The organism is Azospirillum sp. UENF 111221 (assembly GCF_058780625.1).
In genome coordinates, this window is record NZ_JBSNCH010000004.1 from 202,812 (window position 1) to 260,482 (window position 57,671).

Annotated in this window: 46 protein-coding genes and 1 pseudogene (2 of these 47 cut by a window edge); 29 read left to right on the forward strand and 18 right to left on the reverse strand. The window is 67.0% G+C overall.

Annotated features, from left to right (window positions below; genetic code table 11):
* Positions 1-414: pseudogene (locus ACWPN3_RS12995) on the reverse strand (PAS domain-containing protein); its annotated part reaches 1,122 nt to the left of the window's first position; the annotation flags it as partial.
* A gap of 4 nt (positions 415-418) precedes the next feature.
* Entirely contained in the window at positions 419-1,603 is a 1,185-nt protein-coding gene (locus ACWPN3_RS13000) for an FIST signal transduction protein (RefSeq protein ID WP_492261465.1), read from the reverse strand.
* A 344-nt stretch (positions 1,604-1,947) separates the two neighbouring features.
* On the opposite strand from ACWPN3_RS13000, the gene ACWPN3_RS13005 reads away from it, so the two are divergent.
* Positions 1,948-4,584, forward strand: coding sequence for a methyl-accepting chemotaxis protein (locus ACWPN3_RS13005; protein WP_492261466.1), 2,637 nt, complete (start codon positions 1,948-1,950; stop codon positions 4,582-4,584).
* A gap of 102 nt (positions 4,585-4,686) precedes the next feature.
* Here the strand turns inward: ACWPN3_RS13005 and ACWPN3_RS13010 are convergent, their stop codons facing one another.
* Both ACWPN3_RS13010 and ppc read right to left on the reverse strand, forming a co-directional pair.
* Complete coding sequence (locus ACWPN3_RS13010) at positions 4,687-4,878, reverse strand: hypothetical protein (protein WP_109096229.1); 192 nt, start codon at positions 4,876-4,878, stop codon at positions 4,687-4,689.
* A gap of 292 nt (positions 4,879-5,170) precedes the next feature.
* Entirely contained in the window at positions 5,171-7,942 is a 2,772-nt protein-coding gene (gene ppc / locus ACWPN3_RS13015; protein WP_492239633.1) for a phosphoenolpyruvate carboxylase, read from the reverse strand.
* Here ppc and ACWPN3_RS13020 point away from each other — a divergent pair.
* Entirely contained in the window at positions 7,941-9,155 is a 1,215-nt protein-coding gene (locus ACWPN3_RS13020; protein WP_492261467.1) for a hypothetical protein, read from the forward strand. The genes ppc and ACWPN3_RS13020 overlap by 2 nt on opposite strands.
* 332 nt (positions 9,156-9,487) lie before the next feature.
* On the opposite strand, the gene ACWPN3_RS13025 is transcribed toward ACWPN3_RS13020, so the two are convergent.
* The 3 genes from ACWPN3_RS13025 to ACWPN3_RS13035 all read right to left on the reverse strand — a co-directional run bounded on the left by ACWPN3_RS13025 (position 9,488) and on the right by ACWPN3_RS13035 (position 11,472).
* Positions 9,488-10,372: a hypothetical protein gene (locus ACWPN3_RS13025; RefSeq protein ID WP_492239631.1), complete on the reverse strand. Its 885-nt coding sequence runs from the start codon at positions 10,370-10,372 to the stop codon at positions 9,488-9,490.
* Between the two features lie 150 nt (positions 10,373-10,522).
* The gene (locus tag ACWPN3_RS13030) at positions 10,523-10,855 is read right to left on the reverse strand and encodes a hypothetical protein (protein ID WP_492261468.1); all 333 of its coding nucleotides are present in this window, start codon (positions 10,853-10,855) and stop codon (positions 10,523-10,525) included.
* A 32-nt stretch (positions 10,856-10,887) separates the two neighbouring features.
* A complete protein-coding gene (locus ACWPN3_RS13035; protein WP_492261469.1) occupies positions 10,888-11,472 on the reverse strand; it encodes a hypothetical protein in 585 nt (194 codons plus the stop codon).
* Positions 11,473-12,215: 743 nt separating this feature from the next.
* On the opposite strand from ACWPN3_RS13035, the gene ACWPN3_RS13040 reads away from it, so the two are divergent.
* The 12 genes from ACWPN3_RS13040 to uxuA all read left to right on the forward strand — a co-directional run bounded on the left by ACWPN3_RS13040 (position 12,216) and on the right by uxuA (position 24,303).
* Complete coding sequence (locus tag ACWPN3_RS13040) at positions 12,216-12,614, forward strand: twin-arginine translocation signal domain-containing protein (protein ID WP_492261470.1); 399 nt, start codon at positions 12,216-12,218, stop codon at positions 12,612-12,614.
* A gap of 308 nt (positions 12,615-12,922) precedes the next feature.
* Entirely contained in the window at positions 12,923-13,408 is a 486-nt protein-coding gene (locus tag ACWPN3_RS13045) for a hypothetical protein (RefSeq protein ID WP_492261505.1), read from the forward strand.
* A 101-nt stretch (positions 13,409-13,509) separates the two neighbouring features.
* Positions 13,510-14,577: an ABC transporter ATP-binding protein gene (locus tag ACWPN3_RS13050; protein ID WP_492239628.1), complete on the forward strand. Its 1,068-nt coding sequence runs from the start codon at positions 13,510-13,512 to the stop codon at positions 14,575-14,577.
* Positions 14,574-15,476: an ABC transporter permease gene (locus tag ACWPN3_RS13055; protein ID WP_492239627.1), complete on the forward strand. Its 903-nt coding sequence runs from the start codon at positions 14,574-14,576 to the stop codon at positions 15,474-15,476. Before ACWPN3_RS13050 ends, ACWPN3_RS13055 begins: the two co-directional genes overlap by 4 nt.
* 12 nt (positions 15,477-15,488) lie before the next feature.
* Entirely contained in the window at positions 15,489-16,322 is an 834-nt protein-coding gene (locus ACWPN3_RS13060; protein WP_109096237.1) for an ABC transporter permease, read from the forward strand.
* A 283-nt stretch (positions 16,323-16,605) separates the two neighbouring features.
* On the forward strand, positions 16,606-17,364 hold the full coding sequence (locus ACWPN3_RS13065; RefSeq protein WP_492239626.1) for a GntR family transcriptional regulator: 759 nt from the start codon (positions 16,606-16,608) through the stop codon (positions 17,362-17,364).
* Between the two features lie 159 nt (positions 17,365-17,523).
* Positions 17,524-19,038, forward strand: a complete 1,515-nt coding sequence (locus ACWPN3_RS13070; RefSeq protein WP_492239625.1) for a mannitol dehydrogenase family protein — start codon at positions 17,524-17,526, stop codon at positions 19,036-19,038.
* 39 nt (positions 19,039-19,077) lie between these two features.
* On the forward strand, positions 19,078-20,106 hold the full coding sequence (locus tag ACWPN3_RS13075; protein WP_109096239.1) for a Zn-dependent oxidoreductase: 1,029 nt from the start codon (positions 19,078-19,080) through the stop codon (positions 20,104-20,106).
* 72 nt (positions 20,107-20,178) lie between these two features.
* Complete coding sequence (locus ACWPN3_RS13080; RefSeq protein ID WP_109096240.1) at positions 20,179-21,204, forward strand: TRAP transporter substrate-binding protein; 1,026 nt, start codon at positions 20,179-20,181, stop codon at positions 21,202-21,204.
* A 70-nt stretch (positions 21,205-21,274) separates the two neighbouring features.
* A complete protein-coding gene (locus tag ACWPN3_RS13085; protein ID WP_109096241.1) occupies positions 21,275-21,778 on the forward strand; it encodes a TRAP transporter small permease in 504 nt (167 codons plus the stop codon).
* A complete protein-coding gene (locus ACWPN3_RS13090; RefSeq protein ID WP_109096242.1) occupies positions 21,778-23,052 on the forward strand; it encodes a TRAP transporter large permease in 1,275 nt (424 codons plus the stop codon). Before ACWPN3_RS13085 ends, ACWPN3_RS13090 begins: the two co-directional genes overlap by 1 nt.
* 48 nt (positions 23,053-23,100) lie before the next feature.
* Entirely contained in the window at positions 23,101-24,303 is a 1,203-nt protein-coding gene (gene uxuA, locus ACWPN3_RS13095; RefSeq protein WP_492239624.1) for a mannonate dehydratase, read from the forward strand.
* Between the two features lie 27 nt (positions 24,304-24,330).
* On the opposite strand, the gene ACWPN3_RS13100 is transcribed toward uxuA, so the two are convergent.
* On the reverse strand, positions 24,331-25,809 hold the full coding sequence (locus tag ACWPN3_RS13100) for a sigma-54 interaction domain-containing protein (protein WP_492239623.1): 1,479 nt from the start codon (positions 25,807-25,809) through the stop codon (positions 24,331-24,333).
* A gap of 215 nt (positions 25,810-26,024) precedes the next feature.
* Here ACWPN3_RS13100 and ACWPN3_RS13105 point away from each other — a divergent pair, with 215 nt between their 5' ends.
* The 4 genes from ACWPN3_RS13105 (at position 26,025) to ACWPN3_RS13120 (ending at position 30,156) form a co-directional block, all read left to right on the forward strand.
* Positions 26,025-26,240 (forward strand): con-10 family general stress protein, encoded by a 216-nt coding sequence (locus tag ACWPN3_RS13105; RefSeq protein ID WP_109096245.1) that lies wholly within the window; start codon positions 26,025-26,027, stop codon positions 26,238-26,240.
* A 187-nt stretch (positions 26,241-26,427) separates the two neighbouring features.
* Positions 26,428-28,257, forward strand: coding sequence for a sensor histidine kinase (locus ACWPN3_RS13110; protein WP_109096246.1), 1,830 nt, complete (start codon positions 26,428-26,430; stop codon positions 28,255-28,257).
* Between the two features lie 79 nt (positions 28,258-28,336).
* The gene (locus tag ACWPN3_RS13115) at positions 28,337-28,876 is read left to right on the forward strand and encodes a TRAP transporter small permease (RefSeq protein ID WP_109096247.1); all 540 of its coding nucleotides are present in this window, start codon (positions 28,337-28,339) and stop codon (positions 28,874-28,876) included.
* Positions 28,873-30,156, forward strand: a complete 1,284-nt coding sequence (locus ACWPN3_RS13120) for a TRAP transporter large permease (protein WP_109096248.1) — start codon at positions 28,873-28,875, stop codon at positions 30,154-30,156. The genes ACWPN3_RS13115 and ACWPN3_RS13120 overlap by 4 nt, the downstream gene beginning before the upstream one ends.
* Here the strand turns inward: ACWPN3_RS13120 and ACWPN3_RS13125 are convergent.
* Both ACWPN3_RS13125 and norR read right to left on the reverse strand, forming a co-directional pair.
* Positions 30,153-30,404 (reverse strand): DUF1488 family protein, encoded by a 252-nt coding sequence (locus tag ACWPN3_RS13125; RefSeq protein ID WP_492261471.1) that lies wholly within the window; start codon positions 30,402-30,404, stop codon positions 30,153-30,155. The two genes, ACWPN3_RS13120 and ACWPN3_RS13125, sit on opposite strands and share 4 nt — an antisense overlap.
* Before the next feature lie 11 nt (positions 30,405-30,415).
* Positions 30,416-32,023 carry a nitric oxide reductase transcriptional regulator NorR gene (norR, locus tag ACWPN3_RS13130; RefSeq protein WP_492239621.1) on the reverse strand — a complete coding sequence of 536 codons (1,608 nt, stop codon included), beginning with the start codon at positions 32,021-32,023 and terminating at the stop codon, positions 30,416-30,418.
* Positions 32,024-32,157: 134 nt separating this feature from the next.
* Here norR and hmpA point away from each other — a divergent pair, with 134 nt between their 5' ends.
* Together hmpA and ACWPN3_RS13140 are read left to right on the forward strand one after the other, a co-directional pair.
* The gene (hmpA, locus tag ACWPN3_RS13135; RefSeq protein ID WP_492239620.1) at positions 32,158-33,333 is read left to right on the forward strand and encodes an NO-inducible flavohemoprotein; all 1,176 of its coding nucleotides are present in this window, start codon (positions 32,158-32,160) and stop codon (positions 33,331-33,333) included.
* Between the two features lie 504 nt (positions 33,334-33,837).
* Positions 33,838-36,015, forward strand: a complete 2,178-nt coding sequence (locus tag ACWPN3_RS13140) for a methyl-accepting chemotaxis protein (protein WP_492239619.1) — start codon at positions 33,838-33,840, stop codon at positions 36,013-36,015.
* 67 nt (positions 36,016-36,082) lie between these two features.
* Here the strand turns inward: ACWPN3_RS13140 and ACWPN3_RS13145 are convergent, their stop codons facing one another.
* A complete protein-coding gene (locus tag ACWPN3_RS13145; RefSeq protein ID WP_492239618.1) occupies positions 36,083-36,925 on the reverse strand; it encodes a fumarylacetoacetate hydrolase family protein in 843 nt (280 codons plus the stop codon).
* A gap of 211 nt (positions 36,926-37,136) precedes the next feature.
* Between ACWPN3_RS13145 and ACWPN3_RS13150 the strand changes: the two genes are divergently transcribed.
* From ACWPN3_RS13150 to ACWPN3_RS13160, 3 genes are read left to right on the forward strand one after another with little or no spacing between them, the layout of a single operon-like run.
* Positions 37,137-37,454: a hypothetical protein gene (locus ACWPN3_RS13150; protein ID WP_492261472.1), complete on the forward strand. Its 318-nt coding sequence runs from the start codon at positions 37,137-37,139 to the stop codon at positions 37,452-37,454.
* On the forward strand, positions 37,448-38,062 hold the full coding sequence (locus ACWPN3_RS13155; protein ID WP_492261473.1) for a MurR/RpiR family transcriptional regulator: 615 nt from the start codon (positions 37,448-37,450) through the stop codon (positions 38,060-38,062). Before ACWPN3_RS13150 ends, ACWPN3_RS13155 begins: the two co-directional genes overlap by 7 nt.
* Complete coding sequence (locus ACWPN3_RS13160) at positions 38,062-38,715, forward strand: bifunctional 4-hydroxy-2-oxoglutarate aldolase/2-dehydro-3-deoxy-phosphogluconate aldolase (protein WP_377807455.1); 654 nt, start codon at positions 38,062-38,064, stop codon at positions 38,713-38,715. The genes ACWPN3_RS13155 and ACWPN3_RS13160 overlap by 1 nt, the downstream gene beginning before the upstream one ends.
* Positions 38,716-38,750: 35 nt before the next feature.
* Here the strand turns inward: ACWPN3_RS13160 and ACWPN3_RS13165 are convergent, their stop codons facing one another.
* On the reverse strand, positions 38,751-42,284 hold the full coding sequence (locus tag ACWPN3_RS13165) for an ATP-binding protein (RefSeq protein WP_492239617.1): 3,534 nt from the start codon (positions 42,282-42,284) through the stop codon (positions 38,751-38,753).
* 88 nt (positions 42,285-42,372) lie between these two features.
* Here ACWPN3_RS13165 and ACWPN3_RS13170 point away from each other — a divergent pair, with 88 nt between their 5' ends.
* The gene (locus tag ACWPN3_RS13170) at positions 42,373-43,440 is read left to right on the forward strand and encodes a transporter substrate-binding domain-containing protein (protein WP_492239616.1); all 1,068 of its coding nucleotides are present in this window, start codon (positions 42,373-42,375) and stop codon (positions 43,438-43,440) included.
* A gap of 211 nt (positions 43,441-43,651) precedes the next feature.
* Positions 43,652-45,367 carry an MFS transporter gene (locus ACWPN3_RS13175; RefSeq protein WP_492239615.1) on the forward strand — a complete coding sequence of 572 codons (1,716 nt, stop codon included), beginning with the start codon at positions 43,652-43,654 and terminating at the stop codon, positions 45,365-45,367.
* A gap of 89 nt (positions 45,368-45,456) precedes the next feature.
* Here the strand turns inward: ACWPN3_RS13175 and ACWPN3_RS13180 are convergent, their stop codons facing one another.
* On the reverse strand, positions 45,457-46,641 hold the full coding sequence (locus ACWPN3_RS13180) for a calcium-binding protein (protein ID WP_492239614.1): 1,185 nt from the start codon (positions 46,639-46,641) through the stop codon (positions 45,457-45,459).
* A 262-nt stretch (positions 46,642-46,903) separates the two neighbouring features.
* On the opposite strand from ACWPN3_RS13180, the gene ACWPN3_RS13185 reads away from it, so the two are divergent.
* From ACWPN3_RS13185 to ACWPN3_RS13195, 3 genes are all read left to right on the forward strand, one after another.
* Positions 46,904-50,422, forward strand: coding sequence for a hybrid sensor histidine kinase/response regulator (locus tag ACWPN3_RS13185; RefSeq protein WP_492239613.1), 3,519 nt, complete (start codon positions 46,904-46,906; stop codon positions 50,420-50,422).
* 278 nt (positions 50,423-50,700) lie between these two features.
* A complete protein-coding gene (locus ACWPN3_RS13190; RefSeq protein ID WP_492239612.1) occupies positions 50,701-51,540 on the forward strand; it encodes an amino acid kinase family protein in 840 nt (279 codons plus the stop codon).
* Between the two features lie 11 nt (positions 51,541-51,551).
* Complete coding sequence (locus ACWPN3_RS13195) at positions 51,552-52,385, forward strand: amino acid kinase family protein (protein WP_492239611.1); 834 nt, start codon at positions 51,552-51,554, stop codon at positions 52,383-52,385.
* Positions 52,386-52,476: 91 nt separating this feature from the next.
* On the opposite strand, the gene ACWPN3_RS13200 is transcribed toward ACWPN3_RS13195, so the two are convergent.
* From ACWPN3_RS13200 to gltA, 4 genes are all read right to left on the reverse strand, one after another.
* Positions 52,477-52,836: a DUF4406 domain-containing protein gene (locus tag ACWPN3_RS13200; protein ID WP_109096263.1), complete on the reverse strand. Its 360-nt coding sequence runs from the start codon at positions 52,834-52,836 to the stop codon at positions 52,477-52,479.
* A gap of 7 nt (positions 52,837-52,843) precedes the next feature.
* Positions 52,844-53,494 carry a response regulator gene (locus ACWPN3_RS13205; protein WP_109051712.1) on the reverse strand — a complete coding sequence of 217 codons (651 nt, stop codon included), beginning with the start codon at positions 53,492-53,494 and terminating at the stop codon, positions 52,844-52,846.
* Between the two features lie 131 nt (positions 53,495-53,625).
* Entirely contained in the window at positions 53,626-54,639 is a 1,014-nt protein-coding gene (locus ACWPN3_RS13210) for an NUDIX hydrolase (RefSeq protein WP_109096264.1), read from the reverse strand.
* Positions 54,640-54,685: 46 nt separating this feature from the next.
* Positions 54,686-56,017, reverse strand: coding sequence for a citrate synthase (gltA, locus tag ACWPN3_RS13215; protein ID WP_492239610.1), 1,332 nt, complete (start codon positions 56,015-56,017; stop codon positions 54,686-54,688).
* Positions 56,018-56,282: 265 nt separating this feature from the next.
* On the opposite strand from gltA, the gene ACWPN3_RS13220 reads away from it, so the two are divergent.
* The gene (locus tag ACWPN3_RS13220) at positions 56,283-56,528 is read left to right on the forward strand and encodes a hypothetical protein (protein WP_109447340.1); all 246 of its coding nucleotides are present in this window, start codon (positions 56,283-56,285) and stop codon (positions 56,526-56,528) included.
* Between the two features lie 46 nt (positions 56,529-56,574).
* Here ACWPN3_RS13220 and ACWPN3_RS13225 read toward each other — a convergent pair whose 3' ends face one another.
* A protein-coding gene (locus ACWPN3_RS13225; RefSeq protein ID WP_492239609.1) for a response regulator crosses the window boundary here: on the reverse strand, positions 56,575-57,671 show its end. It continues 2,701 nt past the right edge of the window; 1,097 of the gene's 3,798 nt are visible here — the last part of the coding sequence; its start codon lies beyond the right edge, outside the window; its stop codon occupies positions 56,575-56,577.

The window sequence follows — 57,671 nt, forward strand, 5'->3', positions numbered from 1 at the left end:
CCCTGCCATCAGCTGGCTCAGCCGTTCCAGGCTGTCGGTCGGGCTGCTGTCGGCCGCATCCGGCAGTTCGGGACGGCCATCCGCCCGCAGCAGGCTGTTGGCGATGCCGCGCAGCCGGCGGATGGCATGGGCCTGCGCCGCCGCCTCGCGCCGCAGGCGCTCGTTGGTGTCGGCCAGCTCCTCCGAACTCAGCTGCAGGCTGCGTGCCCTGAGCGTCAGGTCGCGGTCCGCCTGCTCATAGCTCTGGCCAATGCGGGTGAACAGCGCCGGCAGCGTCTCCAGCATCCGCGCCGCCTCCGCCGACAGACCGGCGGTGCCGGCGAGCGCCTTCAACTCCGCCAGGACGGAGTCTGCCGCCTCGGCGGTCGGCAGGCCCAGCACCCGCTTGAACTGGCTTTGCAGCAGGCGGTGCATGCGGTCAGCGTTCCGTCAGCAGAGCAACCGTCATCGTCTGGTTGTGCAGCCGGCAATCGACCAGATCACGCATCGGCCCGATCTCTCCATAGGAATAGAAGCCGGCCAGCACGGTGCCGGCCCCCATCCGGTCGGCCACCGCCTGCACCTCCTCCTCCACCCGGTCGCCCATCACCAGCTTGCGTCCGACGCAGCTGGTCAACAGGGCGAACCGGCCATCTGCCGCTTCGGCGGCTGGCTCGGCAGCCATTCCGGCAGTCGTGCCGACCGTCAGTGCGCCGGCACTGGCGGCGGAGGCGATCGCGCCGGCCTGCTCCGCCCCGTCGACCAGCCCATCGGTGCTGGCATGCATCAGCCGCAGATAGAAGCCTTCCTCCACCGTGCCGGCCAGGATCAGCCCGCCAGCCGCCTCGTCGATGCCGAGGATGGTGCGGATCAGCCCGACCGAATCATGGTTGCCGTTCAGCAGCTCGAAGGGGAACAGCAGCCCGGATGCCGGGAGGTCGCGGGCATAATCGCCGAGATAGCGCTTGTAGACGTTCAGTGCCGGTTCGCCGTCCAGCTGGAGCAGCAGGTTGCCGACCGCCTTCGTCACCTTGCGCGCCGGCCCGAACGGCTCCCACCCGCCGACGGAACCGAGGCCGAGATGCACGGAATCGCCGTACAGCCCGACTGCCACCGCCCGCGCGTCGGACACGCCGGACGGTCCCAGCACCAGCGTGCGGACGAAAGCACCGCCGTCGCCGGCCAGCCCGCCCGATACCGGCACGCCGGATGGCAGGCGCGACGACAGCCCGTCGATCAGCGCACTGCCATTGACGCCGACGCCGCGGGCGAACAGCAGCACCCCCGACAGGCCCGGCCGGGCGGTCAGCGCCTCCCCGAGCGCTTCGCCCGCGCGCTGGCTGTCGTCGGAGGATGCGATGCCGGCCTCCGTGGCGAAGACCGCGGTGCCCTTGTCGAAGCGGATGGCGGTCGCGATGCAGGAACCGTCGAGGACGCTGTCCCCGGCGATCTCACCCGCCGTGCTGCATCCCACCCTTATCGCCTCGGGGTAGGCGGCAGCCAGCCGGTTGGCGAAGCCTGGACTGTCGAAGATGTCGATGGAGCCGAAAACCAGAACGAGATCGGCGGTCCGCGGAGACAGATCCGCCCCCGGGGGTGCAAACGCCGATTGCCAGACCCGCATGCCTCTCCCCATCGTCGATGACTTCCAGTCCGAGACTATCATGCAGCTGTGATCGCGAAGAGACTCTATAACGTTGGTGGGCTGCGGATGGTCATAATGACGCATGTTAAGTTCACCATCCGAACAGGGTTTGACGATTGGATTATGACCGGCAAAGGCAGAAAATGAGAGTTCCCCCGTAAGGATCTGTCAACCACACTGCGGTATGGTTGGGCGGCCAAGCAGTGTGGGTCGGAACAATCCCTGGGAGTGGGGGAGCGGTCCGCAGCCGGCGGGAACCAACGAATTGGGCAGAATGGGTGGAAAGCCCGGCCTAGACGCACTTTCCGGGGAGCAGGACGCATATGACGATGAACGCGCGCGACGATACCACCGTGCCCCACCACCCAACAGGTGCCGCAGGCGGCCGCAGGCTGGGCGTGCGCGGCAAGCTTCTGCTCGCCTTCGCCGGCATGGCCGGCATGACGGTCGCCGCCAGCATGGTCGGGCTGACCTCCTTCTCGGCGGTGGAACGGCCGCTGACGCAGATCGTCGGCACCGGCCTGCCGGAGATGGAGCTGGCGAAGCGCCTGTCCGGCGAGAGCAGCGGCATCGCCGCTGCCGCGCCGGTGCTTGCCGCCGCCGAAAGCCAGAGCGAGCGCGAGCGCGTCTATGGCGAGATCATGGGCAACGGCAAGGCGCTGGGCGCCCTGGTGGAGGAACTGGCCACCCACCGGTCCGGCGATCCGCGGATCGGCGAACTGCGCGCCAAGACCCAGGGGCTGATCGCGACGCTGGAACGCGGCAACGCCGCCGCCAACCTGCGCCTGTCCGTCCGCGGCACGCGCGAGACAATAGCGGTCGATCTGGCCAAGTCCTACGACGCCTTCCTCGCCAACCTCGCTCCGCTGACCGAGCGGGCCGGCGCCACGCTGCGCGGCAAGGGCGAGACGCTGGACAGCAGCACCGAGCGTGACATGAATTCGCTGGGCGATGCTATCCGCTCGCTGATCACGATGTATGAGGTGCGTGGCGACTTGGGGCTCGCATCGGAAGCGCTGACGCGCACCGGTGGTGCCGAAACCGCCTTCGCCGTCACCCAGTTCCAGCAGAATTATCTGGAAGCGGCCGCCCGCATGGTCAGCGCCACCGCCCAGATCGGCAGCCGGCTGAGCAAGGAGACCTCCGACGGGCTGGACGCCTTCTTCCTGCTGGGCGACGGCGCCGACGGCGTCTTCGACATGCGCCGCAAGGCGCTGGAACTGCCGGCCGGCAGCGCCGAGCGCGATGCTATCCGCCAGAAGACGACCGATGTCCTGGCCGATGCCGCCCGCCGGCAGGCCGCTCTGCTGGACCAGATGGAATCGCCGCTGATGCGGCTGAAGGCCGAGATCAAGCTGTCGAGCGTCAACATCCGGTCGCAGACCCGTGACTCGATGCAGGATCTGCTGGGGGACGGTCTGGCCCGCTTCCGCACATATCTGGAACTGTCGACCTACGCCGCCGCCACCGTCGGTGCGCTGAACGAAGCGACGCAGGCGCCCAGCGCCGACCGGCTCGCCATGCTGGAAACCCGTTTCACGGCCGCCGCCAAGGCGATGGAGGAGCGGCTGAAGGCACTTCAGGCAGCCGGCGACGACGGGCTGCCGAAGCTGGTGAAGAGTGCCGAGCTGCTGGCCGGCTTCGGCAAGGGCGACAACAGCCTGTTCAAGCTGCGCCGCTCCGAACTCGGCGCCGCCGCGGAGAACGAGAAGGTGCTGGCGGAGAACCGCCAGATCGCCCAGCAGTTCGCCGGCATGGTCGACGGCCAGATCGCCGCGATGAAGCAGGAGGCGGACACTGCCGCCGCCGGGGCCACCGACGCCCTGTCGGCCGGCCGTAAGATGCTGATCCTGTTTGCGGTCGGCAGCCTGATCGGCGCTGCGGCGCTGGCCTGGTTCGTGGTCGGCCGCAACATCGTCGCGCGCCTCAGCCAACTGTCCGATGCCATGCGGGCGATTGCCGCCGGCAACCTGAACGCGCCGATCCCCCCTGCCGGCTCCGACGAGATCGGCGATATGACCCGCGCCCTGATGGTCTTCCGCGACACCGCCAACGAGGCGAAGGCCGCCAATGCGCGGGCCGAGGCCGAACGCGGCCGTGCCGCCGGCGAGCGCCGCCGTGCCATGGTCGAGATGGCCGAGAACTTCGAGAGCAGCGTGCGCGGCGTGCTGGACCGCGTCGCCCGCGCCGCCGGCGAGATGCAGGACATGGCCCAGCGGATGAGCCGCAACGCCGAGGCCACCACCGGCGAGGCGGCAACCGCCGCCAGCACGTCCCAGCAGGCCGAAGGCAGCGTCAAGGCGGTCGCCGCCGCGACGGAGGAGCTGTCGGCCTCGATCCAGGAGATCGGCAGCCAAGTCCACGCATCCAGCCAGATCGCCCGCAAGGCGGCGACCGAGGCCGAGCGCACCGACCGCACGGTGGAGGGCCTGTCGCAGTCGGCCAACAAGATCGGCGAGGTGGTGCAGCTCATCAACGACATCGCCAGCCAGACCAATTTGCTGGCACTGAACGCCACCATCGAGGCGGCCCGCGCCGGCGAGGCCGGCAAGGGCTTCGCCGTGGTGGCGAGCGAGGTGAAGAGCCTCGCCAACCAGACCGGCAAGGCGACGGAGGAGATCTCCAGCCGAATCCAGGCGATGCAGGCGGTGACCCAGGATGCGGTGGACGCGATCCGCTCCATCGCCGGCACCATCCGCGAGATCAACGAGATCGCCGCCACCGTCGCCGCCTCGGTCGAACAGCAGAGTGCGGCCACCCGCGAGATCGCCCGCAATGTCGGCGAGGCGGCCGACGGCACCCAGCATGTCCGGCGCAACATCGACAGCGTCGCCCGCGCCGCCGCTGAGTCCGGCGAGTCCGCCACCCGCGTGCTGACCGCCTCCTCCACCGTCGCGGATGAGGTGCGCTCGCTGGGCTCGCAGGTCGACAGTCTGGTCAACCGCATGCGGGCGGGCTGACCGGGCCGCCGGGACCGCAAATAGCCAAAAACAGAACCGAAAGAAAAAAGCCCCTCTCCCGTCAGCGGAGAGGGGCTTTTCTCATGCGGAGACCGTCGCTGGTCAGCGCCGGGTCCCGACCGTGATCGGGCGCCAGATCACCGCGGCGCCGGCACCGGCACCGCAGGCGCCGCCGCAGAATTCCTCATGGGTGTCGGTGGCGCCGCCCTGCGTGCCGCGGTTGCCCTGGGTACCGGTGGCCGTCCGCTCTTGATGCGGTTGGGCCATCTGTTGCTGCTGTGACTGAGTGGTCATACCATTTCTCCTCTCGGGGAGGCATGAGGTATCAAAATACTCACCGACGATCAACTGTGATTTTCGGCAGATCTGTCGTGACTTATTTTGGCCTCAACACCAACGGCCGAGTTTTGTTTTGCGATGCCGAAGAGTTGATCGTGCATCGCACAAGAAAAGGACAAGACGGACCAAGCCGTTCGTCCGCAAACATAAAACGCCCTTCCTCGCGGCGGAGGAAGGGCGTTTTTGTCGGAAACCATGCGGCGGAACGTCGCCCGCCGCTGCGTTGCGGCAAGAAAACGGCGGGAGATCAGCCGCTGTTGCGCAGGCCGGCGGCGATGCCGTTGATGGTCAGATGGATGCCGCGGGCGATCTGCTCGCCGCTGTCGCTGGTGCGGTGACGCTTCAGCAACTCGACCTGGACATGGTTCAGCGGGTCCAGATAGGGGAAGCGGTTGCGGATCGACCGCGCCAGCAGCGGGTTCTTCTCCAGCAGGGCCGACTGTTCGGTGATCGCCAGCAGGGCGTCGATGCTGTCCTGCCATTCCGCCCGGATGCGGGTGAAGATGGCGTCGCGCAGCGCCGGGTCCGACACCAGCCCGGCATAGCGCGATGCGATGGCGATGTTCGACTTGGACAGCACCATGTCCATGTTGGACAGCAGCGTGCTGAAGAAGCCCCAATCGCGGTGCATGGCGCGCAGCCGCTCGATCCCGTCGGGATGCTGGGCCAGATAGGCCTTCACCGCCGACCCGAAGCCGTACCAGCCCGGCAGCATCAGGCGGCACTGCGCCCAGCTGAACACCCAGGGAATGGCGCGCAAATCCTCGATGCTGGTCGATTTCTTGCGCGAAGCCGGGCGGCTGCCGATGTTGAGGTTGGCGATCTCGCCGATCACCGTCGATTCCCAGAAATACTTCTCGAAGCCCTCGGTCTCGTAGACCAGCCCGCGATAGGCCTTGAAGGCGTGCTCCGACAGTTCCTCCATGGTCTGGAGGAACTGGTCGGTGCAGGGGGCGGCCGATTCCGGGTGCAGCAGCGTGGCTTCCAGCGTCGCGGCCGCCAGCGTTTCCAGGTTGCGGCGGCCGACCTCCGGGTTGGAATACTTCCCGGCGATGACCTCGCCCTGCTCGGTGATGCGGATGGCGCCCTGCACGGCGCCGGCCGGCTGGGCCAGGATCGCCTGATAGCTGGGACCGCCGCCACGGCCGACCGAGCCGCCGCGGCCATGGAACAGACGCAGCCGCACGCCATGCTTGGCGAACACTTCGACCAGCGCGATCTCGGCCTTGTACAGCTCCCAGCCGGAGGTGAGGAACCCGCCGTCCTTGTTGCTGTCCGAATAGCCGAGCATCACCTCCTGCAGATTGCCGCGGCTCTCCAGGAAGCGCCGATAGACCGGGATCGACAGCAGCCGGTCCATGGTGGCGGCGCAGTTGCGCAGGTCGCCGATGGTCTCGAACAGCGGGGCGATGTTCAGCTCCAGCGCCTTGTCCTTCGGTCGCAGCAGCCCGGCTTCCTTCAGCAGGACGGCGACCTCAAGGATGTCCGACACGCCGTCGGTCTTGGAGATGACGCAGTTCACCACCGCATCAGTGCCGAAGCGGACGCGGGCTTCGGCGGCGGTGCGCAGGATGTCCAGTTCGGAACTGGTTTCTTCGGAATAGTCGGCGTAGCCGGAGGCCAGCGGGCGGTTGGTGTCCAGCTCGCGCACCAGGATCTCGATCCGCTCGTCCTCCGACAGCGCCGTGTAATCGACGTCGGCGTCGGCGAAGGACAGCAGCTCCGCCACCGAACGCTCATGCACGTCGGAGTTCTGGCGCAGGTCGATGCTGGCGAGATGGAAGCCGAACAGGTCGACGGCGCGGCGCAGGTGACGCAGCCGGCCCTTCGCCAGAGCCGCCGAGCCGTTGACGGTCAGCGAGCGGTCGATGATCTCGAGGTCGGCGCGGAACTCAGCCGGCGTCTGGTAGGGCGGCGCGTCGCCCACGGCGTGGCGCGGCGCCTCCAGCCCGTCCAGCGTCCGAAGCGTCGCGGCGACCCGCGCATAGATGCCGGAAATGGCGCGGCGGTAGGGCTCCATCTTGCGGTGCGGCGACGGGTCGGGCGAACGCTCGGCCAGCTGGCGCAGCGGCTCCGACACGTCGATGACGCGGGTGCTGAGCGACAGCTCCGACCCCAGCGTGTGCAGCTCGTCCAGATAGAATTGCAGGGCGCGGGTGCTCTGCATCCGCATCGCCTGACGCAGCACGGGGGCGGTGACGAAGGGGTTGCCGTCGCGGTCGCCGCCGATCCAGCTGCCCATCCGTAGGAAGGACGGCAGCTCCGTCGTCGTCCAGGACGGGTCGGTCTTGCGCAGATGGTCTTCCAGTTGGGCATAGAAGCGCGGCATCTCGCGCAGGAAGGTGTAGTCGTAGAAGGTCAGGCCGTTGGCCACCTCGTCCGTCACCGCCAGCTTGGTGGCGCGCAGGATCGCGGTCTGCCACAGCGTCAGCACGGCGCGCTGGAGCGATTCGAGGTTGGTGTCCTCCTCCTCCGGCGTCATCGGCCCGTGGTCGCGCTCGGCCAGCAGCTTGGCGACCTGCATCTGCACGGTCAGGATGCTCTTGCGCTGCACCTCGGTCGGGTGGGCGGTCAGCACCGGGCTGACCAGCGCGCCGTCGAAGAACTCCTTCAACTGCTGGGTTGTGACACCGGCTTTCGCCGCCTCGTCCAGCGCATGGGCCATGGTGCCGTCGCGCGCGGCCGACCCGGCGAGCGCATGGGCACGGGTGCGGCGGATGTGGTGCTGGTCCTCCGCGATGTTGGCGAGGTGCGAGAAGAAGCTGTAGGCCCGCACCACCCGCGCCGTCTGCGGCGGGGACAGGCTGTTCAGGATCGCCTCAAGCTCCTTGCGGGCGCCCTGGTCCTCTTCGCGGTGAAAGCGGATCGAGGTCTGGCGGATGCGCTCGACGATGTCGAACACCGCCTCCCCTTCCTGGCTGCGGACGGTGTCGCCCAGGATGCGCCCCAGCAGGCGGATGTCTTCGCGGAGCGGCTGGTCCTTCGTCTCGGAACTTTCCTGCAGCAGGATGGCGGACATGGGCGACGGTTTCCTGGTCGAGGATGGACGGATACGGGTCGATGCGCGAACGAGGATGATCATTTTTCGGGCAGGAGGTGCCCCCTGCACGCGAAGTGGTCAGACCATCGGCGACAGCATGCCGATTTTGTCGGAAGTTTCAACCGTCCGTGTGCTGGTGCGAGATAATTTCCATAAGTCGCAGCGCTGTGAAATGCGACGTCGCATATCCCATCTCTGTCCATCTCCCTCCCCAGCTTGGGGACACGACTCGAATGGGCGGTGTGCCGGAGCCAAGCCCATGAAATCCTTTCAATGGCCGGCGCCCGAACCATACTATGGTCCGGTGCCATTCCGAGGCGCCCGCTGTTCCCGTTGCGCCGACCTACAGACCGAAGAGCCAAGGCAAGCGATGAAACCCGTTCCTCCCTTCAAGGTCGCCGGGTTGTTCGTCTGTCATGTCCGTTCCGAACGGATCGAGCGGCATTTCCAGCGTCTCGTCGATCAGACCGGGCACATGATCGACTGGCATTTCATGTTCAATCCGGACAACCGGGCGGAACCGCAAGTCGATTTCGCCTATCGGCCGCCCGAGTCCTGCATGCCGGCCCGCTATCGGGAGATGGCTGCGCATGGCGGCGTGCAACGGGGCTATCTGGACGTGGCGATCATTCCCTGTGTCCTGTCCCTTGATGCCGATTTCGTGTGGATCGTCGAATACGACGTCGATTATTCCGGCGACTGGGCGCAGCTTTTCGATCAGTTCAGCCGGAACGCGTCCGATCTGCTGACGACGACCGTCCAGCCGCTCGCCGCAAGTCGCGATTGGTACTATTGGCAGTCGGCAGCGATGCCGGGGTCGGTCAGTCCTGACCACGTCCACCGGGCGTTTCACCCGATCATGCGCCTGTCCCGCCATTTCGCGCGGACCTATGGGCTGATCATGTCCATCGCCGGCTGGCGCGGCCATTACGAGTTCACCCTGCCGACCGTCGCATTCGCCGGTGGCTTCACCGTCGAAGACATCGGTGGGCAGGGGCCGCTCTGTCCGCCATCCCGGCGCGGAACCAATTACGAGAACACCCCGCAGGACGAATGCCTGCGACCGGGCACCCTGATCTGGCGCCCCTCCTGTCCGCGTTATTTTGCCGAGGACCCGAACGGCTTCGGCCGGAGCAACATGATCCATCACCCCGTAAAGCCCGACGTTGCGGATTGGGACATGCCTGCGTGACGAGAACGCCGCCAAAATTTCCGCCCGATCCAAAAGACACAATCTTGACGGGAACGCCTGGAGCTATGATTATCTTTGCCTCGAAGGGTGGTTCCGCTCAGCCTTCGTTTGAAATCGCCCTATAACTGTAGGAATGGAAAGCATGACTTTCTCCATCGAAACCGCTGCGCCTCTTGGTCCGCCCCCGCCGCCGCCGCCCCCTTCGCCGCTTTTTTCTTGATAACGCCGTTTTTCAACCTGATTTGCCTTGCGCACACAGGTTGAAGTTGTGGGCCATGGTTCGCCATGGCCCCGCAATGCCCGTCCATAGTGGAAGCATTCTCGACCGGCAGTCAGCACGGCGTGTCGATCGCCTGCATCGCCTCGCTCCAACGCCGTCTCGCCAGCATTTGAGCGTCACGGCGTTTCAGCCAGGGGTCCGGCACATAGTTGCCGAGAAACGGGTTGGTGTTGATCTCGAACACCACCGTCCCATCCGGTGTGGTGGCATGGTCCGCGCGGCCATACTCAATCCCGGCGATCTCGAACGCCGGCTTGAGCAAAGGCTCGAACCGATTGGTCGATACGGCATCGAATTCGTCTAAGACGATGCCTTCCGTAAGACAGTCATGCCGGCCATATTTGACCATCCACCGGTCTTCGACGGCGATGTGCTCCACGACGATCCGCTCGCCAATCCGCCAACTGCCCCATTTGGCCCACAGGGTGTCGTTGTACGTCGCATCGACCTTTTCCAGAACGAGAAGGCCGCGCAAAGGCACCCCATCCCGGCGTTGCACGGCAAGAGCCTCGTCGAGTTCGCTTTGGCTGTAGTAGAGCGTATCCGACGGCATCTCATGCTCGTCTTCAAGGCGCAGGAAGACGGGAAAACGCGACGGCCTCGGACGCATGTCCGCCCGATGGACCTCGATGGGATTGCCGGTTTTTTCGTTGAGATTGGTCAGAAGCTCCACACGGCTCATCGCGCAGGCAGGGTCGTTCAAGCAGCGCACGCCAAGATCGCGCAATTTCCGGTACAGGTCGGCGGCCCGTCTCAGGCGGGATGTCGAAAGCCGCTCGAGATCCGCGAAAATATAGGTGGCTCTCGGCAAGGTGGATGCCGCAAGAACCTGGTCGTAACTCAGGCTTTTGATGTCCGGAACCGGCACGCCGAACTGGCCTTCGGCAATGCTGCGAAGTGTGTATTGATGGTCCGGGGTCGTCAGGAGAATGATCATGGAAAAGCCGATGCTGCGTGCAGGAGGTCGGTTGGAAGCATGCCGCCAAGAAAATTACGCAGCCTGCTGACCCGAAGACTGTACATTCGCCCCAATAATAGAATGCCTTTTACCGAGAGACATGCTGCTTCTTGTAGTAACCGTTCCAAATCATGTCAAGTATATGTGGATTCCGCGCTCGAAGTCGATCCACACTCTTGAGATCGCTGTGCCCGGACGGAACAGACTGACCAGCCGATCTATTCTGTTGCGCAATCCGTGATTGTCGCGAGCGAACCGATGCCGGCGCACCACACCTTGCTTGCCGTCCCGGTCGAACAGCGTCAAGGCGCGGGTGTGGGCATCCGCAATACCGTCGACGGAATAGTTTTCCATCCGGACGATCGGCAAGGAGTGTTGATCATGGTGTGGAATTACCAGATCAAGATCGGGAAACTCAGGTGGAACGATGGGGATCAGACCACATGCCAGAGCATCGAACAACCGTTGTGAAATATCATTTTTCAATGGAAGAATTACACTGACCTTGTAGGAAGCCCAGTCGAGCAGCCTCTGTTCCTGGCTGAATGAGAAATACGCAGATATCTTTTGTCGAGTCCGAGAGTGAACACATGATCATCAGGATATCGATCCCGATATGACGCGATCAATCCGTTTCTCTCTTTTGCATCCGCATGATTGAAGAAACCGCCATATAGTTTATCGCACCGCCCCGCGGAAACGATCTTCTCTTCCATCGAAGCCAGGAAGACACTGCTCCATTGCGTTATGCAAAGCGGAAGATGCGGCGCTATGAGGGTGGCTGCATTTGCCATGTCCTCATGCGCGAACCAATGAGCAGGGAATACCGCATCGGCGATCATAGCCGCCCGGTTGTTGAGGATGGGCTCATGATGATTGTCCCATGTCCAAAGCGCAACAAACGGCTGCCTTGGCATGTTTTGCAACTTCCAGGAAAATATCTCTTCGCTCTTTAGATGTCCGCACAGAATTACGACATCGAAATCAAATTTTTGATCATCAAAGATTGATCCATCACTGGAAATTTCTAATTTATAATAATGTTCGCGAAAGTCTTCGTCAAAATCACTGGGAAACAAGAATTTGTTTTCCGTGAAGAAAAGAATTTTTAGCTCTACTCTTTCAGTATGGCCTTCAGTTTTCCAAGGGAGCCATCTATTTTTTCTTGGAATAATTTCGGTATCGTTGTCATTCTATCCCATCCAAACCATCAAGATTCCCCCTGCTCTATCAATTAAATATGGAGCGCGCGGAAAAATATGATATCACCCTCGCGAAAATTAGTTATCTTAATTTTTGGGATATTTTAAATAAGAAACAGAAATATTCTCATGTTTTATTTATATCTTTTCGATTTTATCAAAATATCCTCGACCTCTCTTTAAAATTCTCCACCGACAAACCTTCTGGATTTGAGGTTCTGTTATCGAAGCGAGACAGGACCTCAACCGATATCAAGCCATAGCATATCGGCAGATGAATTTGGAACGCTCATACGTCGACCTGCGGTCGTTTCCACAGCTTGACATTGTGGCGACAGTCCAGTGCAGGAGGCAAAGACAGTCAACGGTCATCGGACAAGGGCTTGCGCGCTCCCCCGCCCTACACGACACGACAAGCTACTACCATACGAGTTTCCGCTTGCGGAGCCGGGACTACCATACTAGCATTTGGCATAGGAACGAATTATCCGCATCTTCCGCGATCCTGCTCTCCGACCGGTTCCGTCAGGCCGCCAACCATGGCTTCCCGGCCGCTTCAGTATGTCCGCCGCAGCTCGAACCACCGCAATTTCAAAACACGCACAAACGGGAGGAAACCTATGATCGACCACGGGATTTCACGACGCGGCTTCCTCGCGGCGTCCGCCGGGACCGCCGGACTCCTGGCGACCGGCCGGCCGGTGTTCGCAGCCCTGCCGAAGCCGGCGAGCCCGGTCACGCTGAATGTGGTGGACGTCGCCGGCAATCTGGCGCTGACCCAGAAGGCCATCGAGAATTACCGCAAGGCCAAGCCCGACTGGGCTTCGCGCATCGTCTTCTCCAAGGCGCCGGCGCCGGAACTCCCCGGCAAGCTGAAGGCGCAGCAGGACGCCAACCGGGTCGACATCGATCTGGTCCTGACCGGCACCGACGTGCTGTCCGCCGGCATCGACCAGAAGCTGTGGGTCAATCTGCTGCCGGACCGCGCCGGCGACCTGCCGAAACTGTCCGATATCTGATCCGGAGCCGGCCGCCCGCATGCAGGGTCTCGCCGAAGGCCAGGGCGTGGTCGTCACCTACTACCCGTCGGGCCCGCTGTTCGAATATGCGCCGGAACGGGTGAAGCAGGTGCCGAAGACGGCCGCGGAACTGCTGGCCTGGGCGAAGGCCAATCCGAAGCGCTTCGCCTATGCCCGCCCGGCCAACTCCGGTCCTGGCCGCACCTTCCTGATGGGGCTGCCCTACATCCTGGGCGACAAGGATCCCGAGGCATCCGGTCAACGGCTGGGAAAAGACCTGGGCCTATCTGCGCGAGCTGGGCGAGACCATCGAGGCCTATCCGGGCGGCACCACGCCGACCATGAAGGCGCTGGGCGAAGGATCGCTCGACATCATCGTGTCGACCACCGGCTGGGACATCAACCCGCGGGTGCTCGGCGTGGTGCCGAAGTCGGCCGAGGTCTTCGCGGTGGAGAATTTCCGCTGGGTCGCCGACGCCCATTACATGTGCATCCCCAAGGGCGTGTCGGCGGAAAAGCTCGCCGTCCTCCTGGACCTGATGAACCATCTGCTGACCCCGGCGCAGCAGGCCTACACCTATGACGAGGGCTATTTCTATCCGGGCCCGGCGGTGAAGGGCGTGACGCTCGCCATGGCGCCGAAGGAGAGCCAGGACGCCATCGCCGAGTTCGGCCGCCCATCCTATGACAAGCTGATCGCCGACCACCCCATCGAACTGCCGCTCGCCGCCGACAAGCTGGTGCAGGCCTTCCGCCGCTGGGACGAGGAGATCGGCGGGCGCAAGGGCAAATGACGGCGCTCCAGCCGACGACGTGAAACGGAGGGGTCCTCCGCCCGGCAGCGGGCGGCGGGCCCCTCCGAAGACAGCGCCCCATCCAGCCACAGGACCCCGGAATGACCGTCGGAGCCACCACCTTCAAGCAACTGCACCTTCAGGGAGTGAGGCGGGAGTTCGACGCCTTCACGGCGCTGAAAGGGCTGGACCTCACCATCGAACGGGGCGAGTTCATCGCCCTGCTCGGCCCGTCGGGATGCGGCAAGACGACCGCGCTGAACTGCATCGCCGGCCTGCTGCCGGTCAGCGGCGGGCGCATCATGCTCGACGACCGGCGGGTCGACGTGCTGCGGCCCGAAGAGCGCGGCTTCGGCATGGTCTTCCAGAATTACGCCCTGTTCCCGCACATGACCGTGCGCAAGAACATCGGTTTCGGCCTGCGCATGCGCAGCGTGCCGAAGCCGGAACTGGAGAAGCGGGTCGATGCCGCCCTGGCGGCGGTGCGGCTGGAATCGCAGGCGGAGAAGCTGCCGGGCCAGCTGTCGGGCGGCCAGCAGCAGCGGGTCGCCATCGCCCGTGCCATCGTGGTCGAGCCGCCGCTGGTGCTGATGGACGAACCGCTGTCCAACCTGGACGCCAAGCTGCGGCTGGAGATGCGCCAGGAAATCCGCCGCATCCACCAGTCCCTCGGCTCCACCACCATCTACGTCACCCACGACCAGGAAGAGGCGCTGTCGCTGGCCGACCGCATCGTCGTCCTGCGCGACGGCGCCATCCGGCAGGTCGGCACACCGGCGGAGCTTTACGCCCTGCCCGCCCATCTCGATGTCGCCGACTTCATGGGGTTCCGCAACCGCGTCAACGGCGAACTGGTCGGGATGGAGGGCGAGGACGCCCTGCTGAACATCGAAGGCACGGTGATCCGCGGCCGGATGCGTGCCGCTTCCGCCAGCAAGGCGGCAGTCGCCGCGATCCGCCCCGATGATCTGGAGCCGACCGGCACCGACAGCGGCATTCCGGTGCGGGTGGAGGCGGTGGAGTATCGCGGGCGCGGCTTCCACGGTGTCGGCGTCACCGCTTCGGGCACCGAGCTGCATTTCGCCTCCCCCTATCCGTTGCAGCGGGGCGCCGCCGTCCGGCTCGGCGCCGATGCCGGCCGCGTGCTGGTGTTCGGAGACGCGCGATGAGCGCCGTCCTGGAAGGCCGCGCCGAGGGGCCGACCCTGCGCCAGCGATTGGCCGCCCGCGGCATCGACGGGGCGACCCTGCTGGTGCTGCCCTGCGTGGCGCTGATCCTGGGGCTGTTCATCTACCCGTTCCTCTACGGGCTGATGCTGTCCTTCGAGCCCAAGGACGGATCGCTGTTCGGCAATTATGCCCGGTTCTTCAGCGATCCTTTCCTTTACGGCACCATCTTCAAGACGCTGCGTCTGGCTTTCCCGGTGACGCTGCTGAACCTGCTGATCGCCATCCCCATCGCCTTCCGCGTCCGGCTGATGCGGCGCCAGCGTCTGCTGACCACCCTGCTGGTGCTGCCGATCACGCTCGGCACCGTTCTGGTGGCCGAAGGCATGCTGTTCTATTTCGGGCCGCAGGGCTGGTTCAACCGCGCCCTGATGGCGGCCGGGCTGCTGTCCACCCCGATCTCCGTGTTGAACGGCTATTGGGGCGTCTTCATCTCGCTGGTGCTGACCGGCTTCCCCTTCACCTTCCTGCTGACGCTGTCCTACGTCACCGGCATCGATCCGTCGCTGGAGAATGCGGCGGCGACGCTGGGTGCCGGCCCGGCCGCCCGCTTCCGCGAGGTCTTCCTGCCGCTGCTGATCCCCGGCCTCGCCATCACCTTCTGTCTGTCCTTCGTCCAGGCCTATTCGGTGCTGCCGTCGGCGGTGCTGGTCGGCGATCCGGCCGGCGCCACGCGCGTCATCTCCATCGCCGCCTATCAGGCCGCGTTCGAGGAGTACGACTACTCCATGGCCTCGGCCATCGCGATGATCATGGGGGCGGTCCAATTGCTGGTGGTCGTCGCGGTTCTCGGCTGCCGCTCGCTGTTCTACCGCGGCCCCGCCGCGGGCGCCAAAGGCTGAGGAGAGGCGGCAATGCAGAAATCCATCATGTCCCGCCTGTGGGTCTTCGCCGTCTGGGCGGTGATCGGGCTGTTTCTGATCAATCTGATGGGGCTGATCGCCTCGGTGGTGACCTCCTCCTTCGGAACCCGCTGGCTCGGCACCTGGCTGCCGGCGGGCTTCACCACCCGCTGGTACTTCGCCGCCTGGGACGAGTTCCAGCTGGGCGACGTGCTGTGGGTCACTTTCCAGGCGGTCGGGGCGGTGGTCCTGCTGTCTGGCCTGCTCGGTGTCCCGGCCGCCTATGCGCTGGCGCGGCGCGAGTTTCCGGCCAAGCGGGCGGTGATGCTGTTGCTGCTGCTGCCCCTGCTGGTTCCGCCCATCACCTACGGCATCCCGCTGGCGACGGTGCTGTACAAGGCGGGGCTGGGCGGCACGCTGACCGGCGTCATCCTGGCCAATCTGGTGCCCACCGTGCCCTTCGTGGTGCTGGTGATGATCCCCTTCATCGAACAGATCGACCCGCGCACCGAGGCGGCGGCCCGCGTCTTCGGCGCCAACATCTTCCAGATGTTCGTCCATGTGCTGGTGCCGATGCTGATGCCGGGTGTGCTGGCGGCGCTGCTTCTGGTGCTGGTCCGCACCATCGGCATGTTCGAGCTGACCTTCCTGGTCTCCGGGCCCGGCAGCCAGACCCTGGTGGTGGCGCTCTACTACGCTGTGTTCGCCTCCGGCGTCCGGGCGGTGCAGTCGATCGACGCCATGGCGGTCATCTATATGGTGACCACGCTGGTCTGGCTGATCGTCGCCCTGCGCTTCGTCAATCCGACCCAGATCGTCGGCCGCGGCAAGCGTCCGGCGGCATAGGTCCACTGTCCATGCCTGCCCCGTTCAAGGATGCACTGCCAACATCATGATCCTGAACGGGGTTCCCATAATTTCCGTCGGTACTGGCCGGCAGTTTGTTTGTGGAACTCTGGAGGGGTCTCTTTGATCCGGGTGAGCTTTCGTTGAGAAACCCGCCTTGGGCCAAGAGGGTTTGGCGGGAAATACTCTTGCCGACCGCTTGGTATGGTAGTATCCTGATAGACCAGTCATCCGCTCCGGCCCTTCGGGCAGGTTTCGAGGCGCCATAAACCATGACGTGCCGATGCTGAACAAGATCGACGTGGAATCCGGCGAGCCGATCGCGCGGCGCGTGTACCGGGTGCTGCGCCAAGCCATCGTGACGATGCAGTTCCGCCCCGGCCAAGCCCTGTCCGAGCAGGAGATCGCCGACCAGCTCGGCGTCAGCCGCCAGCCGGTGCGCGAGGCCTTCATCAAGCTGAGCGAAGCCGGCCTCCTCACCATCCGGCCGCAACGCGGCAGCTTCGTCGTCAAAATCTCGGTCAAGCAGGTGCTGGACGCGCGCTTCGTGCGCGAGGCGGTGGAGACCGCCGTGGTGCGCAAGGCCTGCGAGACCATCACGCCGGCCGGCATCGCCGAGCTGCGCGACAATCTGAAGGCCCAGTGGGACATCGCCGACGAACCGGTGCCGGTGCGCTTCCTGGAACTGGACGAAGCCTTTCACCGCGCCATCGCCATCGGGGCGGAGTGCGACTATGCCTGGCGCATCGTCGAGGAGACGAAGGCGCAGATGGACCGCGTCCGCTATCTCAGCGTTCCCTATGCCACGCCGATCCGCCGCCTGATCTCGCAGCATCAGGCGGTGCTGGAGGCGATCGTCGCTCGCGACCCGATCAAGGCGGAGGCGGCGATGGGATTGCATCTGCGCGAGATCCTGACCTCGCTGCCCGAACTGGAAGGTAAGTTCCCCGACCTGTTCACCCTTGAGGAGGCCGGAGCCCCGCCGGCAGCGAAGACCGCCTCCAGAAACAGCGGCCGGTCACGGGTTGCCGCCCTGCGCTGACCGCCGCCGCCTGTCCAGTGCTGGCCGCAAGGGAGGACGGCAGTAGCAGGGCTATATGGTTCGACAGGATGACAATCCGGGTTGCCCTTCTCTGCGCTTCTTGACATACTACCATACAAGAATGTGAGCCAACCGCTCGCCTGGAAGGAAATGCTCTCCATGCAATCGCCTGCGTCCACCGTCCCTCCGTCCGGCGCCCCGTCGCGGCGCCTCGGCGCCTCCGGCCTGTCCGCCCTGCCGGCGACGGTGGCCCGGCCCGGCTACGACCGCAACGGCCTCGACATCGGGATCGTCCATCTCGGCGTCGGTGCCTTCCAGCGCGCCCATCAGGCGGCCTACACCGACGCCCTGCTTGAACGGCAGTTCGGGCCCTGGGGTATCGCCGGCGTCAGCCTGCGCAGCCCCGACACCCGCGACGCGCTGGAACCGCAGGACGGGCTCTACACCGTCGCGGTGCGCGATGCGGAGGGGGAGCGGCTTCGGGTGATCGGCTGCCTGCTGGACCTGCTGGTCGCGCATGAGGACCCGGAAGCGGTGCTGGAGCGGATGTGCCGCCCGTCGGTGCGCATCGTCACCCTGACGGTGACCGAGAAGGGCTATTGCCACGATCCGGCCACCGGCGCGCTGAACGAGAGCCATCCCGACATCCGCCACGACCTGGACAACCCGGACAAGCCGCGCACCGCCATCGGTTTCCTGGCCGAGGCGCTGGCCCGCCGCCGCGCTGCCGGGCTGGCGCCCTTCACCGTGCTGAGCTGCGACAACCTGCCGAGCAACGGCGACACCGTCGCCCGCATCCTGCGCCGTTTCGCGGAACTGCGTGACCCGGCCTTTGGCGCCTGGGTGGCCGAGACCGTCGCCTGTCCGAACAGCATGGTCGACCGCATCGTCCCCGCCACCACCGAGGCCGACCGCGCCCGCGTCTCGCAGGCGCTCGGTGTGCAGGATGCCTGGCCGGTGGTGACGGAGCCCTTCACCCAATGGGTGGTCGAGGACCGCTTCCCCGCCGGCCGGCCGGCCTGGGAGACGGTCGGGGTGGAACTGGTCGCCGATGTCCATCCCTATGAGACGATGAAGCTGCGGCTGCTGAACGGCAGCCACTCCACCATCGCCTATCTCGGCTATCTGGCGGGCTACGAGACGGTGTCGGACACCATGGCCGATTCCGCCTTCGCCACGCTGGTCCGCAACCTGATGGACCGCGAGACGGGGCCGACGCTCCACATGCCGCCCGGTGCGGATATGGAGCAGTACAAGGACGCGCTGATCGCCCGCTTCCGCAATCCGGCGCTGCGCCACCGCACTTGGCAGATCGCCATGGACGGCACGCAGAAGCTGCCGCAGCGGCTGTTGAACCCGATCCGCGACCGGCTTGCCGCCGGCTTGCCCATCGACCGGCTGGCCTTGGCCGTCGCCGCCTGGATGCGCTACGTCGCCGGCTCCGACGAGAAGGGACAGCCCATCGACGTGCGCGATCCGCTGGCTGCCAAGCTGGCGGAGATCGCAGCCGCCACGGCCGGCGATCCCGACCGGCTGGCCGAGGCGCTGCTCGGGCTGACCGCTGTGTTCGGCGAGGATCTGCCGCGCGACCAGCGCTTCACCGCCCCGGTCACCGTCGCGCTCAAGCGCCTGTTCGCCGAAGGCGCCCGCGCCGTCGTGGCCGCGTCTGCCTGATCCCGTTTCACCGCTTTCTCTTCAGTAGGGAGTAGTCCCGTGGTTGCCCTGACCGTTGAAAAGCCGCATGTGCTGGCGCTCCGTCCCGAGAACACCCCGTCTGCAGGGCCGGTCAAGGCCGGCGAGGTGCTGGTGCGCGTCCAGCGTGCCGGCATCTGCGGGTCGGACCTGCACATCTACCACGGCTCCAACCCCTTCGCGGTCTATCCGCGCGTGATCGGCCACGAGTTCGCCGGCACGGTCGAGGCGGTCGGCGATGGCGTGACCAACGTCGTTGCCGGCGACCATGTGGTGGTGGATCCGGTGGTGTCCTGTGGCCGCTGCTATGCCTGCCGGGCCGGGCGCACAAATGTCTGCGCCAATCTGGAGGTGTTCGGCGTCCACCGCGACGGCGGTTTCCGCAACCATGTCGTTGTGCCGGCCGCCAATGCGGTCAAGGTGCGGTCCGACCTGCCGATCTCGATCGCCGCGCTGGCGGAGCCTCTGTCCATCGCCGCCAATGTGCTGTCGCGCACCGGCATCGCCGCCGACGACACGCTGCTGGTCTATGGCGCCGGCACGGTCGGGCTGACGATTGTGCAGGTCGCCAAACTGCACGGCGCCCGCTGCATCGTCGCCGACCTCGACGACAAGCGGCTGGAGCGGGCGAAGGAGTTCGGCGCCGATGTCGTCCTCAACTCGTCGCGGGTGTCGGTTCCCGATGCGGTGCGCGACGAGAATGACGGGCTCGGCCCCACGGTGGTGATCGACGGCGCCGGCGTGCCTGCCCTGCTGGAGGAGGCCTGCCGCCTCGCCAGCCCGGCGGCGCGCATCGGCCTGCTCGGCTTCTCTCCCGCCCCCTGCAACATCAGCCAGCAGGAGATCGTGAAGAAGGAGCTGACGCTGGTCGGCTCGCGCCTGAACCGCCGCCTGCTGCCGCAGGTCATCGAATGGCTGGAGAGCGGCAAGCTGAAGCCGGCGGCGATGATCACCCAGGTTTTCCCGATCGCCGATGCGGCGAGCGCCTTCTCGCTGATCGAGACCGACCCGTCCAGCACCATCAAGGTTCAGCTCGACTTCGAAAGCTGATCGCGTGCCCGAGGGCAGCCACCAATCGAAGCAACGGCGGACCCGATCCGCCCAAAATGGAGGGACACCAGGATGAACAGCAAGACCCCGATCTCGCGCCGCACGCTGGCCAAGAGCATCGGCCTCGGCGCCGGCATCGCCGCCGGTGCGACGCTGCTGGGCGGGATCGCCGCCCCGGCCATCGTCCGCGCCCAGGCCAAGACGACGCTGAAGCTCGGCCACCTCGCCAACGAGGAGAATGTCTGGCACAAGGCCTCGCTGGTCTTCGCCGAGGAAGTCGCCAAGCGCACCAACGGCGCGGTCGAGGTCAAGGTGTTCCCCAACGAGCAGCTCGGCAAGGAAACCGACCTGATCAAGGGCATCCAGCTCGGCACCATCGACTTCACCATCACCGGCGAGTCCCTGCAGAACTGGGCGCCGGCCGCCGCACTGCTGGCCGTTCCCTACGCCATCCGCGATCTCGATCACCTCGACAAGGTCGTCACCGGCGAGCCGGGCAAGAAGATCGCCGACGCCATCGAGCAGAAGACCCAGCTGGTCCCGCTGACCTACTTCGCCCGCGGCCCGCGCAACCTGACCAGCAAGCGCCCGATCAAGTCGCCGGACGATCTGAACGGCCTGAAGATGCGCGTCCCCAACGTGCCGCTGTTCGTGTCCTTCTGGCAGGGGCTGGGTGCCAAGCCGACGCCGATGGCCTTCTCGGAGGTGTTCACCGGTCTGCAGAACGACACCATCGAGGCGCAGGAGAACCCGTTGGCGTTGATCAAGTCGGCGAGCTTCTACGAGGTCCAGAAATACGTGAACCAGACGGAGCACGTCATCAGCTGGATTTATCTGGTCGGCGGCTCGAAGAAGCTGAACAAGTTGCCGGCCGAACAGCGCGCCGCCATCATGGAGGCCGCCAAGGCTGCCCAAGCCGCCGAGCGCAAGCTGTTCATCGAGGACGAGGCCAAGCTGGCCGCCGACCTGAAGGCCAAGGGCATGGAGTTCATCGCCGTCGACAAGGCCGCCTTCGCCGAGAAGGGCCGTCCGGCCGTCGTCGCGGCGCTGTCGCCGGAGATCAAGCCGATCTACGACGAAATCCTCGCGGTGAAGTGAGCGGCAGACAAGGCCCTCTCCCGTCCCGGGAGAGGGCGCCCGTCTTCTCCCGAACCGCAAGAGTCCTTCCATGCGCAACGCCTTTGCCGCCCTGGTGTCGGCCGTCTCCGCCCTTTGCCGTTGGGGAACCCTGGCGGCCATCGGCGTCCTTATCGTCGTGGTGACCATCCAAGTGTTGGGCCGCATTCCCGGCTTTCCCTCGCCTCCCTGGACCGAGGAGGTGGCCCGCTTCGCGCTGGTCCATCTCGTCGCCTTCTCCTGTGGCCTCGCGCTGTTGCGCGGCGAGCTGGTGAACGTCGACATGTTCATCCTGCTGCTGCCCAAGCCGATGCAATGGGCCGTCGCCCGGCTGGTCGACGTGGCCATCCTGGTCTTCGCCGTCGCGATCATCCCCGGTGCCTGGGACTATGTCGTCGGCAGCCTGGGTGAGCGGGCACGGTCCATCAACGTCCCGATGATCTGGGTCTATGTCGTGACGCTGATCATCCCGGTCTCGCTTGCCTTCTTCTCGATTGCCCGGCTGGCCGGGCTTGGGCGCGACTCCGCGCCGCCCAGCCATGGGGAAACCGTCTGATGGTCACCGCATTGTTCGTCACCTTCGCCGTCCTGCTGATCCTGGGCGCGCCGGTGGGCATCGCCCTGGGCGGCGCGTCGGCGGTCTATCTGGTCGGCAGCGACATCGACCTCGCCGTGGTCCCGCAGTTCATGTATGCGGGCATGGACAGCTTCGTCCTGCTCTGCATCCCCGGCTTCGTGCTGGCCGGCAACCTGATGAACGGCGGCGGCATCACCGACCAGATCGTGCTGTTCAGCAACCGGCTGGTCGGCCATATCCGCGGCGGCCTTGGCCTCGCCAACGTCACCGGATCGATGGTGTTCGCCGGTATCTCCGGTACCGCGGTGGCGGAAACCGCTTCCATCGGCGCCGTGATGATCCCGGCGATGCGCAAGTCCGGCTATGACGCCCCCTTCGCCGCCGCCGTGACCGCCGCCGCCTCCACCGTCGGCCCGATCATCCCGCCCAGCGTGCCGATGATCATCGTCGGCACCCTGACCGGCCTGTCGGTCGGCAAGATGTTCATGGCCGGCGCCATCCCTGGTGTGCTGCTCGGCCTCGGCATGATGCTGACGGTCTGGATCCTGGCGCGGGTTCGCAATTACCCGCGTGAGCCGTGGCAGGGTTTCGGCGCGCTGGTCCGCGCCAGCCGCGGCGCCTTCTGGGCGCTGCTGATGACGGCGATCATCCTGTTCGGCATCGTCGGCGGCTATTTCACCCCGACCGAGGCCTCCATCGTCGCGGCTCTCTACGCCTTCGTCATCGGTCTGTTCGTCTACAAGGGTTTCAAGCTGCGCCAGCTGCCCGGTATCCTGCTGGAAAGCGCCATCGGGGCGGGCGGGCTGATCCTGCTGGTCGGCCTCGCCAACGTCTTCGGCTGGATCCTGACCAGCGAGCAGATCCCGCAGGCCATCGCCGCCTCGATGCTGGCGCTGACCACCAACAAGTATCTGATCATCCTGCTGATCAACATCCTGCTGCTGATCGTCGGCACCTTCATGGAGACGATTGCGGCGCTGATCATCCTGTTCCCGCCGCTGCTGGCGGTGGCGACCCAGGTCGGCATCGACCCGATCCATTTCGCCACCTTCGCCGTGCTGAACCTGATGATCGGCCTGACCACCCCGCCGGTCGGCGTCTGCCTGTTCGTTGCGGCGAACATCGCGAAGATCTCGCTGGGGGCCATCACCAAGGCGATCTGGCCCTTCCTCCTCTGCAACATCCTGATCCTGTTCCTGGTCTCCTACATCCCGGCCCTGTCTCTGTGGCTGCCGAGCCTGCTTTTCCGCTGATTTTTCCAGATTTCCAAAGCCCCCTCTCTATCCAAGGAGTTCGCAGCCATGGAACAATCCTGGCGCTGGTTCGGTCCCGAAGACGCGATCAAGCTGAACCACATCCGCCAAGCCGGCGCCACCGGCGTGGTCACCGCCCTGCACCACATCCCCTACGGCGTCGTCTGGTCGGTGGAGGAAATCCAGAAACGCAAGGCGATGATCGAGTCCGACAAGGAACTCGGCCTCAGCTGGACGGTCACGGAAAGCCTGCCGGTGCATGAGGCGATCAAGATCGGCGAAGGCGACCTGACCGAACTGTTCGACAATTACCGTCAGTCGATGCGCAACCTCGCCGCCTGCGGCGTGACGACCATCTGCTACAACTTCATGCCGGTGCTGGACTGGACGCGGACGGAACTGGCGGCGGCCCTGCCGGGCGGCGGCACCTCGCTGCGCTTCAACGCCCATGAACATGCCGCCTTCGACGTCTATATGCTGGAGCGTCCGGGTGCCGAGGAGGACCATTCTCCGGAGGTTCTCGCCAAGGCCAAGGAATGGTTCGACCGCTCGTCGGAAAGCGACCGCGCCAAGCTGCTGACCAACATCATGGCCGGCCTGCCGGGTGCGTACGACCGCTACGACATCCCCGGCCTGCGCAAGATGATCGCGCGCTTCAACGGCATGAGCGCCGACGGCCTGCGCGAGACGCTGGCCCGCTTCCTGCGCGAGGTGATCCCGACCGCGGAAGAGGTCGGCATCCGCATGGCGATCCACCCCGATGACCCGCCCCGCCCGCTGTTCGGCCTGCCCCGCATCGTCAGCACCGAGGACGACCTCGACCACCTGATCAATGCGGTGAAGTCGCCCAACAACGGCCTGACCTTCTGCACCGGCTCGCTGGGGGCCGGACAGACGAACAACGTGCCGGCGATGGCGAAGCGCTTCGTCGAGGACATCCACTTCGTCCATCTGCGCAACGTCGCCAAGGATCCGGACGGAATCCTTCGAGGAAGCCGACCATCTGGGCGGCGACGTCGACATGGTGTCGGTCGTCACCACCCTGCTGGAGGAACAGAAGCGCCGCCAGGACGCCGGCAACGACAACTGGCGCCTGCCCTTCCGCCCCGACCATGGCCACGAGCTGCTGGACGACGTCGGCAAGCCGACCCACCCCGGCTACCCGATGATCGGCCGCCTGCGCGGCCTGGCCGAGATCCGCGGCGTGATGACCGCCGTCGCGGCGATGAAGCAGTTGCCGGTGTGATTTGACCTGTCTGAACTGAATGCGCGCCGGCCTCACCCGCCGGCGCGCATCCCCAGACGGGCGAGCTTCTTGTAGAAGGCGGCGCGGGAGATGCCGAGCGCCTGTGCCGCCTCCACCGCACGGCCGCCGCTGGCCGCGAGCGCCCGGCCGAGCAGTCCGCGCTCGAACTCGTCGAAGGCCCGGTCATAGTCCGGCAGAGGCAGCGCTTGCGGTTCCGCCCGGACTGCCGTGCCGGTCGGCACGGAAGGACGTTCAAGCGGAGCGGCCTCACCCAGATCCGGCAAGGCCTCCGCAAGGTCGGCGGCGGTCAGGCGGCGGTTGTCGGTCAGCAGGCAGGCACGCTCCAGCACGTTGCGCAGTTCGCGCACGTTGCCCGGCCAGCGATGTCGGCCCAGGGTCTCGACCGCCTCCGGGGTCAGGCCGCGCAGGGGAAGTCCGGTGCGGGCGGCGATCTCCTGCAGGATGGATTCGGCGATGGCCTCCAGGCCGCCGCCCATTTCCGCCAGGGCCGGCAGGCGGATCGGCAGCACATTCAGACGGTAATAGAGGTCGGAGCGGAAGCGGCCGTCGCGGATCCGCCGTTCCAGATCGACGTTGGTCGCCGCGATCACCCGCACATCCACCTTCACCGGCCGGTCGGAGCCCAGAGGCTCGATCTCCTGCTCCTGCAGGGCGCGCAGCAGCTTGGCCTGGAGCCCCAGTGGCATGTCGCCGATCTCGTCCAGGAAGAGCGTGCCGCCGTCGGCGGTCTTGAAGCGCCCCTCGCGCCCGCGGCGGTCCAGCCCGGTATAGGCGCCGGGCACCGCGCCGAAGAACTCCGCCTCCAGCAGCGTTTCGGGGATCGCCGCCACGTTGACGCCGACGAAGGACCGTCCGCTGCGCGCCGACAGGCCATGGATGGCCTGCGCGATCAGTTCCTTTCCCGTGCCGGTCTCCCCCAGCAGCAGTATCGGTGCATCCGTGCGGGCGGCGAGACGGGCCTTGCGCTTGACCTCCAGGCAGACCGGGCTGTCGCCGACATAGCTTTGCAGCGTGTAACGCGGCTGCCGCCCCTCGTCGAGCCGGCGCTTGGTCGCCGCCAGTTCCGCCTCCAGCCGCGACAATTCGGCCAGCAGGGGTTTCAGCCGGTGCAGGCTGTCGTAGAGAACGAAGCCGACGGCGCCGATCACCGTGCCGGCATCGTCGGTCAGCGGAAAGCGCGAGACCACCAGCCGCTGGGTCCCGAACAGCATCAGGTCGAGAAGGATCGGCTGGCCGGTCGCCAGGATCTGGCGCATCTGCGAATGGGGAATGATCTCCTCCACCTCGCGGCCGATGGCCTCGGCGGGGTCGGAGATACCGAGCATCCGGGCGTATTTCTCGTTGATCCACACGACCCGGGCGTGGCGGTCGACCGCCACAGTTCCTTCGGACTGGGTTTCCAGCGCCTCGAACAGCGAGGGAATCGCCCGGCTGCGCAGCAGCGCCGCGTCGCCCTGCCCCACCTCGGAGAACCGCTCCCGATCACTCACACCCGCCGTCCCCGTTCCATGTCAGAGCAGGCTTACCTTATCGGCCCCTACGTCCGAATCCGCAACCGGCTGGGGCTTGCCACTTCCGGTAAGGCCGCACTGAACCGATGGCGGGGGCGGCGCGACCATCCCACCGACGCCCTGTTCTGATCTGCACCGTTGCGGTTCCGCACGGTGACGACCTTTCGATCATCACACAGGATGGAGAACACATCATGGCGAACCAGAACGAAGGGCGCAGCGCAGGCGGCCAGCACTCCGGCGGCAACTTCAAGAACGATCCGGAGCGCGCGGCCGAAGCCGGCCACAAGGGCGGCCAGGTGTCGGGCGGCAGCTTCAAGAACGATCCCGAACGTGCGTCCGAGGCCGGCAAGAAGGGTGGCGAGCACAGCCACGGTGGCGGCGGCAACAGTGGCGGCAACAAGGAATAAGGAGTGACCGGCTCCACGATCCGGTGAGGTCCGGGCAAACAGCCCGGCTGGGAAAGCGCGCCGATTGCGGCGCGCTTTTCCTTTTTGGCGGAGAAGCTTGCGCAGCTTCGGCGGAAAGGTTCATTCTCTGCACTTCCCATCTGCCGCAACGACCACGGCCGAAGCCCCGACCCATGCACGCTCCGCGATGACCCTTCCGTCAGCCCTGCTTCTGGCCGCGGTCGTCGCCACATTGTGGATCGCAGCGCGCAGTTGGACCCTTCCCGCTTTCCCCGGCCGCACCGATTTCGTGCTGATGCAGTTGTCAGCCGCCTGGTGGTCGACGGCCGTCGCCGTCGAGAGCATGGTGCCGGCGCCAGCCGACAAGCTGTTGTGGGCGGAAATGGCGTGGTTGGGCATTGTCTGCACACCGAGCCTGTGGGCGTTCTTCCTCTGGTCCTACACCAGGGGGGAGCTGCCGGCACGCTGGCGGCTGGTGCTGGTGACGATCGGATTGGCGACCTGGGCGGTGGCCCTGACCAACGACGTCCACCACCTGTTCTACACCGCCATCCAGCCGATCAGCGCGGAGCCGGGCGCCGCCCTGGTCTACAGCCATGGGTTGCTTTTTTACGCCGTCACCATCTACATCTATGCCTTCATGGTGATGAGCATCGTCGTCACCGCCAGCGGCATCCACCGGGCGACGCCGGCCTACCGCACCCATTACCTGGGTTTCCTGGTGGTGATGGCCGTCCCGTGGGCCGCCAATGCCGGTTACGTCTTCGGCAACCTGACCCTGTTCGACCTGGACCCCACCGCCTTCAGCTTCCTGATGATGGACGGGATTTTCTATTGGTTGATCACCCGGCGTCGCCTTTTCGAGCTGTTGCCGGTGGCCCGCGATGCGCTGCTGGACGCGGTGCCGGATCCGGTGCTGGTGCTGGACGGCGACGGCACCGTGGTGGAAGCCAATCCGGCGGCACAGGCGCTTGCCGGCGATCATGCCGCCATCGGACGGCGGCTTGCCGACCTGCCCGGGCTGTCCGCCCTGTCCACCATGGTCGGCGCCATGCCGGCGACTGTACCGGGTCCGCTGACGCTGGACTGCGGCGGCTCTCCGCGCAGCTTCGAGGTGACCTGGGTGCCGCTGACGGCGGGCAGCGGCGGGCGCGAGGTCGGCTGCCTGCTGATGCTGCGCGACGTCACCCACCGCCGCCGGGCCGAGATGAGGCTGGAGGACACCGTGCGCCGCCTCGACCTCGCCCGGCTGGAGGCGGAAGAGCGGCTGATGGCGGAGCAGGAGGCGAAGCGGGCGCTGAACGGCTTCCTGTCGATGGCGGCGCACGAGTTCAAGACGCCGCTCGCCATCATCGATGGGGCGGCCCAGCTTCTGCTGATGGATGCGGAGGTGAAGGCCCCCGGCATGCTGCCGCGGCTTGAGAAGATCCGACGCGCCGTGCGCCGGCAGATCAACATCTTGGAAACCTGCCTTGCCGACGACCGGCTGAACGATCCCGCCTTTGCGTTGCGCCGGGACCGGCTGGCCTTGCCGGCCCTGCTGCGCGCCGCCGCCTCGGCCCAGGGCGACGCCGCACCCGGCCGACGCATCGAACTGGATCTGGACGGCTGCCCGCACTGGGTGGTGGGCGACGGTCCGATGCTGGAGTTGTGCGTCCACAACCTGCTGAACAACGCGCTGAAATACTCCCCCTCCGGCACGCCGGTCGGGCTGCGGGTCCGGGAAGAGGAAGAGGCGGATGGACCGTGGCTGGCGCTGTCCGTTGCCGACCAGGGCATCGGCATTCCGGACAGCGAGCGGAACCGGGTGTTCGACCGCTTCTTCCGCGCGTCCAACACCGGGACGGCGGCGGGGAGCGGTGTCGGGCTGAACATGGTCCGCCGCATCGCAGCACTGCATGGCGGAACCGTGACGGTGGACAGCCGGCTGGGCGAGGGCAGCGTCTTCACCCTGCGGATCCCGCTGTCAAAAGAGACGCTCTGCGAAGAGGGGATGGCCGGCATGCCGGCGGAGTAATCCGGGCGGGAGATCGTTTCTTGCATTGATTGCCCGGTGAAGGGAATAATCCCGCTCCCTTTATCTGGACCCTGGCAATATGAGCGATCACGACCCCACCGTCGTCCGGCCGGTGCCGAAACCCCGCGTCCCCCTGGGCATCGAAGAAGTGCTGGTCGCCATCACCATGGCGGCGGTGGCCCTGATCACCTTCGCCAACGTCGTGGTGCGCTACCTGACCGACGTTTCCTTCGCCTTCACCGAGGAGTATTCGATTGCGCTGATGGTCATCCTGACCTTTCTCGGCGCGTCGGCCGCGGTGGTCAAGGACCGGCATATCCGCATCACCTTCGTCACCGACAAGATGTCGCCCGTCAACCGCCGCCGGGCCGAGCAGTTCGCCATGGCCTGCGTCGCGCTGATGTACGGGCTGCTGACGGTTTACGGCGCCTGGGCCACCTGGGACGATTACCGGTTCGAGGTGACCTCGCCGGCGCTGGGTCTGCCGCAATGGATCTACACGATCTGCCTGCCGGTCCTGTCGTTCGTGGTGCTGGCCCGCACCGTCGGCCGCATGGTGCGCATCCACAAGGGCACGGAGCCGCTTGAGACCGGACATATCCCGGAGGGCGAGCCGTGATCACCACCCTGCTCTTCGGCTCTTTCCTGGTGATGATGGTGCTGGGCGTGCCGATCGCCGCCGCCCTCGGGCTGGCCGGCACCGCCGCCATCGCCTTCGCCCATCTCGGCGTCATCTCGGTGCCGACCAGCGTCTATACCGGCATCGCCAAATATCCGCTGCTGACCATCCCGATGTTCGTACTGGCCGGCACCATCTTCGACCGGTCGGGCGTGGCGCAGAAGCTGGTGCGCTTCGCCACCGCCATCGTCGGCCAGGGCAAGGGAGCGCTGGCGGTCATCGCCGTCGTGGTGGCGATGATGATGGGCGGCATTTCGGGGTCCGGTCCGGCCATCGCCGCGGCGGTCTGCGGCGTCATGGCCCCCAGCATGATCCGCGCCGGCTATCCCCGCCCCTACATCGCCAGCGTCATCGCCGCCGCGGCGGCCACCGACATCCTGATCCCGCCGTCGGTCGCGCTGATCATCTACAGCGTGCTGGTTCCGGCCGCCCCGACCACCTCGATGTTCGCTGCCGGCATCATCCCCGGCACGCTCGCCGGCCTTGCCCTGATCATTCCGGTCTTCTGGCTGGCACGGAAACACAATCTCGGTTCCAAGCTCTCGCACGAGCCGCGCCCGCCCTTCTGGCGCAGCCTGTGGGACGCGTCGTTGGGCCTGTTCGCCAAGGTCATCATCCTGGGCGGCCTGCGTCTCGGCATCTTCACCCCGACGGAAGCGGCGGTGATCGCCGTGGCCTACGGCCTTCTGCTGGGCATGGTGGTCTACCGCACCATCCGTTTCCGCGATCTCTATTCCATGCTGGTCGAGGCGGCGGAAATTTCCGCCATCATCCTGACGGTGATCGCGCTTGCAAGCGTGTTCGGCTGGGCATTGAGCACCCTGTCGGTGATCGACCCCATCGCCGATGCCATCATCCATTCCGGGCTGGGCGAATATGGGGTGATGGCCCTTCTGGTGGTGCTGCTGACCATCGTCGGCACCTTCCTGGACGGCATCTCGATCTTCATCATCCTGCTGCCGCTGCTGATCCCCATCGCCACCGCCTACAAGTGGGACCTGACCTGGTTCGGCGTCATCCTGACCCTGATGATCGCCGTCGGCCAGTTCACCCCGCCGATGGCCGTCAACCTGATGGTCGCCTGCCGGATGACCGGCTGCACGATGGAAAGCACCCTGCGCTGGGTGATGTGGCCGTTGGTCACCATGCTGCTGGTGGTCGTCGCGGTGATCGTCTGGCCGGATCTGGCGCTGTGGATGCCGCGGCAGATGGGGTTCTAGAGGAGGCGGGCGACATCGCGGCTGGTCAGATGCAGGCTGGCCGCGGCGCCGTAGCCGCGCCGGGCGATCTTGCCCGCGGCCGCAGCCTCGAACGAGGCGCGGTGGGCGGCAGCAAAGGCGAGACAGTCTTCCGGCGTCGGTTCCCGCCGGTCCAGCAAGGCACGGAAGGCCAACCGGTGAACGGCGCACCAGCCGCCGTGCCCGGCCGGCCGGAAGACCAGCGCATCGATGTCCGCGTGCCAGGACAACCCCTCCCTGCTCATTCCCGCAGCCCCAGCCGGCGGGCGAGGCGGAACAGGTTGCTGCGGTCGAGCCCAAGCGACCGTGCCGCCTGCGCCCAATTGCCGTCATGGCGGGCCAGATGCTCACGGATCATCCGGCGCTCCAGTTCCTCCACCGCATCGCGCAGCGGCAGTTGAGGCAGGTCCGGCAACGTCGGCTGCTCCGTCGGGCGAGCCTGCTGCACGGACATCGTCGCCATCACGGCGCTCCCCTCCTCTTCCAGCCCCAGATCGGCGGGGGTCAGGGTCAGCACCCCGCCGTCCGTCGGGCGGGCCACGCGGGCGCGGATGGCGCCGCGGCCGATGGCGTGTTCCAACTCACGCACATTGCCGGGCCAGGGATAGGCCAGCATGCGCTGCTCCGCCGCCACCGACAGGCGCAGGTTGCGCAGGCCCAGCCGCGCCCGGTTGCGCTCCAGGAACAGGCCGGCCAGCCGCAGGATGTCGGTGCCGCGGTCGCGCAGCGGCGGCACTCGCAGCGGATAGACGCTGAGCCGGTGATAGACGTCGGCGCGGAAGCGTCCCTCGCGTACCTCCGCCGCCAGATCGCGGTTGGTGGCGGCGATCACCCGCACATCGACGGTGATGTGACGGTCGGAGCCGACGCGCTGAATCTCGCCGTTCTGCAAGGCCCGCAGCATCTTCGCCTGCGCCGCCAGCGGCAACTCGCCGACCTCGTCCAGGAACAGGGTGCCGCCGTTGGCCAACTCGAACTTGCCGCGCCGGTCGGCCACCGCACCGGAAAAGGCGCCGCGCACATGGCCGAACAGTTCGCTTTCCACCAGCGCATCCGGCAGGGCGGCGCAGTTGACGTGGACCAGCGGCCCGGCGGCGCGAGGGGACCGGGTATGCAGCCGTCGCGCCACCAGTTCCTTGCCCACCCCGGTTTCGCCCAGCACCAGCACGACGAGGTCGCTGGCCGCCACGGTGTCGATCTCCGTCAGCAGGTTCGCCATCGCCGGGCTGACACCGATGGGATCGAAGTCGAGGCCCTGCGGCGGATCGTCGAGAATCCGCAGGGCGGTGCCGCCATCGCCAGCCAGGGCGGCACGCCGCTCCGTCGCCGCCGCAAGGTCGGCGGCGAGCCGGGCCCAGGCGGCAATCGCTCCCTCCCACCCTTCAAAACGCCCCTCGTTCAGCGCATCCAGGGTCAGCATCCCCCACGGCCGCCCATCGACGCCGAGCGGCGCACCGACGCAGTCATGGACATGCAGCCGCTGGCGCAGGTCGGGGATCAGCCCGTCATAGGGGTCGGGAAGCTCGCAGCCGGCGGGAAAGCGCAACAGCCCGCCGCCAGCCTCGGCAATCGCCTTCAGGCGGGGATGCTCCTCCAGCTCGAAGCGCCGCCCCAACGTGTCGGGACTGAGACCGCGGGTGGCGAGCGGCACCAGCAGCCCCTCCCCCGCCCGACCGGTTCCGCCGCGGTCGTCACGCCGCAGCAGCGCACAGGCATCGCAAGGCAGATGGCGCGCTATCAGGTCGAGCAGCAACGGCCACAGCCGTGCCGGATCGTCCAGCGCCTGCACCAGCGCTCCAGCCTCTTCCAGCGGGAGCGATAGTGTCGAAATGACCGCATCGTTGTCCATCCGACATCATACCGTGCGCAGTCACTTTGACAACGCAGCTTCCGTGCAGCGCGGATTTCCGCGCTGCGTCGCTTTGGCACAGGGCTTGCCATCTGATTGCGACATCGTGACGCGCAAAAGGATTGCCCCCTCCCATGCTGACGCCTGCCCAGATCGCCGTCATCAAGGCCACCGCTCCCGTCGTCGCCGCCAACGCCAACACGATCACCGGCACCTTCTATCCGCTGATGTTCGAGCGCTTCCCCGAAGTGCGCGCCGTCTTCAACCAGAGCCACCAGCGCAGCAGCGCCCAGCCGGAAGCGCTGGCCAACGCCATCATCGCCTATGCCTCCAACATCGACCGGCTTGAGGTGCTGGGTCCGGCGGTGGATGGGATCGTGCAGAAGCACGTCTCGCTGAACATCACCCCCGACCAGTACAAGATCGTCGGCACCTGCCTGATGGAAGCCATTGGCAAGGTTCTGGGCGATGCTGTGACCACCGAGGTCGCCGACGCCTGGGGTGCCGCCTATTGGCAGTTGGCGGAGCTGCTGATCGCCGCGGAAGAGAAGGAATATGCCCGCAAGGCGGCGTTGACCGGCGGCTGGCGCGGCGCCCGCCGCTTCCGCATCGCGGAGAAGACGCCGGAGAGTGCCGTCATCACCTCCTTCCGGCTGGCACCGGTCGATGGCGGGACGGTAATGGACTTCCACCCCGGCCAGTATCTCGGCCTGCGGCTGACCATCGACGGCGAGACCGTCCACCGCAACTACAGCCTGTCGGCTTCGCCGAACGGCAAGGACTACCGCATCTCGGTGAAGCGGGAACAGCAGGGGCTGGTTTCCGGCTTCCTCCATGACCGCGTGCAGGTCGGCGACGAGATCGACGTCTATCCGCCCGCCGGCGAGTTCGTGCTGCGCGAGGGCGCCGGTCCGCTGCTGCTGATCACCGGCGGCGTCGGTCAGACCCCCGCCCTGCCGCTGGCCGAACAGGCGCTGGCCGCCGGCCGCAAGGTCATCTACGTGCACGCGGCACTCAACGGCTCGGTCCATGCCTTCCGCCGGCAGGTCGACCAGCTGGCCGCCCTGCACGATGCGCTGAAGCCGGTCTACTGCTATGCCGACCCGCAGCCGGGCGACACGCCGCACATGGTCGGCCTGCTGGACGAGGAGCGGCTGGGCAAGCTGCTGCCGCAGGAGCCGGGGGTCGCCGCCTATGTCGTGGGTCCGAAGCCGTTCATGGCTGCGGTGGTCAAGGCGCTGACCGCGCTCGGCCTGCCGGAGTCGGCCATCGTGCATGAGTTCTTCGGCCCGCGCGAGGCGCTCGCCTGACGCACCGCCGACACCGCCTTGCCTCCGACTGGATGGGCCGGCCTTTCCGAAGGCCGGCCTTCTTTCTGCCGGTCCGGCGGACCGCAAGGTCCATGGGGGCCGCATGCGCCCGCCGGTTGTGAGTAAATCTGTTATATCACTAGTTTTATATATGCCGACGACCGGCCTAGATCATCATTCCGGCTTGCGACGGCCAGGCAATGCGCGCTTTTAGTGAAATCCAAACGGGGCCCGACTGGCCGATCATTGCGCTGCGGCATGTTTCGCAGGCCATCACGGAAGAATCGTGGATTTTCCTTATTTCTTTCTTAAGCGGTTTGGCGCTTTCCTAGTCACGGAACGGTCAAATTATTTGCAATTGTTCCTTTTCTGCGACATCGCCCGCCAACCGCCCGCGACCGTCGCAGGCAGGTTCGGTGGAATGAAGGTGCGGCGAGAGCCGGAACGGCCAGCCGCAATGATTTATGGAGCGTCGGTGTCCGAGCACCGAAGGGGGAGGATGGGATGTCGAAGGGTAGCCAGAGCATGACGCGCCACGGCGCACCCGCCAAGGGCGGTGCATGGTATTCCGGACTGCGCGCCAAGCTGATGATCGCCATCGGCGTGGTGCTGTCCGGCACGCTGGTCGCCGCCGCGGTGGCGCTGATCGGCTATGCGAACGTGCGCACCACCATCGACGCCATCGTCGGCGAAGCGGTGCCGGCGATGACCGAGGGCATGGCGGTGGCGCAGCAGGCCGAACGGCTGGTGGCGCTGGCCCCGGCCCTGACCTCCGCCGACACCGCCGCCGCGCGCGAGGCGGTCTCCGCCCGCATCGCCGCCGCGAAGGATGAGTTCAACGTACGCCTGTCCCGGCTGCGGGCCACCGGTTCCGCCGGTGCTCAGCTTGCCGCAATCGAGGAGGCATCGCAGGGGCTGCTCGGCAATCTGGCGCAACTCGACCAGGCGGCTGCCGAACGGGTGGCGCTCGGCGCCGAACGCATGGCGATGATGCCGAAGGTGATGGCGGCCGAAGCGGAAATCCAGAAATTCGCCGCCCCCTGGACCTCCGTCCTCAACAATGACGAGGAGCAGGCCCGCTCCACCCTGGCGGAGCCGGATGCCGCCCCTGCGGCGATGCGCGAGGCGGCGGACACCCTGAACAAGGTGATGGCGCAGAAGAAGCCGCTGGCCATCGTCACGGCGGAAGCCGCCAACATCCGCAACATGCTGATGGAGGCGTCGACCACCAGGGACGACCAGCGGCTGGCGATCATCGAAACGCGGGTGGGCGTGTCGCTCGCCGGGCTTTCCAACAACGCGGAGACACTGCCGGAACGGCTGGCCGCCGTGGCCACCAAGCAGGCGGAACTGCTGAACGGCTTTTCCATCGGCGAAAACTCCATGGTCACCCTGCGCCAAAAGGAACTGACCATCGAGGGCTATTTCACCCAGCTGCTGGAGAGCAACCACGCCCTGACCACCACCCTTGCCAAGGGCATTTCCACCTTGGTGGAGGGCCAGAAGAGCAGCATTGCGGAGGCCAGTACCGCCACCACCCGCATGCTGGACAACAGCCGCCTGACCCAGCTCGCCGTCGCGGTGGCGAGCATCCTGGTGTCGATCCTGGTGGTCTGGCTCTATATCGGCCGGATCGTCATCCGCCGCATGATGGATCTGAAGACCGGCATGGACCGCATCGCCGCTGGCGATTTGGATGCCGAGATCGCGCTGACCGGCAAGGACGAGATCGCGGAGATGGGCACGGCGCTGCTGGTCTTCCGCGACACCGCGCGCGAGGTGGAGACCGCCCGCACCGCCGCCGAGGCCGAACGCCAGCGGGCTGCGGGCGAACGCCGCCAGACCATGCTGTCGCTGGCCGACCAGTTCGAAAACGGCGTCAAGACGGTGGTGGAGACGGTGTCCGCCGCCGCCACCCAGATGCACCAGACCGCCGCCGGCATGGTGGCGACCGCCGACGACACCTCGCGCCGGGCCGGCAATGCCGCCGAAGCGGCGGAGACCGCGTCGGTCAACGTGGATGGCGCCGCTTCGGCCGCGCATGAGCTGTCGCAGTCGATCAGCGAGATCGCCCGACAGGTGACCGAATCGGCGACCATCGCCGCCAAGGCCGCCAATGAGGCCGAGCGTACCGACAGCACCATGCGTGAACTGAACGACGCGGCCAGCCGCATCGGCGCCGTGCTGGACCTGATCTCCGACATCGCCGGCCAGACCAACCTGCTGGCGCTCAACGCCACCATCGAAGCGGCGCGTGCCGGAGAAGCCGGCAAGGGCTTTGCCGTGGTGGCGAGCGAGGTGAAGCAGCTGGCCAGCCAGACGGCGAAGGCCACCGAGCAGATCGCCGGCCAGATCGGCGCCATGCAGCAGGCGACCGGCGAGGCGGTGGGCGCCATCCGCAGCATTGGCCAAACCATCGGCCGCCTGAACGACATCGCCGCCAGCATCGCCGCGGCGGTGGAGGAGCAGGGTGCCGCCACCTCGGAGATCGCCCGCAACGTCCAGCAGGCGGCGGGCGGCACCGCTCAGGCTTCCCATAACATCGGTCAGGTGCGGACCGCCGCCGGCCAGACCGGCCAGTCGGCCCAGGAAGTCCTGTCGGTCGCCCAGGAGGTGTCGAGCCAGACCGGCCGCCTCCAGCAGCAGATCGACCGCTTCCTCAGTCAGGTGAGGTCGGCATGATGCCAGCGAAAGGCCCCTCTTCCCCGCGGGGAAGAGGGGCCTTTCGTTTCTCAGCCCCGAAGTGGCGTCAGCCCTGGACCACCGTCTGGCGCTGGGTGCCCAACCCTTCGACGCCCAGTTCCACCACGTCGCCGGCCTTCAGGAAGACCTGCGGCTTCTGGCCCATGCCGACGCCGGGCGGAGTCCCGGTGGAGACGATGTCGCCCGGCTGAAGGCTCATGAAGCGCGACAGGTAGGACACCAGATAGCGCACGCCATAGACCATGGTGGCGCTGGTGCCGTCCTGATAGCGGTGGCCGTTGACCTCCAGCCACATCTTCAGCGCCTGCGGATCCTCGATCTCGTCACAGGTCACCAGCCAGGGGCCGGTCGGGCCGAAGCTGTCGCAGCTCTTGCCCTTGGTCCACTGGCCCTGCCGTTCGATCTGGAAGGCGCGCTCGGACACGTCGTTGACGATGCAATAGCCGGCGACATGGTCCATCGCCTCGTCTTCCGAGACGTATTTGGCCGTCTTGCCGATGACGAAGGCCAGTTCGACCTCCCAGTCGGTCTTTTCCGAGCCGCGCGGCAGTTCGATGGGGTCGTTCGGGCCGACGATGGCGCTGGTCGCCTTCATGAAAATGATCGGCTCCGGCGGCACCGCCATGCCCGTTTCCGCCGCATGGTCGGAGAAGTTCAGGCCGATGCAGACCATCTTGCCCACCTGCCCGACGCAGGGGCCGAGGCGCGGGTTGCCCTCCACCAGCGGCAGCGAGGCCGGGTCGATGGCCCGCAGCCGGTCGAGCGCGTCCGGCAGCAGAGTGGCGCCGGCGATGTCGTCGACATGGGCGGACAGATCGCGGATGCGGCCGTCGGCATCCAGCAGGCCCGGCTTTTCCTGGCCCGGCGGGCCGTAGCGCAGCAGTTTCATGAAAAACCTTTCCAGATAAGGAGGTTGTCTCCGACAGGACGGCGGTGTTGGCCGATCCTGCCCGGACGGCGTGGAAAGTAAAGGGGGGAGCGAACGAATTGTAGCATTGCTTCACAGATGGGTCGACAAAGCGGCCTGACTGTAGTAAAACTACATTCGGTTCCGATACGCCTCACTTCGCTGCCCCTTCGGCAGCCACTCCGGTCCTCCCATGCTGGACAGCATCGCTTCCTCCCTCGACAGCCTGCGCCGCGCGGAAGCCGCGGTGGCGCGCAGCGTTCTGGCCGATCCCGGTGCGGCGGTGCGCGACAGCCTGGCCCAGCTTGCCGGCAAGGCCGGGGTCAGCGAACCGTCGGTCCTGCGCTTCTGCCGCTCCGCCGGTTTCGGCGGTTTCCAGGAATTCAAGATCGCGCTGGCCCAGCATCTCGCCGCCTCGGCGGCGCGGGAGGAGGCCGGCGACCGCCCGACACCGCTGGTGCGCGATCTTTCCCCGGCGACAGCGTCGCCAGTGCGGCTGAGAAGGTGCTGAACCGCTCCATCGACGCGCTGGTCCGCCTGCGGGGCCGGCTCGACGCCCTGGCGTTGGAAAAGGCGGCCGGGGTGCTGGCACGGGCGCGGCGGGTGCAGATCGTCGGCGTCGGCGCGTCCGGTGCGGTGGCGCTGGACGCCCATCACAAGCTGTTCCGGCTGCTGCCGCAGGTCACCGCCAGCACCGATGCCCATCTCCAGGCGATGGCCGCCGCGACGCTCGGCCCCGGCGACGCGCTGCTGGCGATCTCCAAGACCGGAACCAGCGACGAGATCTTCGACGTCGCCGCCATCGCCCGCGACGGCGGAGCGACGGTGATCGCCATCACCGCATCGGCGACACCGCTGGCCGAACGCGCCGACATCCGCCTGACCGTCGATGTGGACGAGGACACCGCGGTCCATACCCCGATGGCCTCCCGTCTGGCACAGCTGGCGCTGATCGACGTGCTGACCGTCGCCGTCGGCCTGCAGGCTCCGCCCGGCCTCGACCGCCGCTTGGCCCGCATCAAGGCAGTCCTGGCCGGGCATCACCGCGCGCCGGAGCGGCCGGCTTCCGTTTCAAACTCCGCGTCTTCCGCCACCCGAAGAAAAACCGAGGAATCCTGATGTCCACCACGCAGACCCCGAATGAAATCCTGGACCAGCTCGTCGCTTACGGCGTCGTTCCGGTCATCCGCAACAGCTCCGCCGATCTGGCGCGCACCGCCGTGACTTGGCTGCGCGAGGCCGGTTACGGCACCTTCGAGATCACCATGACGACCCCCGGCGCCGTCGGCCTGATCGAGGAGCTGTCGGCGGAAGGCGGCGCCCTGATCGGCGCCGGCACCGTCCTGACCCCGGCCGCCGTCGCCGACGTGGTGAAGGCCGGCGCCAAGTATGTGGTGTCGCCCTGCGTCGTGCCGAAGGTGGCCGCCGCCTGCCGCGACCATGGCGTCGCCTGCCTGATGGGCGCCCTGACCCCGACCGAGGTGCATGCCGCCATCTCCGCCGGTGCCGACGCCATCAAGATCTTCCCGGCCTCCACCGTCGGTCCGGCGCACATCAAGGCGCTGAAGTCGGTCTTCCCCGGTGTCCGCTTCGTCCCCACCGGCGGCATCGACGCCACCACCGTGGCCTCCTATGTCGCGGCCGGTGTCGCCTGCGTCGGCGCCGGCGGCAAGCTGGTCGATGAAACGCTGGTCAAGAAGGGCGACCGCGAGGGCATCCTCGCCGCCGGCCGCCAGCTGATGGACGCCTATCGCGCCGCCAAGGGCGCGTGAGCGAACCGGCATGAGGCGGGGAGCGAACCCCCGCCTCAAACCCCTTCCAGCACCCCGCGCACCGCGTCCATTGCGGCCAAGCCGCGGCTGAAGGCCGATTCCGCGGTTACGGCCAGGTCCTGCGCCTCCACCCGGCGGCCTTCGCGCATGCCGTCCTCCACCGCCCGCATCAGCCCGACGAAGGCGGTCAGGCCGAAATGGCTGGCGGCACCGGCAAGGCGGTGGGCGATGTCCTCGATTTCGTCGTCGGGGGTGTCGGCGGCGGTCAGGCGGGGCAGCCCCTCCTGGGCCGATTCCAGCAGTAGGCCGCGGATGGTGGCGAAGCGGGCGGGACCGAGGGAGCGGATGTAACGTTCCAGAATCTCCTCGTTCACATCGTCCTCGACCACCCGCGGGCGGGGCGATGCCTCCGCCAAGCTCATCCCAACCTGCTGCTCCTCCTCATCGTCGGCACGCGGGGCGACGGCGTTCGACAGCAGGTGCATAAGCCGCTCCGGGAAAATCGGCTTCTCGATCACCGCATCGATGCCGGCGGCGATATAGCGGGCGCGGTCGGCGGCGAAGACGTTGGCGGTCACCGCGACGATGGGCACCGCCGCACGGTCGGAATCCTCCAGGGCACGGATGCGGCGCGCCACCTCCGGCCCGTCGATGTCGGGAAGGCGGATGTCCAGCAGGATGGCGTCGAAACGCCGCCGGGTCGCCAGTTCCAGCGCGCTTTCGCCGGTTTCGGCAACGGTGATGCGGTGGCCAGCGTCGGACAGCAACCCCAGCGCCACCTCCCGGTTGATCGCGTCGTCCTCCACCAGCAGCAGGGCCAGCGACCGCACCCGGCTGATTGGCAGCAGCCGTCCGGGCCGCGCCGGCAGCGCCGGCTCCTCCACCCGCAGCAAGGGGATGGTGACGGTGAAGACGCTGCCCAGCCCCTCCACACTGTCGACACGGATGCTGCCCTGCATGGCGTCCAGCAGGTGGCGGACGATGGCGAGCCCCAGCCCGCTGCCGCCGAACCGCCGGGCGATGGTCGGATCGGCCTGCTCCAGCTTCTCGAAGATGGCGGCACGGCGGTCGGCCGGCACGCCGATCCCAGTGTCGCGCACGGCCAGACGCAGCATCTCTCCGGCACCGGAACGTTCCGGCCCCGGTTCGATGTCGACGCGCAGAACCACCCCGCCGCGCTCGGTGAACTTCACCGCATTGCCGACTAGGTTCACCAGGATCTGCCGCAACCGTTGACGGTCGACCACCACCAGTTGCGGAACCTCCGGCGCGATGTCGAGGTCGAGGTAGATCCCCTTCTCGTTCGCCAGTCCTTCCACAGTCGCAACGACTTCCTCCAGCACCGGCAGCAGGGCGCAGGGAGCCGGGTCGAGGTCCAGCTTGCCGTCCTCGATCTTGCGCAGGTCGAGGATGTCGTTGACCTGATCGAGCAGCCCATGGCCGCAGCGCATGATCGACATGGCATAGCGGCGCTCCCCGGCATGCAGCTGCCCGGTCAGCAGCAGCCGGCACAGCCCGAGGATGCCGTTCAGCGGCGTGCGCATCTCGTGGCTGACGGTGGCGAGGAACTCCGTCTTGGCGGCGTCGGCGCGCTCTGCCCGGTCCTTGGCCTGGCGCAGCTCCTCACGCGCCCGGCGCGACGCGGTGATGTCGTTGGCGACGCAGATGATGCGGCAGCGCCCGTCGCCCGACCATTCGAAGGGATGGCGCTGCAACGCGAAGACGGTGTTCTCGCCGTTGCGGGGAAGAACCAGTTCCTCCACCCCCAGCGAGCGCATGGATCCCGGATCGCCGCCGGCGAGCGCCCGCCCGGTCTCCGGACCCAGCACCTCGGCCAGCGTGCGGTCCTCGATGTCGGCGCGGCGGGTGCCGAAGCAATCCTCCGCCGCCCGGTTCCACAGCACGACACGGCCGCTGTCGCCGTCCAGCACATAGAGGACGCTCGGTACATTGTCGATCACCGCGTCCAGGAAGGCCTGGGTCCGGCGCAGCAGCTCCTCCGCCTCGCGGCGGCGGGTAATGTCGACGACCGAACTCAGAAGCACCTCCTCGCCCTGGAATTCAAAGGCGATGCCGGACAGCAGGCCCCACAGCCGACGGCCGGAGCGGGTCACCAGTTCGGTCTCCACATCCAGTGCCAGCCCGCTGGTGAAGACGTCGCGGACGAACTCGTCGCGCACCTGCGGGACGTACCAGACGCTGGCGGCGGGGCGGCCCAGCAACTCACCGGCCTCGTCCACCTCGAACAGGTCGGCGGCGCGGCGGTTGACGAAGCGGATCTGGCCATCGGCGCGGCCGGAGATCACCAGCGGGACCGGTGCGGCCTCCAGCACCGTGCGCAGCCACTGCTCGTTGCGGCGCAGCGCCTCGCTCTTGTCCTCCGTCTCCTGGATGTAGAAGCGCAGGGCGCGGGCAAGCTCACCGATCTCGTCGGCGCCGGTCACCGGCACTTCGGCCCGGCCACCGCCGGTGCGGTCGCGGATCGCCTCGCTGACCGCCCACAGCCGGGCCAGCACCTTGCGCCGCACATACAGCACCGACAGCACCATCCCCAGCACCACCACACCGACCGAGGCGAAGAACAGGCGGGTGTAGGTGGTCGACACCTCGATCACCTGCTGGCGGCTCTCTTCCGCCGCCTTGGTCTGCTCGACGAAGATGCCGGTGTTGAGGCCGGTGTTGACCAGCGACACCTGATTGGCGCGGTCGACCAGCCCGTTCAGCATCTCAGATGCCTGCAACTCCGCCTGCCGCTGGCGGAAGACGGAGCGGTCGCCCTCCACCACCGAGCGCATGCCCTCCGCCAGCCGGGCGAGCCGGTCCGCCACATTGTCGCCTGAGCCGTCCGCCGGACCGACCGGGGCGGACCCGTCCAGCGCCGACAGTTGCGCCACCGCGCTGTCGGCCAGCCGGGTGAGCGCGAAGCTGTTCTCCGCCTGATGGACCGAGGCGATCAGGAACAGCAACCGTTCCGCCATCGCCAGCCAGCGCTGTACGCCGGCATCGTCAACCCCGCGCAGGGCCGGTTCGGCCAGGGCATCGGCCATCCGCCGCACGTCGCGGTTGCGTTCGGCGAGGGCGCGGCGGGCGGTGATGCGGGCGGTCACGCCGCGGTCGATGGCGTCGCGCAGTCGCAGAATCTCGTCGCGTTGTACTTTCAGTCCGGTGATCCGCTGGGTCTGCCGGCCGTCGGAGGAGTCCATCTCCGCCAGCAGCCGGTCATAGCCGTCCAACTGGTCGGCCAACCCCTGCTTGATCGTTTCGCGTCCGAAATTTTCCTGCGACAGGGCCAATTGTTCCAGGGTCCGCATGATCCGCTGGTGCTGGCGCTCCAGCTTGGCGGAGGCGACGACCGCCGGGAACTGCTCGGATGTGACCTTGGTGATGCCGGCATGGAGCCCGTCGAAGGCGATGTAGGCGCCAAGCCCGATCAGGAAGGCGACCAGACCGTTGAAGGCGAGAGCGCCGAACAACCGCGCGCCGACACCGATCCTGACCACCCCGGCCTTCGCCGATCCCGAACCGCCCGATTTGGAACCGCTTGGCCCCGCCTTGCTGTCGCCCGCCATGCCCGTTCCCGCTTCCCTCGGCCGCGCATCGTTTGCGTGGCGGCGCCGGCAGCGTATCATAGCGCGGCCGTCGGATAAGGGGAGAAGGATGGGGTCGAAGCCTGTTGCCGCCACTGTCGGCCTGCTGCTGGCGCTGCAACCGCTGCTGTCCGCCGGAACCGCCGCGGCGCAGCCGGACGTCGCCGCACGCAACGGTGACCGCCCGGTCCTTGCCGAGATCGAACGGCGCGGGGTCGTGCGCTGCGGCGTGTCCTTCAATCCCGGCTTCGCCGCCAACGACGATGGCGGGCGCCCGGTCGGCTTCATGGTCGACCTGTGCCGGGCGCTGGCCGCAACGGTTCTGGGCAAGGCCGACGCCATAGAAATCCGCCGTCTGTCCAAGCCGCAGGAATTCGCCGCAGTGGCCACCGGCGAGGTCGACGTCTCCTTCGCCCAGACATCCTGGACGCTGACGCGCGACGCCACCTATGCCGTCGATTTCGGGCCGCCGATCTTCTACGACGTGCAGGGGATCGCCGCATGGCGGCTGCCGGACGGCCATTCGGCGCTGGACGGCGACCTCACGGTCTGCGTGCCGGCCGGAACCACCACCCAGGCCGAGCTTGAAACCCTGATCGGCGGCGGCAAGCGGCCCTGGAAGCTGCGCAGCTTTCCCGGCTGGCCCGACACGCTGGAAGCCTTCCTCAGCCGCGACTGCGCGGCGATCAGCGCCGACCGCGCGCTGCTGACCACGGCGCTGCACATGCTGGAAACGCCGCAGGACGCGGTGGAGATCGCCGACATCCCATCGTCCCCGGCCTCGCGCGAGCCGCTGGCCCCGCTGACGCCGAACAGCGACCGCAACTGGATGGCGGCGGTTCGCTGGACCATGTTCGCCCTGTTCCTGACCGACGATGCCGGGGTGTCCGGTGCCAACGCCAATTTCCAGCGCATCACCGGCACCAGCGAGATGCGCCGCCTGCTGTCCGGCATGCCGGAGGTCGCGGCGAAAGCGGGATTGCGGCCGGACTGGGCCTATCAGGCGGTGGTGCAGGTCGGCAATTACGGCGAGATCTTTGAACGCAATCTCGGGAGCCGCTCGCCCTTCAAGCTCGATCGCGGCCTGAACCGGCCCTGGACCCAAGGGGGGCTGCTCTACGCGCCCGTGTTCCAGTAAGCCCGGTATCCGTCCAAAAGATTAGCGTAACCCATTACCGTGCCCCCGATACCCCCGACCATGGTCGGGGGTGACGCGCACTGTTCGTGCACGCAACTATCAGTGACATAACAAAGGCGCGGGCTCGGTCATCAAATCACGCGACCGACAGGCCCCGCATGCCAGAAAACCGACCAAAGTTGTGGATTATTCACTTGGGAGGGTGAAGACCATGGCCTATGCGGCTTCGACATCGGACGCCGTCCGACCGATGACGGGCGAGGAGAAGAAAGTCATCTTCGCGTCCTCGCTCGGGACCGTCTTCGAGTGGTATGATTTCTATCTTTACGGATCGCTCAGCGCGGTGATCGCCGCGCAGTTCTTCTCCGGCGTCAACCCGACCGCAGGCTTCATCTTCGCGCTGATGGCGTTCGCCGCAGGCTTCGCGGTCCGTCCCTTCGGCGCCCTGGTCTTCGGCCGCCTCGGCGACATGATCGGCCGCAAATACACCTTCCTGGTCACCATCCTGATCATGGGCCTGTCGACCTTCATCGTCGGCATCCTGCCCAACTACGCCTCCATCGGCATCGCCGCCCCGATCATCCTGATCGGGCTGCGCCTGCTGCAGGGGCTGGCGCTCGGCGGCGAGTATGGCGGAGCCGCGACCTATGTCGCCGAGCATGCGCCGCACGGCCGCCGCGGCAACTACACTTCCTGGATCCAGACCACCGCGACGCTCGGCCTGTTCCTGTCGCTGCTCATCATCCTGGGCTGCCGCGTCGCCATGTCGCCGGAGGACTTCAATGCCTGGGGCTGGCGCATCCCGTTCCTGATCTCCATCGTGCTGCTCGGCATCTCGGTGTGGATCCGGCTGATGCTGAACGAGTTGCCCGCCTTCAAGAAGATGAAGGAGGAAGGCAAGCATTCCAAGGCGCCGCTGACCGAATCCTTCGGCGAGTGGAAGAACCTGAAGATCGTCCTGCTCGCCCTGTTCGGCCTCGTCGCCGGCCAAGCGGTGGTCTGGTACACCGGCCAGTTCTATGCCCTGTTCTTCCTGACCCAGACGCTGAAGGTCGATGCCCAGGCGGCCAACCTGATGATCGCGGCGGCCCTGCTGATCGGCACTCCCTTCTTCGTGATCTTCGGCACGCTGGCCGACCGGATCGGCCGCAAGCCGATCATCATGGCCGGGCTGCTTCTCGCCTGCCTGACCTATTTCCCGCTGTTCAAGGGCATCACCCACTACGCCAACCCGGCGCTCGAGGAGGCCATCGCCACCGCGCCGGTCGTGGTCCTCGCCGATCCCAACGAGTGCTCGTTCCAGTTCAACCCGGTCGGCACCAGCCAGTTCACCAGCTCCTGCGACATTGCCAAGAGCGCCCTGGTGAGGCGCGGCATTCCCTACACCAATGAGGTGGCGCCTGCCGGTACGGTGGCGTCGATCAAGGTCGGCAGCACGGTCATCCCGAGCTATACGGCCGTGCCGCAGGCCAACACCACCGTGTCGCTGAGCCACGGCCCGGCCACCGCCGCCACCCCGACCGACGCCAAGGCCGCCGGTGCCGCCTTCGACAAGGGTCTCGGCGATGCGCTGAAGACCGCCAACTATCCGGCCAAGGCCGATCCGGCCCGCATCGACACGGTGATGGTCATCGCCCTGCTGACGGTGCTGGTCCTCTACGTGACGATGGTCTACGGCCCGATCGCCGCGATGCTGGTGGAGATGTTCCCGACCCGCATCCGCTACACCTCGATGTCGCTGCCCTACCACATCGGCAACGGCTGGTTCGGCGGCTTCCTGCCGACCACCTCCTTCGCCATCGTGGCGGCCACCGGCGACATCTACTCCGGCCTCTGGTACCCGATCATCATCGCCGCGGCGACCCTGGTGATCGGCCTGCTGTTCGTCCGCGAAACCAAGGACGTGGACATCTACCAGCACGACTGACCGCGGCCGCATCGACGCCTGACAAGGAAAACGGGCGGAGGGGATGACCCTCCGCCCGTTTGCCGTTGAGAGCGCCTGCCCGCTCGCCGTCAGGCGATGGTCAGCGTCGCGTTGCGCTGGGCCGCGTCGTCCAGGGCGAAGGCAGCACCGGCGGCGGGGGCAAGCGGAGAGGCGACGCGGCCTTCCTCATAGCCCTCGGCGACATAGTGGGCGGTCGCCGCCTGCAGGTCGCTGCCGAAGGCCGCCTGCAGATCCGGGTAGCGCGCCAGATAGGACTGCGCGTCGAAGCCCAGGCTCCGCCCCTCGGTCCGGCCGATGGTGGCGTAATGCAGCGCCGCCGCCGTCGGGTCGTTGCCGAAGGCCTGGATCAGGTCGGGATTGGCGGCCAGATAGGATTCCGCATCGAAATCGAACCGGCGATTCTCGTTGCGGCCGGTCTCGATGTAATGGCGGGTGGCGTCGGCCGTGTTGGTGCCGAAGGCCGCGGCCAGATCGGGGTTGTCGGCCAGATAACCAGCGGCGTTGAAGGTCAGCGACCGCCCCTCGCTCCAGCCGAAGGAGCGGTAATGGTCGAAGGCGGCCTCGCTGTCCATCCCATAGGCGGCGGCAAGGTCCGGATTGGCGGCGAGATAGGACAGGCCATCGAACACCGGGGCCGAGGCGCCGGCCACCGTCTGGTCGGTGTACTGGATGAACTCGACGTTGGTCAGCCGGTCATAGCCGTTGGCGTCGATCACATAGATCTCGCCATTATATTTGACGGCACCGCTGTCGGCCAGCGAAGCGTGGCGGACGACCGTGTCGTTGCTGCCGTCACCGCCATCGATGACATTGACGCCGCTGCCGCCATCCAGCAGGTCGTCGCCCATGCCGCCCTTGATGGTGTCGTCGCCGGCATAGCCGCGCAGCGTGTCGTTCAGGTTCGACCCGGACAGGCTGTCATTGCTTCCCAGCAGGGCGGCGCGGATCGCCTCCGGGCTGGTGCCGGTGCTCGCCCAGTTCAGAGCCGTCGCCACCGGCAGGTTCAGATCCGACACCGCCACGTCGAGAACGCCATTGCTCGCGTTGGTGACGCTGGTGATGGTGCCCCCGGTCAGGGCCTTGGTGAGGGGATCGTAGGTGAAATTGCCGCGCAAATCGGTGAACCGGTTGCCGGGATAGGTGATGACGAGCTGGTCGGGCGTGGCACCGGTGATCGTGCCGCCCTGGATGTTCGTCACATCAAGCGCGTCGGTGTTGAGGCTGGACTGGGAACCGGCGCTGACCGAAACCATTCGGACTCTCCTTCACCTTTTCGTGTTCGACCAAAGGCTTTGCAGCCTTGCAGGAAGAACACCAAAGGAGAGGAAGTGTCCCGACGCGGCCGGGCGGGCGGTCGGGCGGCTCCCTTTGCTCCCCGCTCCACCGGCCGCATCCTTTTGCGTCCCGCCAAAAGTGGAAAGCGGATGCGGATTGCAAGCGCGGCGACAATGACGGGTTTGTGATAGGCTGTTGCCCGCAGGGAGCGAAAATCAAAAACCGGAGGCGCAAAGCCCCATGGAAAGCTGGTTCATCCTGGCCGCGTCGCTGGCCTATCTGCTGTCGCTGTTCGCCATCGCGTGGTACGGCGACCGGACCGGCACCCATGGCAGCGAGCGGCGCACACCCTGGCTCTATGCCCTGAGTTTCGGCGTCTATTGCACGTCCTGGACCTTCTACGGCGCGGTCGGGCGGGCGGCGACCGGCGGCTTCTACTTCCTGCCCATCTATATCGGACCCATCCTGATGATCGGGCTGGGCTGGCCGGTGCTGGCCCGCATCGTCCGGGTGGCGAAGTCGGAAAACGTCGTCTCGATCTCGGACTTCCTGTCGGCGCGCTATGGCAAGAGCCGCAGCCTCGCGGCACTCGTCACCGTCGCCGCGGTGATCGGGCTGCTGCCCTACATCGCCCTGCAATTGAAGGCGATCAGCGTCAGCTTCGAGATCCTGGCCGGGGCGTCGCTGGGCGCCGACCTCAGCCAGATGCCGGGCGGGACGGCGCTGATGGCGGCGCTGCTGATGGCGGCCTTCGCCATCCTGTTCGGCGTGCGCAGCGTGTCGGCCAACGAACATCACCGCGGCCTGATGATGGCAATCGCCGCGGAATCGGTGGTGAAGCTGGCCGCGGCGCTGGGCGTGGGCGGGGCCATCGCCTTTTCCGTCTTCGGCGACCCGGCGACCTTCTTCGATGCCGCCGTCCGCCACCCGGGCTTTCTGGAGCTGATCCGGATGGACAGCATCGGCACCGACTGGTGGGTGGCCTGCCTGCTGTCGGGGCTGGCGATCCTGTGCCTGCCGCGCCAGTTCCATGTGGCCGTGGTGGAAAACACCCATGGCGGCGACGTGCGGTCGTCGGCGAAGCTGTTCCCGGCCTACCTGGTCGCCATCAACATCTTCGTCCTGCCGGTGGCGCTGGCCGGGCTGATGCTGTTCCCGGACGGCACCACGAACGCCGACACCTTCATGGTGTCCATCCCCTTGAGCCAGGGCTGGCCGTGGCTGGCGCTTGCCGCCTTCATCGGCGGTCTGTCGGCCGCCACCAGCATGATCCTGGTGGAGATGGTGGCGCTCAGCACCATGATCTGCAACGACGTCGCCGTCCCGCTGCTGATGGCGCTGCGCCCGGACGACCGGCGGCTGCGCGACGATCCCGCGGGGATCCTGCTGCTGGTGCGGCGGTCGGCGGTGATCGTGCTGGTTCTGCTGTCCTACGGCTGCTACCGGCTGATCGGCCCGGCCTTTCCGCTGGCGACCATCGGGATGATGAGCTTCACCGCGGTGGCGCAGTTCGCCCCGGCCCTGCTGGGCGGGCTGATCTGGAGCCGCGCCAGCCGCAGCGGCGCCTTCGCCGGCATCTGCGCCGGATTCGTCGGCTGGGCCTACACCATGCTGCTGCCGTCCTTCGCCGATGCCGGATGGCTGGCCTCCAGCGCCTTGCGCGAGGGCCCCTTCGGCTTGACCGGCCTCAGCCCGGTGGCGCTCGCCGGCATCGCCGGCATCGACCCGCTGACCAACGCCGCCCTGTGGAGCCTGGGGCCGAACCTCCTGCTGTTCGTCGTGGTCTCGCTGCTGACCCGTCCGTCGACTCTGGAGCGCCAGCAGGCCGCCCGCTTCATGAGCCTGCGCCGCGCCTCCGATGGCGAGCCGCATGGGCCGCGCGGCGCCACGCTGGCCGACCTGCACGATCTGGCCCTGCGCTATGTCGGGCAGTCGCGCGCCGATGCCGCGTTCCGCCGCTTCACCGGCGTGGCCGACGGCGATTTGCGCACAGCACTGCTGATGCGCACCGATGGCGAGGCGATCCAACTGACCGAGCGTCTGCTCGCCGGCGCCGTCGGGTCGGCGTCGGCCCGCGTCGTGGTGGCTGGGCTGCTGTCCGACCGCCGGCTGTCGCGCACCGATGCGCGCTCGATCATCGACGAAGCCTCGCGCGCCATCCTGAAGCAGCACGAGCTGCTCCGCGCCACCGTGGAGAATGTGCCCCAGGGCATCGCCGTGTTCGACGAGGACTGGCGCGTCGCCACCTGGAACAACCAGTTCGTCGTCCTCCTGGAACTGCCGGACGGCTTCGTCCAGGTCGGCACCTCGTTGCAGGACATCGTCGGGCTGATCGCCCGGCGCGGTGAGTACGGCCGCAACGGCGAGATCGAGACCCTGCTGGAGCGCCGGTCCGATCCGCGCCGCCGCAACAGGCCCGATGTCTATGAGCGGGTGCGGCCCGACGGCACGGTGCTGGAGATCGCCACCAACCCGATGCCGGGGCAGAGGCCCGGCGGACGGCCCGGGGGCGGCGGCTTCGTCGCCGTCTACACCGACGTCACCGAACGCCACCGCGCCGCCGCCGCCCTGCGCGAAGCCAACGAAACGCTGGAACGCCGCATCGAGGAGCGCACCCACGCCCTGTCGGAAGCGAAGGCGGAGGCCGAGCGTGCCAACCGCGGCAAGACCCGCTTCCTGGCCGCCGCCAGCCACGACCTGTTGCAACCTCTGCACGCCGCCCGGCTGTTCCTGTCGGCCTTGTCCGAACGCAACGGCGACAGCGCCATCCGCCAGATCGACGCCTCGCTGCGGTCGGTGGAAACGATCCTGGGCGATCTGCTGGACGTGTCGAAGATCGACAGCGGCGTGGTGAAGCCGAACCCGGTGCCGATGCGGATCGAGGAACTGCTGAAGCCGTTGGGCGAGGAATTCACCGTGCTGGCCAGCCGCCACGGGCTGGGGCTGCGGGTGGTCGACTGCTCCGCCACCGTCCGCAGCGACCCGACGCTGTTGCGGCGCATCCTCCAAAATTATCTCGCCAACGCGGTGCGCTACACCCGCACCGGCCGCATCCTGCTGGGCTGCCGGCGGCGGGGGAGTTTCCTGTCCATTGAGGTGTGGGACACCGGGCCCGGCATCCCCGAACACAAGGTGCCGGAAATCTTCATGGAGTTCCGCCAGCTCGACAACGACAGCGACGATCGGGGCGACCGCGGCAAGGGGCTGGGGCTGGGCCTCGCCATCGTCGAGCGACTGGCCGGCATCCTCGGCCACACGGTGCAGGTACGCTCCAAGGTCGGGCGTGGCAGCGCCTTCTCCGTGCTGGTGCCGCTGACCGACGAGCCGGTGGCCGCCCGTGCCGTCGTGGTCCGCCCGCGCGGCCGCGACCTGCGCGGCGTGCTGGTCCTTTGCCTGGAAAACGAGCCGGCCATCGCCCGCGCCACCGAGGATCTGCTGTCCAGCTGGTCATGCCGCGTCGTCACCGCCGTCGCCCCCGACCTCGCGCTGGCGAAGCTGGAAGGGCGGACGCCCGACGTGATCCTGACCGACTACCATCTCGACCGCAGCCTGACCGGGGTGGAGGCTTTGCGGACCCTGCGCGCCTCGCTGGGCAGCGACATCCCCGCCGCCGTCGTCACCGCCGACCGCGACGCCGCCGTGCGCGAGGACATCGAGACGGCCGGATGCCGGCTGCTGTACAAGCCGGTGCGTCCGGGTGCGTTGCGGGCATTGCTGGGCCAGCTGCTCGCGGAAGGGCAGCGGATGGCGAGCGATTGACGCGCAGGAATTCAACCATAAGGAAAATCAGGTTATTGACGGTTCAGGCACGGAGCCATACGATTCCGGAGCACCGACCGTCACGGCCAGCCTTGGAGCTTCCGGTCAACGGACTCCACGATCCGAACAGGCCCCGTCAGGCAGGATGCGAATATTGGGAAGGCGCCTTGCGGCTTCGTCCGGAACCTTCGGGAGGACTCGGTTCCGCAAAAGGACGCAGTGGCGGTGCCGACGACATGCATTGACGTGCAATGACGGAACGAAAGGATTGCCCTTCCATGGTGAACCCCACGGCGGCAAACTCCACGACACATTCGACTGCGGAACTTGAGGCGCTGCTGATGCAGCGTCCGCTGACCGATTCCGAGCTTCAGGCGACAGCGGAAGCGGCGGCGGACTTCCGCATCCTCCCCGATGCCACGGTGATCAAGATCGGCGGACAGAGCGTCATCGACCGCGGTCGGGCGGCGGTCTACCCGCTGGTGGACGAGATCGCGGCGGCGCGCAAGGCCCACAAGCTGCTGATCGGTACCGGTGCCGGCACCCGCGCCCGGCATCTCTATTCCATCGCCGCCGGCCTCGGCCTGCCGGCAGGCGTGCTGTCGCAGCTCGGCGCCTCGGTCGCCGACCAGAACGCCGCCATGCTGGGGCAGCTCCTCGCCAAGCACGGCGTCTCTGCCGTTGACGGCGCCGGCCTGTCCGTGGTCCCGCTCTATCTGGCGGAGGTGAACGCGGTGGTCTTCAGCGGCATGCCACCCTACACGCTGTGGATGCGTCCTCCGGCCAACGGCGTCATCCCGCCCTACCGCACCGACGCCGGCTGCTTCCTGGTCGCCGAACAGTTCGGCTGCAAGCGGATGATCTATGTGAAGGACGAGAACGGGCTCTACACCGCCAACCCGAAGACATCCAAGGATGCGACCTTCATTCCGAAGATTTCGGTCGAGGAGATGAAGGCGAAGGGGCTTCAGGACTCGATCCTGGAGTTCCCGGTGCTCGACCTGCTGAAGGCCGCGCGCCATGTCCGCGAGGTGCAGATCGTCAATGGTCTGGTGCCCGGCAACCTGACCCGCGCACTCGCCGGCGAGCATGTCGGCACCATCATCACCGCGAGCTGAGGAGGCGGGACATGTCCGAGACCATCAACACCATCAAGCATGTGGCCTCGCCGCTCGCGCGGCAGACCCTGCTCAACGACGACCTGACCCGTCCGGTCGCCGGCGGGCGGCCGATTGCGCTGCTGCCCTGGTTGCATGTGGTGAAGATCGGCGGCCGGTCGATCATGGACCGCGGCCGCGACGCGATCCTGCCGGTCGTCGAGGAAATCCGCCGCATCCTGCCGGAACACCGCCTGCTGATCCTGACCGGTGCCGGCATCCGTGCCCGCCATCTCTACAGCGTCGGGCTCGATCTCGGCCTGCCGGTCGGCTCGCTGGCGCCGCTGGCGGCGAGCGAGGCCGGACAGAACGGCCATATCCTGGCCTCGCTGCTGGCACCGGACGGCGTCTCCTATGTGGAGCATCCGACCATCGCCAGCCAGTTGGCCGTCCATCTGTCGGCCGCCCGCGCGGTGGTGGGCAGTGCCTTCCCGCCCTATCATCATCACGAATTCCCGACCTCGCGCATTCCATCCCACCGGGCCGACACCGGGGCCTTCCTGCTGGCCGACGCGCTGGGGGCCGCCAGCCTGACCATCGTCGAGGATGTGGACGGCATTTACAGCACCGATCCCGACGGTGCGGACGGTGCAGTGGCCCGTCTATTGCCGGAGATCACGGCCGCCGATCTGGCTGCCCATGACGGTCCCCTGCCGGTGGACCGGGCATTCGTCGAGGTGCTGGCGAACGCCCGCCACATCACCCGCGTCCAGTTGGTGAACGGCCTGGTTCCGGGACGGCTGACCGCCGCACTGCGCGGCGAGCATGTCGGCACGATAATCCACACTGGCGCCCGCCGGGTTTGACGGCCAGGAATTGAAACCAGGGCAGCGGGCGTACCATCGACGATGCGGTGCGCCCGCCTCTAGTTCACCGGAGCACGACGGACAGGAATGGTTAGGGCATGGTTGCGTTGCCAACAGAGTTCAATGGAATGTCATCAAGGCTGCTGTAGACCGGAAGCCCCCGCCTCCGAAAACGCTGCACCTCGGCATCAGCCCCGGCCGATGGGCCACCGACCCGCAAGCATGCATCGCAACGCTCGGCCAAGGCCAATGACACTGGCATCATGATTTCGTCATAAGCCGTCTCTCCGGCAACGGCGATGATCGGCAAGGCGGCATTCACGCCAATTACTGGAATATGCCCCCGGCGAAAGACTTGAAGAGCCGCCTCATTCAGAACGGTAAGATTTGCAGCGCGCTTCAGGGTATCGGCACCGTCGGTACTGTACGGACCGGCAACCATGATCAGCATATTTTCCTCATTCCACCGGTGGCGGCGGTACGGCGGACAGCGCCAACTGGCTCGCCAGCACGGCGGCCTGGGTGCGGGTCAGCACGCCCAGCTTGCGCAGGATCGTGGTGACATGCGCCTTCACCGTCGTCTCGGCGACGTTCATCTCATAGGCGATCTGCTTGTTCAGCTTGCCTTCGGCAATGCCGGCCAGGACGCGGAGCTGCTGGGGCGTCAGGGTGGCGGCGCGCTGGGCCGGGTCGGGGGCTTCGGTTTCGGGGCCGCCGTTGATCTCCGGCAGCCACAGCTCGCCGTCCAGCACGGCGTGGATCGCCTCGACGATCTGGGTGTTCGGCGCCGACTTGGGCACGAAGCCGGAGGCGCCATAGTCGATGGAGCGTTGGATCGTCACCGGATCCTCCGATGCCGACACCACGATCACCGGGATCGCCGGATGTTCGGACCGCAGCATCATCAGGCCGATCAGGCCGCTCATGCCGGGCATGTGCAGATCCAGCAGGATGATGTCCGGCGGCTCCCCGGTGTCCAGCAGCGGCTTGATCTGTTCGAACCGCGACGCTTCCAGAATCACGGCGCCGGCAATCGCCTGACCAATGGTCTGGGTCAAGGCGGTACGCATCAGCGGGTGGTCGTCGGCAATCAGGATGCGGTGCGACATTGATTTTCCGAGAATGGAATTTCCGGACAAGGATGGTCCGGGTTTAAAACGGTTCCACCAGTATCCCCTTGCAGCCGCCCGTTGACAACTGCGCCCAATGCCGCGCGTCGACGTTTCCGGAGGATTTCCCCTCATCCGTCCGCGGACGGAATCGCACCGGCGCTGGTGCGTTCGTGGATGGCCTGACGGCGGAAGCGGTACAGCTCGGCCGGCCGGCCGCCGGTCTGGCTTTCATACTGGCCGGTGGGCTCCACGAAGCCGCCGCTGATCATCAGGCGGCGGAAATTCTGCTTGTGGACCCGCTCGCCCGACAGCGCCTCCACCACCAGCTGGAGCTGGTGCAGGGTGAAGGTCGGCGGCAGCAGCTCGAACACGATGGGGCGGTAGCGCAGCTTGCCGCGCAGCCGCTCCAGCGCGGTCGCCAGGATGCGCCGGCCATCGCGCGCCATCGGCCGGCCGAGCGCGCGCGGCATCGGCCCGCCGGTCGACACCGACGGGTCGACCCGGGCGGCGAGGTCGCGGTCGCGGAAGGACTCAACCACCAGCCCGGCCTCGTAGAGCAGTTCGAACCGCTCCAGCACGCGTTCCATGTCCCAGTCGGCACCGTCCAGGCCGAAGGCCATCTGGGCACGCTCGGCCCGGCGCAGCCGGGTCTCCTCGTCGGGCGCCGAGGCGATCCAGCCGCCGAGCGCCGGGGCGATGACTCCATCCAGCAGCGGCGGGCGCTGGTCGCGCCAGTCCTCCCATGGGAAATGGTCGTAGAGGTCGCGCCATTCGGCCGAGCCGCCGCCGCCCAGGGGGCCGTCCCTGACCAGCGCCAGATAGCCGACCACGACCGAGCGCGGACCGCCGAACAGCTCGTGCGGGTCGCGGTAACGGTCGCCGAAGGTGTAGAGCTGCTCGACATAACGGAGCGCCAGACCTGACAACCCCTCCGCCACCGCGCGGACGCCTTCCTGCAGAGTGCGGAAACGCTCAGGCTCGAAGGGCGCGCCGGGGAGAGCGTCGCGATGCGGCAACGGCTCGTCGCCGCGCCGGTGGTTGTCCGGCACGGTGAATCCGCTGCGCACCGTCACGACGCGCGGAGTCCCGCCGGTCACCGCCACGATGGCGACCGACAGGCCCAGTTGAAGCGATTGGGTCACGGTGCGCCCCTCTCCTTTCGACGAGGGGACGTCCGATGATGTGGGATCAACGCTTGTCCAAGGAGACGAAGGGACGGGCAGCGTGGCCGGTGAAGAGCTGGCGGGGACGGCCGATCTTCTGGGCCGGATCCTCGATCATCTCCTTCCACTGGCTGATCCAGCCGACGGTGCGGGCGAGAGCGAACAGCACGGTGAACATGCTGGTCGGGAAGCCCATCGCCTTCAGGATGATGCCCGAGTAGAAATCGACGTTCGGATAGAGCTTCTTCTCGATGAAGTATTCGTCCGACAGGGCGATCCTCTCCAGCTCCATCGCGATGGCCAGATGCGGCTCGTCCTTGATGCCCAGCCGGTCAAGAACCTGATAGCAGGTCTCGCGCATGATCTTGGCGCGCGGATCGTAGTTCTTGTAGACGCGGTGGCCGAAGCCCATCAGGCGGAAGCTGTCGTTCTTGTCCTTGGCGCGGCGGACGAACTCGGGGATGTTCTCCACCGAGCCGATCTGCTCCAGCATCTTCAGCACGGCCTCGTTGGCGCCGCCATGGGCCGGGCCCCACAGGGCCGCGATGCCCGACGCGATGCAGGCGAACGGGTTGGCGTGCGACGAGCCGGCCAAGCGGACGGTGGAGGTCGAGGCGTTCTGCTCGTGGTCGGCATGCAGGATGAAGATCTTGTCCATCGCTTCCGACAGGACCGGATCGACCTTCCATTCCTCGCACGGCGTGCCGAACGTCATGTAGAGGAAGTTCTCCGCGTAGGACAGGTCGTTGCGCGGATACATGAACGGCTCGCCGACCGTGTATTTGTGCGCCATCGCGGCCATGGTCGGCATCTTGGCGATCAGGCGGTGCGCGGCGATCTTGCGCTGCACCGGATCGAAGATGTCGGTGGAGTCGTGATAGAAGGCCGACAGGGCGCCGACGACGCCGCACATGATCGCCATCGGGTGGGCGTCGCGGCGGAAGCCGCTGTAGAACTTGGCCAATTGCTCGTGCACCATCGTGTGGTAGGTGATGGTGCGCTCGAAATCGGCCTTCTGCTGCGGGTCGGGCAGTTCGCCGTTCAGCAGCAGGTGGCAGACCTCAAGAAAATCGCAATTCTCGGCAAGGTCGGCGATGGCATAGCCGCGGTGCAGCAGGATGCCCTCGTCGCCATCGATGTAGGTGATGGCCGAATCGCAGGCGGCGGTGGAGGTGAAGCCGGGATCGTACGTGAAATAGCCGGTTTCGGCGTAGAGCTTGCGAATGTCGATCACGTTGGGACCGGTGGACCCGCCGAGCAGCGGCAGCTTCAAAGTCTTGCCGGTGGCGTCGTCGGTCAGCGTGACGGTGCCGACCTGGGTCACATCGCCATGCGGCGTGTGCTTGCTCGCTTCCATGACCTTTTCACACTCCTTGCTGGCCGGCTGGGCGGCGGCTCGCGGCCTCCGCTGCCGGACCTTGGTGGTTGGCCCGACTTTGGCACGCATTGGGACTGCGCGCTTCGACACCCTGCGGGGTGCCACGCCGTCTTCTCCCGGTCCCCTTGGACGGGGACGTCTTCCTTCAACCCTCCGAAGGATAGGCCGGACGCGGAACACGCACCCGTCCTGGTCGTTCGACTCCTCCGGAAGATTGTAGAGGCAGAAGATAGCAGAGGACATCATGACCGACACGCCTCAAACGCGCACCCCCTCCGAAGGAATGCCCCAGCCGAAGAAATCCGATGCGAAATCCGGCGCGGACACCCATGACCAGACCCCGGCCGGCGAGCGCTCCCCGCGCGAGGACATGACGAAGACGCCGGGCGACGGCACGCTGCAGGACGCCACCCCGGCCGGATTGTCGTCGAAGGAGCTGCGGGAACGGGCGGAGGACACCGACGGCTCGACCCAGCCCGGCACCGGCTGACGCCGGCCACGGACGGTCCCGGCGCACCGGCTTCAGCCCGGCGGTCTCACGCCACTGGCCGCGGCACGCCGGTGCGCTCGCGCAAGCTCCGCTCCAACCGGGCGGCCTCGCGCAACAGGACCGGCAGAAGCCGGGCCGCCTGATCCCTGTCGTCGTTGCGGCAGAGAACCTCCATGCGCCAGGCGATGTGCATGACCGCCATGCCGCCGAAGCTGCCGGCGAGACTGGACAGGTCGTGCGCCTCCTGGGCCAGCGCGCGCAGGTCGACGGTGCCGGCCGACATGGCATCATCCATCGCCGACAGCCGCTCCAGCCGGTGCGAGACATCCTCAAGGAAGCTGTCGACGATCAGCGCCAGACTGTCGGCGCCCACCGTTTCCACCAGATCGTCCAGCACCTCCCCATCCAGCGCCTCGCCATCCCCGCCGCTGCCATCATCATTCCCGGCGGCGCTGCCCCGATCGCTCCCAATGCCTGCCTCCGCCGCAACGGCCGGCGGCTCCGCCGTGCCGATCCAGCGATCCAGCGCGGACAGCAGGCCGGCGCGGCTGATCGGCTTGGTCAGATAGTCGCTCATGCCTGCACGCAGACACAGTTCGCGCGTTCCGGGCATGGCATCGGCGGTCAGGGCGATGATGGGCAGGCCGGCCAGCGCGCCGCCGCGTGCGCGGATCGCCTGGGCGGCTTCCAGCCCGTCCATTCCCGGCATCTGCACATCCATCAGCACCAGATCGATGCCGCCGCGGCAGGCCGCCGCCACCGCCTGCCCGCCGTCCTCCGCCACCTCCACCGTGTAGCCCAGCCGGCGCAGCAGGGTGGTGGCGAACAGCTGGTTGGTGCGGTTGTCCTCCGCCAGCAGGATACGGCCGCGGCGGGGCGGGTCCTCCACCTTCGCTTCGGCCGAAGGAGCGGCAGATGCGGCGGGAGACGCGGCGGCCAACAGCCCGGTCAGGCAGGCGGCCAGCGAACTCTGGCGCAGCGGACGGTTCAGGGTCGCATGGGCCAGACCGGGCGCCGGCCCGCTTTCGCCGCGCACCGCCGGCCCCAGCGTGACGATCAGCACGCGCCGCGTCCCGATCAGTGCCGGGTCGCCGGCAACCGTCGCCAGCAGCACGTCGCCGCCCATGCCGGGCATGGTCTGGT

Coding starts and splice junctions, on each gene's coding strand:
- ACWPN3_RS13080 (WP_109096240.1), top strand. CDS start 20,179: ATGAACAGCAAGACCCCGATCTCGCGCCGCACGCTGGCCAAGAGCATC.
- ACWPN3_RS13050 (WP_492239628.1), top strand. CDS start 13,510: ATGACCGTCGGAGCCACCACCTTCAAGCAACTGCACCTTCAGGGAGTG.
- ACWPN3_RS13140 (WP_492239619.1), top strand. CDS start 33,838: ATGTCGAAGGGTAGCCAGAGCATGACGCGCCACGGCGCACCCGCCAAG.
- ACWPN3_RS13185 (WP_492239613.1), top strand. CDS start 46,904: ATGGAAAGCTGGTTCATCCTGGCCGCGTCGCTGGCCTATCTGCTGTCG.
- ACWPN3_RS13190 (WP_492239612.1), top strand. CDS start 50,701: ATGGTGAACCCCACGGCGGCAAACTCCACGACACATTCGACTGCGGAA.
- ACWPN3_RS13070 (WP_492239625.1), top strand. CDS start 17,524: ATGCAATCGCCTGCGTCCACCGTCCCTCCGTCCGGCGCCCCGTCGCGG.
- ACWPN3_RS13010 (WP_109096229.1), bottom strand. CDS start 4,878: ATGACCACTCAGTCACAGCAGCAACAGATGGCCCAACCGCATCAAGAG.
- uxuA (WP_492239624.1), top strand. CDS start 23,101: ATGGAACAATCCTGGCGCTGGTTCGGTCCCGAAGACGCGATCAAGCTG.
- norR (WP_492239621.1), bottom strand. CDS start 32,023: ATGGACAACGATGCGGTCATTTCGACACTATCGCTCCCGCTGGAAGAG.
- ACWPN3_RS13205 (WP_109051712.1), bottom strand. CDS start 53,494: ATGTCGCACCGCATCCTGATTGCCGACGACCACCCGCTGATGCGTACC.
- ACWPN3_RS13025 (WP_492239631.1), bottom strand. CDS start 10,372: ATGATCATTCTCCTGACGACCCCGGACCATCAATACACACTTCGCAGC.
- ACWPN3_RS13165 (WP_492239617.1), bottom strand. CDS start 42,284: ATGGCGGGCGACAGCAAGGCGGGGCCAAGCGGTTCCAAATCGGGCGGT.
- ppc (WP_492239633.1), bottom strand. CDS start 7,942: ATGTCCGCCATCCTGCTGCAGGAAAGTTCCGAGACGAAGGACCAGCCG.
- ACWPN3_RS13200 (WP_109096263.1), bottom strand. CDS start 52,836: ATGCTGATCATGGTTGCCGGTCCGTACAGTACCGACGGTGCCGATACC.
- hmpA (WP_492239620.1), top strand. CDS start 32,158: ATGCTGACGCCTGCCCAGATCGCCGTCATCAAGGCCACCGCTCCCGTC.
- ACWPN3_RS13150 (WP_492261472.1), top strand. CDS start 37,137: ATGCTGGACAGCATCGCTTCCTCCCTCGACAGCCTGCGCCGCGCGGAA.
- ACWPN3_RS13065 (WP_492239626.1), top strand. CDS start 16,606: ATGCTGAACAAGATCGACGTGGAATCCGGCGAGCCGATCGCGCGGCGC.
- ACWPN3_RS13220 (WP_109447340.1), top strand. CDS start 56,283: ATGACCGACACGCCTCAAACGCGCACCCCCTCCGAAGGAATGCCCCAG.
- ACWPN3_RS13040 (WP_492261470.1), top strand. CDS start 12,216: ATGATCGACCACGGGATTTCACGACGCGGCTTCCTCGCGGCGTCCGCC.
- ACWPN3_RS13020 (WP_492261467.1), top strand. CDS start 7,941: ATGGGCGACGGTTTCCTGGTCGAGGATGGACGGATACGGGTCGATGCG.
- ACWPN3_RS13175 (WP_492239615.1), top strand. CDS start 43,652: ATGGCCTATGCGGCTTCGACATCGGACGCCGTCCGACCGATGACGGGC.
- ACWPN3_RS13160 (WP_377807455.1), top strand. CDS start 38,062: ATGTCCACCACGCAGACCCCGAATGAAATCCTGGACCAGCTCGTCGCT.
- ACWPN3_RS13055 (WP_492239627.1), top strand. CDS start 14,574: ATGAGCGCCGTCCTGGAAGGCCGCGCCGAGGGGCCGACCCTGCGCCAG.
- gltA (WP_492239610.1), bottom strand. CDS start 56,017: ATGGAAGCGAGCAAGCACACGCCGCATGGCGATGTGACCCAGGTCGGC.
- ACWPN3_RS13085 (WP_109096241.1), top strand. CDS start 21,275: ATGCGCAACGCCTTTGCCGCCCTGGTGTCGGCCGTCTCCGCCCTTTGC.
- ACWPN3_RS13115 (WP_109096247.1), top strand. CDS start 28,337: ATGAGCGATCACGACCCCACCGTCGTCCGGCCGGTGCCGAAACCCCGC.
- ACWPN3_RS13180 (WP_492239614.1), bottom strand. CDS start 46,641: ATGGTTTCGGTCAGCGCCGGTTCCCAGTCCAGCCTCAACACCGACGCG.
- ACWPN3_RS13090 (WP_109096242.1), top strand. CDS start 21,778: ATGGTCACCGCATTGTTCGTCACCTTCGCCGTCCTGCTGATCCTGGGC.
- ACWPN3_RS13145 (WP_492239618.1), bottom strand. CDS start 36,925: ATGAAACTGCTGCGCTACGGCCCGCCGGGCCAGGAAAAGCCGGGCCTG.
- ACWPN3_RS13170 (WP_492239616.1), top strand. CDS start 42,373: ATGGGGTCGAAGCCTGTTGCCGCCACTGTCGGCCTGCTGCTGGCGCTG.
- ACWPN3_RS13195 (WP_492239611.1), top strand. CDS start 51,552: ATGTCCGAGACCATCAACACCATCAAGCATGTGGCCTCGCCGCTCGCG.
- ACWPN3_RS13110 (WP_109096246.1), top strand. CDS start 26,428: ATGACCCTTCCGTCAGCCCTGCTTCTGGCCGCGGTCGTCGCCACATTG.
- ACWPN3_RS13000 (WP_492261465.1), bottom strand. CDS start 1,603: ATGCGGGTCTGGCAATCGGCGTTTGCACCCCCGGGGGCGGATCTGTCT.
- ACWPN3_RS13105 (WP_109096245.1), top strand. CDS start 26,025: ATGGCGAACCAGAACGAAGGGCGCAGCGCAGGCGGCCAGCACTCCGGC.
- ACWPN3_RS13060 (WP_109096237.1), top strand. CDS start 15,489: ATGCAGAAATCCATCATGTCCCGCCTGTGGGTCTTCGCCGTCTGGGCG.
- ACWPN3_RS13005 (WP_492261466.1), top strand. CDS start 1,948: ATGACGATGAACGCGCGCGACGATACCACCGTGCCCCACCACCCAACA.